We start from the raw sequence: 57,388 nt of genomic DNA on the forward strand, positions 1-57,388 counted from the left end.
GGGCCTCTACAAGCGCGCACGCGCCGGCGAGCTGTCGAGCTTCACCGGGATCGACCAGCCCTATCAAGCTCCGGAGAGCCCGGACATCACGATCGATGCAGCCGTCCTCTCGGCAGAGGCGGCGGCCGAGCTGATCGTCCGGCATCTGCGCGAGCATCATTATGTCTGACGTGCGGGCGAGGCCCGCGCGTCAGAAGTCGGAGATGATGCCCTTCCGCTCCCAGTCGCCGTAGCGGGTCGGTTCCGGCCCCTTCGGCCCCTGCAACTCCCTGGGCATCGGCGTCTCCGCCTGCTCGGCGGCGAGACGCCGGCGCTCCTCGGCTTCGGCCAGCGCGCGTTGCGCCGCCGGGCTCAGCGGCTTGCGCGGAGCCTCGTTGCTGGCCACCAGCGTCAATGCAGGCTTGCCTTTCAGCTCGTTGTTCGGCTCGTCGCTCATTGTACCATTCCACCGTTACACCGGGTCATTGCTGACCTCATCAGATCGTGTGCCCACGCCAGACAAAACAGGTCTAAAAAAAGCAGAGCCGATTCTTACATTTGGCATATTCCCGTGGCAGTGGTCCCGCAAGCTGATGGCATGCACCCGATCGTCGCGGAACTGCCTTTCTTCTTTCGCGAGTAATTCCCAGGCATGCCTCCGCCGCGTTTTGCGACCCCTTCCGAAGTTCCTGGCCTCGCCGCCCGGCGCATCGCTGCCGATGTCATCGACGGCGTGCTGCACAAGCATCGCACGCTCGACGACCAGCTCGACGGCAGCGGCGCGCATCCCGGCCTCAAGCATCTCGCCGACCGCGACCGCGCCTTGATGCGCCGTCTCGTCGCGACGACGCTGCGCCGGCTCGGCACGCTCGGAAACGTGCTGTCGCGGCTGTTGGATCGCGGCATCCCGACCGATGCGCCGCGGGCGCAGAGCGCGCTCTTGATCGGCGCCGCGCAGATCCTGTGGATGGACGTGCCGGATCACGCCGCCGTCGACCTGTCGGTGCGGCTGGTGCAGGCCGACCGGCGCGCGGCGAAATACGCCGGCCTCGTCAACGCCGTGCTGCGGCGCTGCGCGCGCGAGGGCACGGCGCTGCTCGACGACGCCCAGGGGCAGCCGCTCGACATCGCGCCCTGGCTGCTGAAGCGCTGGATCGATCATTACGGCGAGGCCACCGCCAAGGACATTGCCGCCGCGCTCGGCCAGGAGCCGTCGCTGGATCTCACCGTCAAGTCGGATCCGGCGCAGTGGGCGTCGCGGCTGCATGGCGAGGTGCTGCCGACCGGCACCGTGCGCACCTTGCTGCACGGCTCGGTGACGGTGCTGCCCGGCTTCGCCGAAGGACAATGGTGGGTGCAGGATGCCGCTGCCGCGCTGCCCGCCCGCCTGCTCGGCGACGTCGCCGGCAAGACCATAGCCGACCTCTGCGCCGCGCCGGGCGGCAAGACGGCGCAGCTCGCCCATGGAGGCGCCCGCGTCACCGCGGTCGACCGTTCGCCCGCACGGATGAACCGGCTGAAGGAGAACATGACGCGGCTGCAGCTGACAGCCGAGACCGTCGTCGCCGACGCTGCCGAATGGCAGCCCGCCGAAACCGGCGGCTTCGACGGCCTGTTGCTGGATGCGCCGTGCACGTCGACAGGAACGATCCGCCGCCACCCGGATGTGGGCTGGCTGCGCAGCGAGGCCGACATCACCGCGCTGTCCGCCCTGCAGGCGCGGCTGCTGACGCGGGCGGCCAGCCTGCTCAAGCCGGGCGGCACCCTGGTCTACTGCACCTGCTCGCTCGAGCCCGAGGAAGGTGAGCAGTTAGTCGACAGCGTCTTGGCCGCAGGCAGCGAGCTTCGCCGCGTTCCGATCACGCCGGGCGAGGTGGCGGGACTGGCCGAGCTGGTGACGCCTGCGGGCGATCTGCGAACGCTGCCCTGCCATCTGCCGCATCAGGACCCGCGGCTCGGCGGCCTCGACGGTTTTTATGCGGCGAGGCTGGAGCGCCGGCCATGAGCATGGCATCGTGTGTGCAATGTAAGGCTGTCCGGTGACGGTAGCGGGTTGCGGGCGTCGGTGTTGCGTCAGTCCGTTTAAATCCTGATTTTGCACCAGATTCCGGTCCTGCGATGGTGCTGCACCTGGGCCAAAAATGGTGTATCGGCGGCAGTTGCGATTCTCTCGGGGGTCCGCAACAGACTCTTCCCTCTCGCTGAAGGCTTGGCGTGTCCGCCGCTCAACGCAGACGCATATCGACACTGGTTTTGGGCCGCGCCGCGCGCAGCCTGATGTCCAATGTCAGCGGCGTGTCGGTATCCGTATCCGGTCTGTGGCCGGGCCGGGCCGACCGGCTGATCATTGCGCCGCATGATCTGCGCACCTCGGACGCCACGAGAGCGGCCGAGATCTATGCCGGACGCTTCGTGTTCGCCGGCAAGATCGTCACCTGCCACGGCCGGTCGATCTTCGACCTCGAGCCGCCGTCGGAGGACTGGGAGGTCGCCCTGCTCGGCTTCGGCTGGCTGCGGCATCTCCGCGCAGCCGACACCGCGCTGACCCGCGCCAATGCCCGCGCCCTGGTCGACGACTGGATCACCAACCAGATCGGCCGCCATCCGCTGAGCCGCCGCGCCGACGTGCTGGCGCGCCGGGTGATCTCGCTGCTGTCGCAGGCGCCGCTGGTGCTGGCGGATTCCGACGGCAAGTTCTACCGGCGCTATCTGCGCGGCCTGACCCGCGAGATCCGCTATCTGCGCTATTCGACCATCGACATTCCCGACGGCGTGCCGCGGCTGCAGGTGCTGATCGCGCTGTGCTACGCGGCGCTATGCCTCGCTAACCAGGCCAAGCACATCCGCAGCGCCAGCAAGAAATTGTCGGAGGAGCTGCAGCGCCAGATCCTGCCCGACGGCGGGCCACGTGTCGCGCAACCCCGGCGCGCTGATCGAGCTCCTGATCGACCTGCTGCCGCTGCGCCAGACCTTCGCCGCGCGCAACATCGCGCCGCCGCCGGCGCTGCTCAACGCCATCGACCGCATGATGCCGATGCTACGCTTCTTCCGGCATGGCGACGGCAACATGGCGCTGTTCAACGGCATGGGCGGTACGCCGACCGACCTGCTGGCGACCTTGCTCGCCTACGACGACACCCACGGCACGCCGATGGCGAGCATGCCGCATTCCGGCTTCCAGCGGCTCGACGCCGGGCAGATGACCGTCATCGTCGACACCGGCGCACCGCCGCCGCCGCATCTCAGCCACGAGGCGCATGCCGGCTGCCTCGCCTTCGAGCTGTCGTCAGGCACCAGCCGCATCGTGATCAATTGCGGGCTGCCGTCGACCGGCCGCGACAATTGGCGCACCTTCGCGCGCTCGACGGTCGCGCATTCGACGCTGACCTATCACAACACGTCGTCCTGCACCTTCGTCGAGATGTCGGCGATGAAGCGCCTGCTGCACGGCGCGCCGATCGTCTCTGGTCCGACGCGGGTGGAGAATTTCCGCGAGATCGTGCCTGATGGCACCGTGCTGTCGACGTCGCATAATGGCTATGCGGCGAAGTTCGGCCTGATCCACCGTCGCGTGCTGGTCGCGGCCGAGGACGGCTCGCGGCTCGACGGCGAGGACACGGTGACCCCGGCGCAGGGCGCGCGGCTGCGCGGCGGCGGCTCGGACTACACGCTGCGTTTCCATCTGCACCCGGCGGTCAAGGCGAGCCGGCTTAGCGATGGCCGCGGCGCCATGCTGGTGCTGCCCAATCGGGAAGTGTGGACGTTCGAGACCTTCGAGGACCGCGTCGATCTCGAGGACAGCGTGTTCCTCGCCGGCAATGACGGCCCGCGCCGCACCACGCAACTCGTCATCCGCCAGGACGCCCAGCAGGCCCCCTCGATCCGCTGGAGCTTCGTGCGCTCCTCGACCTCGCCGAGCGAGACCAACGCGCGACGCAATGCACGACGGGAGCCGGAGCTGCCGTTGTAGGCTGGAGCCCTGAAGTGAGCGTACCGCGAGGCGTAAGACACGAACTGTCTCCGCACGAACGGTGCGCTCCTTCTCCCCGTTCTTCACGGGGAGAAGGCTGGGATGAGGGGCAGCCGCACTGGGTGGTGCATTTGCAGGGCTCGGACGTGCGAGTCCGATGGACCTGCGATGTGGTCTCGTTTGTGCCATGCCCCTCACCCGGATTGCTGCGCAATCCGACCTCTCCCCGCAAAGGGCGGGGAGAGGTTGCACCGTGCATGCCGGGAGGGATTGCCTCAGCGATTTAGCGTACCATCGCGAGCGCGACCATGGCGGCGAGTTGAAACACACCCTCCCCGTTGTCGCCCTCGCCAAAACCTGCTATGCACCCGGCTTCCGCGCGACTGGCGACTTTGGATGGAGCACCATCGGGGAGCGCGGGATTGACCGCCGTGCGCCTGGGCAACTGAACCTCCTGCAACAGGATTCTGCCCATGACCAATCAGCTTCGTCCCGTTCGTCGTGCTCTGCTGTCCGTTTCCGACAAGACCCGCCTGACCGACTTCGCGCGCGCGCTCGCCGCACGCGGCGTCGAGCTGATCTCCACCGGCGGCACCGCCAAGGCGATCGCCGAGGCCGGCCTGAAGGTGAAGGACGTCTCCGACCTCACCGGCTTCCCCGAGATGATGGACGGCCGCGTCAAGACGCTGCATCCGAAGGTGCATGGCGGCCTGCTCGCGATCCGCGGCAATGACGAGCACGCCGAGGCGATGAAGACCCACGGCATCGCACCGATCGATCTGCTCGTCGTCAATCTCTATCCGTTCGAGGCCACGATCGAGCGCGGCGCGCCGTTCAGCGACTGCATCGAGAACATCGACATCGGCGGCCCCGCGATGATCCGCGCGGCGTCCAAGAACCACGAGGATGTCGCCGTCGTCGTCGACGTCGACGACTACGAGGCCGTGCTGGAGGATCTCGCGCGGCACGAGGGCTCGACCACCTTGCTGCTGCGCCGCCGGCTCGCCGCCAAGGCCTATGCCCGCACCGCCGCCTACGACGCCGCGATCTCGAACTGGTTCGCAGCGACCATTCAGAACGATACGCCCGATTATCGCGCGTTTGGCGGCAGGCTGATCCAGCCGCTGCGCTACGGCGAGAACCCGCATCAGCACGCCGCGTTCTACGCCCTGCCGGGCGGCCGGCCGGGCGTCGCCACCGCGCGCCAGGTGCAGGGCAAGGAGCTGTCCTACAACAACATCAACGATACCGACGCCGCCTATGAGTGCATCGCCGAGTTCGATCCGGCACGCACCGCGGCCTGCGTCATCGTCAAGCACGCCAACCCCTGCGGCGTCGCCGAGGGCCCGGACCTGATCACCGCCTATCAGAAGGCGCTGGCCTGCGACTCGACGTCCGCGTTCGGAGGCATCATCGCGATGAACCGCAAGCTCGACGCCGCCACCGCGCGCGCGATCACCGGCATCTTCACCGAGGTGATCATCGCGCCCGACGCCACCGAGGAGGCGATCGCGGTGATCGCAGCCCGCAAGAACCTGCGGCTGCTGCTCGCCGGCGCCCTTCCCAATCCGCGCGAGGCCGGCCTTACCGCCAAGACCGTCGCCGGCGGCCTCCTGGTGCAGAGCCGCGACAATGCCGTGGTCGATGACATGGCGTTGAAGGTCGTGACCAAGCGCGCGCCGACCGACGCCGAGCTGCGCGACCTGCGCTTCGCCTTCCGCGTCGCCAAGCACGTGAAGTCCAACACCATCGTCTACGCGAAGGACTCCGCGACGGTCGGCATCGGCGCGGGCCAGATGAGCCGGGTCGATTCGGCGCGCATCGCCGCTCGCAAGGCGCTCGATGCCGCCGCGGAGCTGAAGCTCGCCGAGCCGCTCACCAAGGGGTCGGTGGTCGCCTCCGATGCGTTCTTCCCGTTCGCCGACGGCATGCTCGCCTGCATCGAGGCCGGCGCCACCGCGGTGATTCAGCCGGGCGGCTCGGTTCGCGACGACGAGGTCATCAAGGCCGCCGACGAGCACGGCATCGCGATGGTGCTGACCGGCGTCCGGCACTTCCGGCACTGATTGCATCCACGACCTCTGTCGTCATTCCGAAATGCGCTACAAGGCGCAGGCCCGGGATGACGACGGAGCGAGCTCAGGCGACTTGTCCCGCACGGCGCCCTGAGTTGACCAGCGCCAGCAGCACCAGGCCCGCCGCGAAGAACAGCACCAGCACGGCCATGCCGGCCTTCTGGCTCGCGGTCGCGGCGGTGATGATGCCGATCAGCAGCGGGCCGATGAAGGACGTCACCTTGCCGGTCAGCGCGAACAGCCCGAAATATTGCGCAACGCGCTCCTTCGGGACCATCCGGATCAGCAGCGAGCGCGAGGCCGCCTGCAGCGGCGCGCCGCAGGCGCCGATGACGCAGCCGAGCAGCAGGTAAGCGCGCTCCGGCCACGACGCGAATAGTGGCCCGCCTGGCACAGCCGGCGCGACCGGAATGAACAGGATCGAATCGCGGCTCACCAGGAGGATCGCGACGATGGCCAGCAGCAGCAAGGTCATGCTGCCGGCAATCACGCGCTTCGGTCCGAGGAGATCGTCGAGCTTGCCGCCGAGCCAGCCGCCCAAGGTGCCGGCGACAGCGAGGATGATGCCGAAGGTGCCGATCTGGATGGTGTTCCAGCCGAAAGTGCCGGCCGCATAGATTCCGCCGAAGGCGTACACCGACACCAGGCCATCGGTGTAGATCATGTTGGCGATGAGAAACAGCGCGACGTCACGCTGCTTCGGCAGGCTGCGCAATGTCTGCTTCAGCTCGCCGAGTCCCTCGCGCATCGCCGCGCCGAGTCGGTGGCGCGCCGGGAAATCCGGCGTGAACAGGAACATCGGCAGCACGAACACGATGAACCACAGCCCGGTGAGCGGGCCGGAGATGCGATCGCCCTCATGCGTTAGGGGATCGAGCCCGAACAGCGGGGTGAGCCCGAACAAGGTGCGTTCGGTTGTCGGATTGGCGGCCATGAAGCCCAGCACGAGCACCAGCGAGACGATGCCCCCGATGTAGCCCGTGGCCCAGCCGGTGCCGGACAGCCGGCCGATGCGCTCGGGCGGCACCAGGGTCGGCATCATCGCATTGTTGAACACGGTGGCGAACTCGACGCCGATGGTCGCGAGCACATAGGCCGCGAGCAGCGGCGGGATCAGCTCCGGCGCGCCGGGCCGGCCGATCCACATCAAGCTGGAGCCGATCACCAGCATCGCGCCGAACACCGCGATCCACGGCTTGCGCCGGCCGGTCGCGTCGGCGATCGCGCCGAACACCGGCGACAGCAGCGCAATCACGATGCCGGCGGCCGCGGTCGCGAAGCCCCACAGCGCCTGGCCGCTCGCCGCGTCCGGCGCAACGTGGGCGGCGAAATAGGGCGCGAAGATGAAGGTCGTGATCAAGGTGAAATAAGGCTGCGCCGCCCAGTCGAAGAAGATCCAGCCGACCACTGCGGCGCGGCCGGGATAGCTGAGCTTCTCAGCAGCAGCGGTGGTCTCCATTGTGGCGACGGCCATGCCAAATCCTTCTGCGATCTCGTCGTCGCCCCTTGCGACGTTCACATCGTCGTTTCCTGGCGACGATCACCGGGTCGCGTTTTACGTCGGCGACGCGGCCCTATAACATCTGACGATCCCGGGCGGATGTCAGCAGCGGCAGAATGGCGATGACCCTCTTCACGATTGATCGACGACGGCTCCTCGCAGGCGCCATGCTGTTGCTGGCGGGCTGCTGGCCGGCCCATGCGCGCGATCCGCAAGCGGTGGAGATTCCGCAGCCGCCCAACGTTGCCGCACCGGCGCAGGCGCCCGCACATGGCATGGTGGTGGCGCAGGAGCGCATCGCCGCCGAGGTCGGCCAGCGCGTGCTCGCGCTCGGCGGCAACGCGGTCGATGCCGCGGTCGCCACCGGCTTCGCCATGGCCGTGACCTATCCGGTCGCCGGGAACATCGGCGGCGGCGGCTTCATGGTCATCCACCTCGCCAAGACCAACGAGGATGTCGCGATCGACTATCGCGAGACCGGCCCCGCGGCAATGACGCGCGACATCTTCCTCGGCGCCGACGGCAAGCCCGACAACGCCAAATCGCGCGACTCGGCGCTCTCGATCGGCGTGCCCGGTTCCGTGGCCGGCCTCGCGCTGGCGCTCGAGAAATACGGCTCGGGCAAGTTCACGCTGGCGCAGCTGGTGTCGCCGGCGATCGTGCTGGCGCGCGACGGCATCCCCGTTGCCGACGACGTGGCGGTCACGCTGCCGATGATGGCGCCGCGGCTGGCGAAATGGCCGTCCTCGGCCGCGATCTTCATCCGTCCCGACGGCACCGTGCTGAAGGAGGGCGACCGTCTGGTGCAGCGCGACCTCGCGGCGACGCTCACCGCGATTGCCGAGCAGGGTCCGCGCGGCTTCTACGAGGGAGCGGTCGCGGAGAAGCTCGCCAAGGCGATCCAGGCCGCCGGCGGCATCATGACATCGGACGATCTCAAATCCTATCAGCCGGTGCTGCGCGTGCCGGTGCGCGGCACCTATCGCGGCTACGACATCGTCTCGATGCCGTTGCCATCCTCCGGCGGCACCGTGCTGGTCGAGACGCTGAACATCCTCGAGGGCTTCAAGCTCGCCGACGTCAAGCAGGGCTCGCCGGCTTCGCTGCACCTGCTGATCGAGGCGATGAAGCGGGCTTATGCCGACCGCGCCCGCTATCTCGGCGATCCCGCCTTCGTCGATGCGCCGGTGCGCGCAATGCTGTCGAAGGACTATGCGGCCCAGCAGCGCGCCAGCATCGATCCGGCGCGCGCCACCAGCGCGGGCGACGTGCTCAACACCAAGCCGCTGCGCGAGGGGAGCAACACGACGCATTTCTCGGTGGTCGACAATGACGGCAATGCCGTCAGCAACACCTACACGCTGAACTTCCCCTATGGCGTCGGGCTGATCGCGGAGGGCACCGGCGTGCTGCTCAACAACGAGCTCGACGATTTCACCGCCGCGCCCGGCGCCTCCAACGCCTTCGGACTGGTCGGCTTCGAGGCCAATCTGCCCGGGCCCGGCAAGCGGCCGTTGTCGTCGATGTCGCCGACCATCGTGCTCAAGGACGGCAAGCCGGTGCTGGTGACAGGCTCGCCCGGCGGCAGCCGCATCATCTCGACCGTCCTGCAGGTCATCGTGAACGTGCTCGACTACCAGATGGACGTGCGCCAGGCCGTGACGGCACCGCGGCTACACCATCAATGGATGCCCGACGAGGTCCGGGTCGAGAAAGGCTTCTCCGACGCCGTGCTCGCGGATCTGCGCGCCCGCGGTCACAACATCGAGGAGCCGATGGGACGGACCTCGGCCAATTCGATCCTGGTGACGGCAGACGGTCTGGTCGGCGCCCCCGATCCGCGCAGCAAGGGGGCGACTGCCGCGGGGCGCTAGATCATGATCTGTTTGTGCCGAATCGCGCCTCGCGCACGTTTCCTAGTTCCGCGGCGCGCAGCTTCGAGGCCATCCCCGCTATCACCCTCCCCTGGAGGGGGAGGGCTATCGCATATGGCGATCGCAGTTTAGCGCTCGTCTCTCTCCGCGTCGTCATGGCCGGGCTTGTCCCGGCCATCCACGTCGTCCAGCATGCTGAGATCCACGTGGATGCCCGGGACAAGCCCGGGCATGACGGAGTAACTAACCAGCAGAATTGTCCGTCGGGAGAGCCTAGAATTTCCATCTGCGATAGCCCTGCCTGGAGGGGGAGGGTCGGCTCATAGCGCGAAGCGCGTGTGAGCCGGGGTGGGGTGATCTCTACGCTTGCACCGGTTTTCGCGGCTTCACCCCACCCCGCTCGCCCGCTTCGCGTGCGAGCGACCCTCCCCCTCAAGGGGAGGTGAGACTGAGATCGCCGCGCTGCCGTCGTGATCATCGGGAAGGCATGGCGATTAAGGCATGATGCGTTTCCACGCGATCACATCTGCGCCTTGAGCATGATCCGGAAAAGTGGAAACCGGTTTTCCGAAAAGATCATGCTCAAACAAAGAGATAAGATCATGATGCGTGTCCGCCGAAACGCATCATGCTTCCGGTCAGCGTCGTCGCATCCGGCTGTCCGGTTCCGTGCCAGGCCGGATGACGATTTGCCGCCGCCGCTCTGATGCGTTCCATCGCGTCCTTCCGTTGGCGAGGTGCTTGCGCCGGGTTAGAACAGGTCCAGGGCGCGGCGTCGCTCGCCCGCGAGACGATGTCAGGCGTTCTGGTGAACTTGCGCAGATTTTCGGTTGGCCTTCTGGTGTTTGCGGGTCTGCTGGTGGCGGGCTGGCTCACCTATCGGCCCGATCGGGCGCTGCGCGCGGCAACGACCGCCGTCGCCGAGATGATCTGCGCCAAGACCTTCGTCTCCGGCCTCGATCCGCAGACCACCTTTGCCGAGACCATGGAGCGCCCCGGCCTGCGCCGGTTGCGCGCGGTGATGCGCTACCGGGTCGAGCCGGACATGCGGCTCGTCGATGCCTCGCTGCTCGGCCTGCATGCGAGCCGCTCATCCTATCATGACGGCCTCGGCTGCGTTTCGCTGCAAGGCCAGAAGCCGCCTTACGTGCCGCACAGCGACATCAACGCGCTGCGCGCCGCCGGCCCCGCCGCCGCCCTGCCCGACTTCGCAGATGCCAACCCGGTCGAGGCGACCAACCCGGCTCTCAAGGCGGCGCTCGATCATGCCTTCGAGGAGCCGGCCAGTCCGCCGCTCCGGCGCACCAAGGCCGTCGTCATCATCAAGGACGGCCGGCTGATCGCGGAGCGCTATGCGCCGGGCATCGGCGTCGAGACGCCGCTGATGGGCTTCTCGATGACCAAGACGGTCACCAATGCGCTGCTCGGCATTCTCACCCGGCAGGGCAAGCTCAGCCCATCGATCCCGGCGCCGGTCGCGGAATGGCGCGGTCCTGCCGACGGCCGGCACGAGATCACGATCGAGCAGCTGATGCGCATGACGTCGGGGCTGGCGTTGGACGAGACCAATTCGGGCTTCGACGCATCGAGCCAGATGGCGATCCACCGCGACATGGCGGCCTTCGCCACCCACGCTCCGTTGATCTCGCCGCCCGGGCAGCGCTGGGCCTATTCGAGCGCGTCGACGCAGATCCTGGCACGGATCATTCGCGATGCCGTCGGCGGCCCGGAGCAGGCCATCGAGCTCGCCTGGCGCGAGCTGTTCAACCCGCTCGGCATGCGCAGCGCGACGCTGCAATATGACGGCAGCGGCACGCTGCAGGGCTACGGCAACATGCTGGCGAGCGCGCGTGACTGGGCGAGGCTCGGGCAGCTCTATCTCGGCGACGGCGTCGTCGGCGATCGGCGCATCCTGCCCGAGGGCTGGGTCACGATGTCGATCACTGCGACGCTCGACACCGATTATGGCGCCGGTCTCTGGACCAATCGCAGCCAGCACGTTCACGCGCAGGGGCGGGCACGCGCCGGCATCCCCGCCGATGCCTTCTTCGCCTTCGGCCTGCTGGGCCAGCGGATCGTGATGATGCCGAGCCAGCACATGGTGGTGGTGAGGCTCGGCGATTCCGTCGATCCGAACGGCGACATCAAGGGCGTCGCCCGTCTGGTGCGGGAGGTGATCGCCGCGACCGAGACGCCGGCCACGGCGGCGAAATAGCGCTCAGCGGCCGATCTCGTACGGCCCGCCCTTCTCCAGCGCGATCTTGTAGGCCGGCCGCGATTCGATGCGGGCGAGCCAGTCCATCGCGCGCGGATGGCCCTGCTCCAGCCCGCCGCGCGCGGCGGCGGCCTGCAGCGGGAAGCTCATCTGGATGTCGGCGGCGGTGAATTCGTTGCCGGCGAACCAGTCGCTCTTCTGCAGCTCGCTTTCCCAGAACGCCATGTGCTGCTTCAGCTGCGGATTGACCAAGGTGGTCAGCGCCTGGCTCGACACCTTGCGCACGAGCGGGCGCAGCAGCGCCGGCGCTCGCTTCGGCATGATGTTGAACAGCAGCTTCAGGAGCAGCAGCGGCATCGCCGAGCCCTCGGCGTAATGCAGCCAATAGGAATAGCGCAGCCGCTCCGGAGTTTTCGGCGGCGGGATCAGGCGGCCATTGCCATAGGTCTCGACCAGATATTCGACGATCGCGCCGGACTCGGCGATCACGTTGCCATTGTCGGTGATGACCGGCGACTTGCCGAGCGGATGGATGGCGCGCAGCTCCTTCGGCGCGCGCATGTCGGGCTGGCGCTCGTAGCGGATGATCTCATAGGGCACCCCGAGCTCCTCGAGGAGCCAGAGCACGCGTTGCGAGCGGGAATTGTTGAGGTGGTGAACGGTGAGCATGAATTCCCCGAAAAGGCGGATCGAATGGCGGGCGCTGTTCCGTAGCAGGACAGAGCGGGTTCGGCGAGGCGCCGGACCGCCTCGAATCATGTCGAGATATTCACCCGGGTAATATTGACTTTTATTTTTACCCGGGATTTATTGCGCTCGTGAGATAGGAATAGCGGACATGGATACCTACACTGCCTTTGCAGGCCACGACCGGATCGCCGCGGGACCGCTGCCGAAGGTGGCGCTCGCTCTGAAGCACGCGCCGGCGAGCCCGGCGCCGGTCATCATCTTCAGCGATCGCACCGGACGGCCGATCGACCTCGATCTGCGCGGCAGCGACCGGGAGATTCTGGCCAGGCTCGCTGGCGGTCCCGCGGTGCCGGCTGAGCCCGCGCCGAGCGAGCCACGCGGCCGGGGACGGCCCCGGCTCGGGGTCGTCGCCCGCGAGGTAACCTTGCTGCCGGAGCATTGGGAATGGCTGGGCGCGCAGCCCGGCGGCGCCTCGGTCGCGCTGCGCAAGCTGGTCCATGAGGCCCGCCGCGCCAGCGGCGACAAGGACCGTGCCCGCGAGGCGCGCGATGCGGCCTATCATTTCATGTCGGCGATGGCCGGCAATCTGGCGCATTTCGAGGAGGCGGCGCGGGCGCTGTTCGCGGACGATCTCAACCGCGTCACGTCTTTGATCGTAGACTGGCCCGCCGACATCCGCGACCATGTGATGGCGCTCGCGTTTCGCCATCGCGCCGATTGAGATCTGTCCTATTCGACACGCCAACGAGAGCAGCCGATCGGTCCCGCTCTCGTTTCAGTTCATTCCAACGCGAGCCGCAGCTCGACCTGAGCGCGGCCGACGGATTTATTTGTCGTGACAACGCCCACTCCGCTCCGAAAGCCGTTCCTGATGTTTCTCGCGCCGATGATGCTGAGCAACATCCTGCAATCCCTGTTCGGCACCATCAACAACGTCTATCTCGGCCAGATGATCGGCGTCGACGCGCTCGCCGCGGTGTCGGTGTTCTTTCCGGCGATGTTCTTCTTCGTGGCCTTCGTCATGGGGCTCGGCTCCGGCGCGAGCGTGCTGATCGGCCAGGCCTGGGGCGCGACGGAGCCCGGCAAGGTGAAGGCGATCGCCGGCACGACGTTGACGATCACCTTGCTGCTCGCCGGACTGATCGCGCTCGGCGGCCTCTACAGCCGCGAGCTGCTGACCGCGCTCGCGACGCCTGCGAACATCCTCGATGCGGCCTCAGGCTATGCCCGCATCATGATGCTGACGATGCCGCTGACCTTCGCCTACATCATGCTGTCGTCGCAGATGCGCGCCGTCGGCGACACGGTGACGCCGCTTGCCGCGCTCGCTGCATCGACGGTGCTCGGGCTGGTGCTGACGCCGATGTTCATCCGCGGTTGGCTCGGCATGCCCGAGCTCGGCGTCGCCAGCGCCGCGTGGGCCTCCGCCATCTCGACCTTGATCACGCTGACATCGCTGCATCTCTACCTGCGCCGGCGCAAGCATCCGCTGGCGATCGATATGGCATTCATCAGGGGCATGCGGCCCGATCCGCAATTGCTCCGCGTCGTGCTGCGGCTCGGCATTCCCGCGGCGATCGGCATGATCGTGATGTCGCTGGCCGAGATGGTGCTGATCGGCCTCGTCAACGGCTTCGGCTCGGATGCGACGGCCGCCTATGGCGCGGTCAACCAGGTGCTGGGCTATGTGCAGTTTCCGGCGCTGTCGATCGCGATCTCGGCGTCGATCTTCGGCGCCCAGGCGATCGGCCGCGGCAACGCCGAGCAGATCGGCCGCATCGTGCGCACCGGGATCGAGATGAACATCGTGCTGACCGGCGGTCTGGTGGCGATCGGCTATCTGTTCTCGCGGGTGCTGATGGGCTTCTTCATCACCATCCCGATGTCATCGAGGTGGCGCAGCGCTCGCTCCACATCGTGCTGTGGAGCTCGGTGCTGTTCGGCATGTCCACCACCTTCTCGGCGGCGATGCGCGCGTCGGGCACGGTGTGGATGCCGCTCGCGATCTCGGCGTTCTGCATCGCCGTGATCGAGGTGCCCGCGGCGACCTGGCTCAGCCGCAGCATCGGGCTCGACGGCGTCTGGTGGGCCTATCCGATCACGTTCACGGCCATGGCCGTGCTGCAGATGAGCTTCTATCTCCTGGTCTGGCGCAAGCGCACGGTGCAAAGGATGATCTGAGACAGGTCGCGCATCGTCCGCCCCGCGCAATATGACGATCATCATAAAGCCCTGGACGCCGCGGGCGCCCCGGGCCACAATGCGCAAAACGTTTCGAGGAGACCGCCCGTGAGCCGACCCGCACCGGAGTTCATGTTCGATTTCGGCAGCCCCAATGCCTTTCTCAGTCATGAGGCGATTCCGGCGATCGAGAAGCGCATCGGCGTGCAGTTCTTCTACGTGCCGGTGCTGCTCGGCGGCATCTTCAAGGCCACCAACAACAAGTCTCCGGCCGAGTCGCTTGCCGGGATCAAGAACAAGCGCGAGTTCCACGAGGTCGAGACGCAGCGTTTCCTCAAGCGCTTCCATGTGCAGCCCTGGGTTTGGAATCCTCATTTCCCGGTCAACACGCTCAACCTGATGCGCGCGGCGATCGCAGCCCAGCTCGAAGGCGTGTTCGAGCAATATGTCGATGCAGCGTTTCATCACATGTGGCGCGAGCCGGAGAAGATGGACGATCCCGAGGTCGCGGTCGCCGCGCTGAATTCCTCCGGGCTCGACGGCGCAAAGCTGTTCGCGCGCGCCCAGGAGCCGGAGGTGAAGGCGAAGCTGGTCGAGAACACCGAACGCGCGGTCGAGCGCGGCGCGTTCGGCTCGCCGACCTTCTTCGTCGGCAACGAGATGTTCTTCGGCAAGGAGCAGCTGCGCGACGTCGAGGACTACATCCTCGGCAGGTAATCTCCGCAACAACGTCGGACTTTGAACGGAGACTAGCATGCAACAGCGCAGCGCCACCGTGGCCGTGATTGGCGCCGGCGACTACATCGGCGCCGAGATCGTCAAGAAATTCGCCTCCGAAGGCTTCACGGTGTTCGCCGGCCGCCGCAACGGCGACAAGCTGGCGCCGCTGGTCGCCGAGGTCGAGGCCGCCGGGGGACGGATCGTGGCGCGCTCGCTCGATGCGCGGAAGGAGGAGGAGACCACCGCCTTCCTCAACGACGCTGACCAGCATGCCCCGCTGGAGGTCGTGATCTTCAACGTCGGGGCCAACGTCAATTTCCCGATTCTCGAGACCACCGACCGGGTGTTCCGCAAGGTCTGGGAGATGGCGTGCTGGGCCGGCTTCGTCAGTGGGCGCGAGGCCGCCCGGCTGATGCTGCCGCGCGGCGGCGGCAAGATCTTCTTCACCGGTGCCACGGCGTCGCTGCGCGGCGGGTCTGGCTTTGCGGCGTTCGCCTCAGCGAAATTCGGCCTGCGCGCGGTGGCGCAGTCGATGGCGCGGGAGCTGATGCCGCAGAACATCCATGTCGCCCATCTCATCATCGATTCCGGCGTCGACACCGCCTGGGTGCGCGAGCGCCGCGCCCAGCTCTGGGGCCAGGAGGCGCTTGATAATCCCGACCTGCTGATGCCGCCCGCGTCGGTGGCCGGCGCCTATTGGCAGCTCTACAAGCAGCCCAAGAGTGCCTGGACATTCGAGATGGAGATCCGGCCGTTCGGCGAGAAGTGGTGAGGGGACGAATAGGGAGTAGCGAATAGCGAATGGAGGCCATTCCTATTCGCACCTCGCCATTCGCCATCAGCTTCTCCATGATGCGCCCCGCTCACAGAGGGATCCACCATGCGTATTCTCGTCGTCGGCGCCGGCGCGATCGGCGGCTATTTCGGCGGCCGGCTGCTGCAGTCCGGCGCTGATGTCACCTTCCTCGTCCGCCCCCGGCGCGCCGCCGAGCTCGCCAGTGCCGGCCTCGTGATCCGCAGCCCAAGCGGCGACGTCACCTTGCCCAATCCGCCGACGGTGCAGGCCGACAGCCTCAAGCAGCATTTCGATGTCGTGCTGCTGAGCTGCAAGGCCTACGATCTCGACGACGCGATTGCGTCGTTCGCGCCGGCCGTCGGTCCTGATACCGCGATCATTCCGCTGCTCAACGGCATGAAGCATCTCGACGTGCTCGACGCCAGGTTCGGCCGCGCGCGGGTGCTCGGCGGCCTCTGCGCCATCGCCGCGACCTTGAACGAGAGCCGCGAGGTCGTACAGCTGCAGCCGATGCAGTCGCTGAATTTCGGCGAGCGCGACGGCGGCTTGTCCGATCGCGTGCGCGCCATCTTCGACATCTTCCGGCGCGGCAATTTCAACGCCTCGGCCAGCGACCACATCATGCAGGACATGTGGGAGAAGTGGGTCTTCCTGTCGTCGCTGGCCGCGTCCACCACCTTGATGCGCGCGCCGGTCGGCGTCATCCTGACCGCCCCCGGAGGCAAGGACTTCCTGCTCGGCATGCTCGACGAATGCAGCGCCGTGGCGGCGGCGGCCGGATATCCTCCTGGAGGCGCATTCTTCCAACGTGTCTCCGGCATGATCACCGCCGAGGGATCGCCGATGACCGCCTCGATGTTCCGCGACCTCCGCGCCGGCCTGCCGGTGGAGGCCGATCACGTCATCGGCGATCTCGTCGCCCGCGCCGACGCCGCGAAGGTCCCGGTGCCTCGCTTAAGGATTTCCTACACGCAGCTGAAGGTCTACGAGGCGCAGCGAGGCAAGTAGACGGAGTGAGGCGCGGTGCCGCCACACCCTCCGCCGTCGTCCCGGCCTCGAGCCGGGACCCATAACCACCGGCGTGGTGAGGCAGGTGACTCTCAGTGACGTCCCTCGATAGACTCCGCGGTATGGGTCCCGGCTCAAGGCCGGGACGACAATTGTGGGTGGCGCGGCGCCTCCACCCAATCAACACTTCCTACAAATGCGCCAGATAATGCGCGAGCGCGGTGATCTCCTCCGCCGACAGCGGATACGCCACGTCCGTCATCGCGGCCTGGCTGCCGCCGACGCGTTGGCCGCTCTTGTAGTCGTGCAGGGCCCTGACGAGATATTCCTCGCGCTGGCCCGCGATGCGCGCGACGCCCTTGGTGCCGGCGTAGCTGTCGAGATGACATGACGCACAGCGGCGGCCGGCGGCGGCTTCGGCTCCCTTCTTTGACAGCTCGGGATTATCGTCCGGCGGGGACTTGGCCGGCTGCAGCGAGGCGAAATAGGCGCCGAGATTGCGGATGTCCTCGTTGGTCAGTTGATCGACGATCGGCTTCATCGCTTCGTTCTTGCGGGTGCCGGCGCGGAAGAACACCAGTTGCCACTGGATGAACTGATCCTGCTGTCCCGCGAGCGAAGGAATGTTTTCCGTCTGCGAGATGCCGTTCTCGCCGTGGCAGCCGGCGCAGACCTCCGCCTTTGCCTTGCCGGCCTCGATATCCGCCGCCTCGGCCGGACCACTCAGCAGCGCGAGCGCGAGCAGACCGGCAACTCCATGACGCATGTCTCATCCTCCCGTATCACCACGGCTGATGCGCCGCAGCGTCGTCCTGCGCGGTCGCGGACTGATCGGCGGACAACGCGCGTGACGCAAAATAGTTGGGGCTGCGGCCGCCATGATGGCGGCGCGCAGCCCCGCGTTGGTCAAAGGCTCACTTCTTCTCGTAGCTGATGCGATAGATCGCACCGGCCCAGTCGTCGGCCACCAGGATCGAGCCGTCCTTGGCGAGGATGATGTCGTCGGGACGGCCGAGATAGCCCTGGTCGCCCTCGATCCAGCCGGAGGCGAACACCTCCTGCTTGGCATCCTTGCCATCCGGACCGACGATCACGCGCATGATCCGCGCGCCCTGGTACTTGTGGCGATTCCACGAGCCGTGCTCGGCGATCAGGATGTTGTTCTTGTACTCGGCGGGGAACTGATCGCCGGTGTAGAACTTCATGCCGAGCGGCGCGACATGTGCTCCGAGGTTCAGCACCGGCGGCGTGAACTCCGAGCATTTGTGGCCCATCGCGAATTTCGGATCCGGCATGTCACCCTGGTGACAATAGGGATAGCCGAAATGCTCGCCGATCTTCGAGATCATGTTGAGCTTGTCGCTCGGCAGATCGTCGCTGATCCAGTCGCGCGCGTTCTCGGTGAACCAATAACGGCCCGTGCGCGGATCGACGTCGCCGCCGACGCTGTTGCGCACACCGAGCGCATAGATTTCGGCATTGCCGGTGCGCGGATCGACGCGGCGGATCTGCGACACCGAGGTCGGCGGGATGCCGATGTTGAAGGGCGGGCCGAACGGCAGATAGAACCAGCCGTCCTTGTCGACCGCGATGTATTTCCAGCCATGCGCGGCATAGGACGGCATATCGTCATAGACGACTTTGCCCTGGCCGAGATTGTCGACATTGGCCTCGGCATTCTCATATTTGATCAGCTTGTCGACCGCGATCACGTAGAGATTGCCGTCCTGGAAGGCGAGGCCGGTCGGCATGTTCAGGCCCTTGAGGACCGTCTTGACCTCGCGCTTGCCGCCCTTGTCGGTGATCGCATAGACGTTGCCGAGACCGAACGAGCCGACGAACAAGGTGCCCTTGTCGCCCCACGCCATCTGCCGCGCGGCGAGCACGCCGGAGGCCCAGACCTCCATCTTGAAACCATCAGGCAGCTTCACCTGCTTGACGATCTTGGCGAGCTCGGCGTCGGAGGCGCCGGTCGGCGGTCCCGATGGTGGTGCGAGGCCCTTCTGTGCCTCGGTCTCGTCGCCAAGGAACCAGTCATCCGGCGGATGCGTCCAGAATTCCTTGGTGCCGGATTCGTATTTCTTCAGGCCCTTGCCCTGGTCGGATTGCTGCTGCGCGCCGGCAATGCTTGTGCCGGCGAGAAGACTGATTGTTGCAAGCGCAAGAATCCTTCGGTGAATGCTTCGGTGAAAAGCCATCGCTTCACTCCCATGAGCGGCTCGTTTGGCCGCATCTCATTATCGGAACGTGTTTGCAGACGTTCGTTGGTCGCCACGTCAGTCGACGACGCGAAAATGGTAGCACATCCTGAGCGGGTGAGAAGCGGATTGCGGCGAAGTTTGCGTGACGCTCACGCCGCGCCTCGGCACTCATCGCATGCCACCTGCTTATTTGCTGAGCGCGCACTTGCGACGCACCGACGATCGTCGCGACGCAGCGGAAAGAATGGCCATGCGCTGCGTTCATACGCATCGATCGCGGGCGCGATTGGCGTGCGCACCGTCAGTCGCTAGGGTGCGGCAGGCGCAGGCCGTGCCGGCGCCTCCAAGACTCGTGCCGAATGGGATCCCCGATGTCGCGACCATCTGAACTTCAGACGCCGAAGGCGGGTGCAGGCGTTCTCGAGCTGCTGCGCCAGTTCGCCGCCGACCCGGCTGCGGCCTCGGCCTATGGTGAAGATTGTCTGAAGCGGACACAGCGGATCGAGCCGCAGTTGAAGGCGTTCGACTATCTGCCGCGCGACGTCGCGGCCAAGAGCGGTCCGCTCGGCGGAATTCCCGTCGGCATCAAGGACATCATCGCGACCTCGGACATGCCGACCACCAACGGCTCGGCGATCTACAGGGATCACGTGCCGGCCGCCGACGCCTGGGTGGTGGCGCGGCTGCGCGATCTCGGCGCGACCATCTTCGGCAAGACGGTCTCGACGGAATTCGCCTGGCGCCATCCGGGGCCGACGGTCAATCCCTGGAACCCCGCGCACACGCCTGGCGGCTCCTCGTCCGGCTCGGCGGCGGCCGTTGCCGCAGGGCTCGTCCCGCTGGCACTGGGGACACAGACGCTCGGCTCGGTGATCCGGCCCGCGGCCTTCAACGGCGTCGTCGGCTTCAAGCCGAGCTTCGGCGCGATCCCGCGCACCGGCGTGCATCCGCTCAGCCCATCGCTCGATCATGTCGGCTTCTTCGCCCGTCGCGTCGATGACGTCGCTCTCGCGCTGTCGCTGCTGGCGGGGGCAAGCGCGGATGATCTCCACGGCCGTCCACTGCCGGCGTTCACGGTCGATATCGCGCACGGTCTCACGCCGCTCGCCAGGCCGCGGCTCGCGGTGGTGCGCTTCGCCAAATGGGAGCGGGCGGAGCCTGAGCAGAAGGCGGTGTTCGAGTCCGTCATCGACAGGCTGCGCGGCGCCGGCGCGGTGGTCGAGGAGGTCGCGCTCACCGAGCTCGACACGGCCAACTGGGATGCGATCAACACCATCATGCTCAGCGAGGCGACGACGATCTTCTCCGGTCTGATCGCCCGCTTTCCCGATCGCGTCAGCGACGTGATGAAAGGTCACGTCGAGAGCGGCCGCACCAAGTCCGCCATGGACTATCTCGCCGCCAAGGCCGCACAGGCCGAGCGACAGAAAGCGCTGGCCGCCGAGCTCGACGGCTTCGATGCCGTGCTCACCTTGCCGGCGTTCGGCGAAGCGCCGCGCGGCCTCGACTGGACCGGTGATGCCGAATATTGCGCGCCCTGGACCTTCGTCGGCGCGCCCGCGGTCGCACTGCCCGCAGGCTTTGGCAAGAATGGCCTGCCGCTCGGCATCCAGGTCGCCGGCCCCTATCGCAACGACCTCCACACCTTGCGCGTCGCGAAATGGATCGAGGCCACCCTGGACTTCGATCCCGGCCTGCCGACGCTCGCTCGCCCCTAACGCGCCGCGCAGTACTCCGCCGCAACCGCCATCTGCGCCAAAGCCCAGTGGCGGGTTTCCGAGCAGCACTGTAAAACCGTCGCATGACCGTTACAGACATCGCGAGCAGAACCTATAATCACGGCTGGCGCCTCGATCCCATCGTGCGCAGCCTGCTCGACACCGATTTCTACAAGCTGTTGATGCTGCAGATGATTCGGGAGTTCTACCCGAATCAGCAGGTGACCTTCTCGGTGATCAACCGCACCAAGCGCGTACGCCTCGCCGACGTCATCGACGAAGGCGAGCTGCGTGCCCAGCTCGACCATGCCCGCACCATCCGCTTCACCAAGAAGGAGCTGATCTGGCTGGCCGGCAATACCTTCTACGGCAAGACCCACATGTTCTCGCCGGACTTCATGAACTGGCTCGCCAATTTCCGGCTGCCCGACTACGAGCTGCATAAGGCCGACGGCCAGTATGAGCTGCATTTCCACGGGCCATGGACCCACACCACGATGTGGGAGATTCCGGCGCTCGCCATCGTCAACGAGCTGCGCTCGCGCCAGGCCATGAAGGGCCAGGGCCGGTTTGCGCTCGACGTGCTGTTCGCCCGCGCCAAGGCCAAGCTGTGGGCCAAGGTGGAGCGGCTGCGCAAGATCGAGGGCCTGCGGCTGTCCGACTTCGGCACCCGCCGGCGCCATGGCTTCCTGTGGCAGCGCTGGTGCGTCGAGGCCGTGAAGGAAGGGCTGGGCCCGTCATTCACCGGCACCTCGAACGTGCTGCTGGCGATGGACAACGACCTCGAAGCGATCGGCACCAACGCCCACGAGCTGCCGATGGTCGCCGCGGCGCTCGCCAAGAACGATGACGATCTGCGCTTCGCGCCCTACCGCATTCTCGACCAGTGGCGGCAGACCTATGCCGGAAACCTGCTGATCGCCCTGCCCGACGCGTTCGGCACCAAGGCCTTCCTGCGCGACGCGCCGGACTGGGTCGCCGAATGGACCGGCTTCCGCCCAGATAGCGCGCCCCCGATCCAGGCCGGCGAGGAGATCATCGCCTGGTGGAAGTCCAAGGGGCGTGATCCCAAGCAGAAGCTGCTGGTGTTCTCCGACGCCATGGATGTCGAGTCGATCGAGCAGATCCACCGGCGCTTCTCCGACCAGGTGCGGCTGTCGTTCGGCTGGGGCACCAATTTGACCAACGACTTCGTCGGCTGCTCGCCGGACGGCTCGGTCGATCTCGACCCGATCTCGCTGGTCTGCAAGGTGACCTCGGTCGACGGCCGCCCCGCGGTCAAGCTGTCCGACAACCCGGAAAAGGCGACCGGCGACCCCGCCGAGATCGCGCGCTATCTGCGCGTGTTCGGCGATGCCGGCCGGGTGCGGACGCCGGTGGTCGTCTAGACGCCCGGTAATTTCGCGTCACCGCCCACAATTCTTGTTCCGGTTTTGTTCGAGTTGCGGTAAAATCATCGCGCGAACGTGCAAACCGTGTGGCAGGAGATCGTGGGCATGCGTGGGGTGAGCCGCCGAGTTGGGCAGCTATTGTTTGTCGTGTTCGCTGTCACGCTCCTCGCGGGGACAGGACCGGCCGCAGCCGACAAGCGCGTGGCGCTGGTGATCGGCAACTCCATCCATGAGCGCGCGCCGCTGCTGGACGAGCCTGCCGCCGACGCGCGGCTGCTGGCGGACACGCTGACCCGGCTCGGCTTCACCTTGAGTGGCGGCGCTGCGCAAATCGACGTGACCAAGCAAGGCTTCGACCGGGCGCTCGCGGAGTTCAAGGGCCGCATCGCCGATGCCGACGTCGCGCTGATCTACTACGCCGGCTACGGACTCAATCTGAACGGCGCCGGCTATCTCGTCCCAGTCGATGCCGCGCCGACAAGGGCCCCGGAGCTTGCGACCGAGCTGCGCGACCTCAATGCGGTGCTGCGCGAGCTCGAAGGATCGAGCCGGCGGCAGAACGTTGGTGATCCTCGATGCCTTCCGCGCCAACCCGTTCGAGGCGCGCGGCATCGCGGGCCTCACCGCCGGGCTTTCCCAACCGCGCGTCCCCCCGCGCACATTGATCGCCTTCGCCGCCCAGCCGGGCACGACCGGGCAGCGCGGGTCAGACGGTCATAGCGCATTTTCGGCGGCGCTCGCCCAGGCGCTGCAGCAGCAGGATCGGCGGCTGGTCGATGTCTTCAGCCAAACCGCGCAATCGGTGGAGCGCCTGACCAATGGCGCCCAGCAGCCGCTTGTGATGTTCACCCAGATCGACGGCGGCGCTCAGCCCGGTGCTGCGACGCGGCGGCCTGCGCCGGCGAGTCCGACCGTCAGCGAGACCCCCGCGTCTCCTTCCGCCACGCGCGCAGCGACTGCCACCCAGGACGCACGGACCCCGGGCCTCGCGGTGCTGTATGACGAGGACGCCTCGGATCCGAAGGGCAAGCGCTATGAGGGCTCGGTGACCTGGCGGCTCGATTCGGTCAAATCCGTGGGAGGACCGGTGCCGGTGATCCGGGCCGACATCGACATTCCCGAACGCAAGCTGAAGGTCAGTCTGCAGTTGCGCCGCAACGACGATCCGGGCCTGCCGGCGAGCCATGTGGCCGACCTCACCTTCAGTGCCGGGGCGGACTTCATCGGCGCGGGCGTCAGCAACGTGCCGGGAATGCTGATGAAGACGGAGGAGAAGGCACGTGGCACGCCATTGGCCGGGCTCGCCGTCAAGATCACGGAAGGCTCGTTCCTGGTCGGCTTCTCCGAGGTGGAGGCGGACCGTCTGCGCAATGAGGAGCTGCTGATGCGCCGCGAGTGGATCGACATTCCGATCGTGTACGCAAATCAGCGCCGCGGCATTCTCGCGATCGGCAAGGGTCCGAGCGGTGACCGCGTGTTCGCGGATGCCTTCGCCGCCTGGGGCAAATACCAGCCGGGGAAATGAAGAGCCTCGAAGGGGAAAGCCTTTGAAGGGGGCAAGCCTTTGAAGGGGAAAGCCTCGAAGCGGAAGGTTTGGAGCGGGCGAAGGGGTTCGAACCCTCGACCCCGACCTTGGCAAGGTCGTGCTCTACCACTGAGCTACACCCGCATCCGTGCCGCCCGGGCGCTGTGGCCGCCGGCGACGCGCAGACCTATGCCAAATGCCGCGGACGAATGCAACAGGTCTGCGACAGGTTTCGTACCCTGATGCGCTTCAATTTTGGGTGCGAGGGTGCCCAAACCGGTCCGAATCGGCCGGATGGCTCACGGCAGGCTGAACGGATTGAAATTTCCCTCGGCCGCCGCCACTTAAAGTGACGGAAACCGTGTATTGAGGCGCAGCGGCGGCTGGTTCCAGGCCCGCTGTCCATCCCAGTATTTTTCGGACGAGGACCCCGTGACCATTGTTGAGCAGGGCAACGGAGCGGCGCCGCAGGTGCCGGATCTGATCAAGGACACCACGACGCAGAGCTTCGTGAAGGACGTGATCGAGGAATCGAAGCGTCAGCCGGTTCTCATCGACTTCTGGGCACCGTGGTGCGGCCCGTGCAAGCAACTGACCCCGATCCTGGAGAAGGCCGTCAAGGCCGCCAAGGGCAAGGTCAAGCTGGTCAAGATGAACATCGATGAGCATCCGGCCATCCCCGGCCAGATGGGCATCCAGTCGATCCCGGCCGTGATCGCCTTCGTCGGCGGCCGGCCCGCGGACGGCTTCATGGGCGCGGTGCCGGAGAGCCAGATCGCGGCTTTCATCGAGAAGATCACCAAGGGCGTTCCCGGCGTCGGCGAGCCCGATATCAACGAGATCCTCAAAGAGGCCGAAGCGGTGCTGGCGGAGGGCGATCCGGCCGGTGCTGCGCAGATCTACGCCGAGGTGCTGTCGTTCGACGCCGCCAACATCCCGGCGCTGGCCGGCCTCGCCAAATGCTATCTCGAAACCGGCGCGGTGGAGCAGGCCAAGGAGACGCTGGCGCAGGTGCCCGAAGCCAAGCGCACCGATTCGGCCGTGACAGCGGTGCAGGCCGCGATCGATCTCGCCGAGCAGGCGCAGTCGCTCGGACCGGTCGGTGAGCTGGAACAGACGGTTGCCGCCAATCCGCTCGACCATCAGGCGCGTTTCGACCTCGCGATTGCGCTGAACGCGGCGGGCAAGCGGAAGGAAGCCACCGACCACCTGCTCGAAATCGTGAAGCGCGATCGCAAATGGAACGAGGACGGCGCGCGCAAGCAGCTCGTGCAGTTCTTCGAAGCCTGGGGCGGTGCGGATGAGGCCACCGTCGAAGGCCGCAAGCGGCTCTCGACGATCCTGTTTTCGTAAACGCAAGCCAGGCGCAGCACGGGCGCTTCAGCGGACACGAGGTATCGCATGCCGATCAATGCCGAATATCGCGGTCCTGCCGAGCTGCCGGAAATCGTTCCGGTGTTCCCGTTGGCGGGGGCGCTGCTGCTGCCGCGCGGCCAAATGCCGCTCAACATCTTCGAGCCGCGCTATCTCGCGATGGTCGACGACGCCTTCCGCGACGGCCATCGGCTGATCGGAATGATCCAGCCTGATGTGACTCATTCCTCCAGCGAGGAGCGGCCGGTGCTGTTCAAGGTCGGCTGCGTCGGGCGAATCACGCAGCTCGCCGAGTCCGGCGACGGCCGCTACATCCTCGAGCTCACCGGCGTGTCGCGCTTCAAGGTGGTCGAGGAGATGACGGTGCTGACGCCCTATCGTCAGTGCAAGGTCGACTATTTTCCGTTCGTCGACGACTTCACCGCCCGCAAGGGCGAGGAGGCTGTTGACCGCGAGGCATTGCTCGCCGTGCTCACCGACTTCCTCAAGGCCAACAATCTCAAGGTCGACTGGGCCGGCATCGAAGCGGCGCCGAACGAGGCGCTGGTCAACGCGCTGGCGATGATGTCGCCTTACGGGCCGGCGGAAAAGCAGGCGATGCTCGAGGCGCCGGACCTGAAGACTCGCGCGGAGATTCTGGTCGCCGTCACCGAGATGGATCTCGCCAAGAAGCGGACCTCGGGCGATCCGCCGCTGCAATGATCACTCCGCAGCGACCGTGCGCCGCGGCGCCGGCGGCGCTGCGGTCAGGCGCATCAGCGCAACGGTCGCGACGATAACCCCGACATAGACCGCGAGCTGCATCGCGGTCGGCTGGTCGGTGTAGCCGATCAGCGCCTTCAGCGTCCGGCCCGCAAGACCCTTCTCTGGCAGGACTGCGCTCGAATCCCACATCACCTGATCGAACGAGGTCAGCCAGTTGGCGCGGGCGAGGAAGAACACCGCCTGGGCGGCCATGCCGGCCGACAGCAAGGTGATCAGAACCGTCGTCGTCCGAAACAACGCGCGCGGCGGAATCCGCATCAAGCCGAGATAGGTCGCAAGGCAGACGGCCACGCCGAGCAGCAGGCCGAGCATGCCGCCGCCGAGCAGCGCGCGGCCACCGCCCTCGTCGGAGGCCGCCACCCCATACAGGAACAGCGCCACCTCGCTGCCCTCGCGTAGCACCGCGATTGCGATCACCGTGGCGAGCGCAACCAGCGGCTTGGCGCCCTCGGCAACGGCCTCGCCCATCGTTCGCATCTCATTGGCCATTTCACGGCCGTGCCGTGCCATCCAGACATTGTGCCAGGTCAGCATGATCACCGCGGTGGACAGGATGGCGGCATTGAACACTTCCTGTCCCATGCCCTCGAACAATTGCGTCAGCGTGCCGGCGAAGGCTGCCACCGCACAGGCTCCGATGAGACCGGCGAACAGGCCTGCGCCGATCCAGCGCAACCGATGCGGCACCGCGCTGGTGACGGCCAGAACGATGCCGACGATCAGACCGGCCTCGAACACTTCGCGGAAGACGATGATCAGTGCGGCGAGCATGACAGCTTTACCTATTGTACGTTGACGAAGCCGCGGGCCTTTTCGTTGAAGTCGTTGTAGAACTCATAGCGACCGGACTTCATCGCACGGACGTTGAGGACAGCCTCGCTGTTGGCCGCGATCACCTTCTCGATCTTCAGCGTCTCGCTCTCGAACTCGATCGCCTTGCTTTCCATGTTCTTGACGCGGATGGTCAGCGGCGCATCGGCGGGGACCGTCGGCTCCTTGGGCTCGAACTGGCCATTCGCATAAGTGAGGCAGATCTCGTTCGGCCCCTCAGCCTGCACTTGCGTCGCCAGCAGCGCCATGCCGAGACATCCGCCCGCAACGACCAACCTTCGCACAACGTCGACCAACATCGATCAGTCCTCTCGTATTCAGCCAAGCAAATCGGAGAACTGGTACACGACCGCATCGAGGGGACGGCGCGGTACCCGTTCGCGACGACGAACAGCTAAGCGGCCCGCCGCCGGGTCTGCAAAGAGACTCCTTCTAAGTTGGAACCATTCTTTCTGAATATGTCGCGGCAGTGGCATCGGCGTGCGCGGAGTGCGGCCGAACTCTACGGAGACATGGCGACGCGTTGCACGCCGCCGCCCCGCCAAGCTGCCGGCGCTTTTGCGCCATGAACCGCAAGCTCGCGGCTCAGTCACCCGCGGCAGCCATCGCAACTACGCCGGCGACCAGGATCCAGCCGAAATGACGCGCGCGTGTCGCCGAGGCGTTGCCGAGCGCCGCGAGGCCGAACACGCCGATTGCGGTCAGCGATGAGCTGATCCGGATCGCGCTGCACGCGCCTTGAGTGAGGACAGCGCCGTCGCGAATATGCTACAGAGCGCCCGCCGGAGACCCTGCCATGAACGCCCCGCTCGAACGCCCCGCCAATTCCGTCGATCCCAAGCTGCTCGAAATCCTGGTCTGCCCGATGACCAAGGGTCCGCTGGAGTATGACGCCGCCAAGCAGGAGCTGGTGTCGCGCTCGGCCAAGCTCGCTTATCCGATCCGCGACGGCATCCCGATCATGCTTCCTGAGGAAGCCCGGAAGATCGACTGACCGATGCGGGCCGTCGCCATCTGCTGCGCGCTGGCGCTGGCCTTGCTCCCCTCTCTGGGACGCGCCGAGGAGAGCGCCGTCCGTGTCGGGGCCCTCGATGCGGTGCTGACGACGCCTCCGGGAGTCGAGCGGCCGCCGGTCGCGCTGCTGATCGCCGGCTCCGGGTCGACGGACCGGGATGGCAACGGGCCGCAGCTGAAGCCCGCGACCCTGAGGAAGCTGGCCGAGCAGCTCGCCGCCCGCGGCGTTGCCAGCCTGCGCTACGACAAGCGCGGCGCGCGCGGCTGGAAGGCGGAGTTCGGCAAGCCGGAGGATTTTCGCTTCAAGGACTATGTCGACGACAGCGCATCGCTGGTCGACTACCTGCGCGGCAAGTTCGCCCGCATCGTGCTGGTCGGGCACAGCGAGGGCGGCCTCGTCGCCATCCTCACCGCCCGCCGCACGCCGGTGGACCGGCTCGTCCTGCTCGCGACGTCGGCGCGGCGGCAAGGTGACCTGCTCAAGACGCAGCTCGAGAGGAAGCTGCCGGCCGCGAAGATGGAGCCGGTCGCCAAGGCGATCGACGCGATCATGGCGGGCCAGGTGGTCGACCCTCCGCCGCCGGAGCTGCCGATCGCGCCGAGCATGCAGCCCGGCATCGGCTCCGCCTTCGCGGAAGATCCGATCGATCCCCTGAAGCAGATCGTGATCCCGATCCTCATCGTGGGCGGCGGGCGAGATTCCCAGGTCGCCCGCCTCGACATGGTCGCGCTCGCGGCTGCCGCCCCGGCCGCAAAGACGCTGTGGCTGCCGGAGATGAACCACGTCCTGGTCGACGTCGCCAATGAGGACGAGAACCTGTCGACCTACAACGATCCGGATCGACCGCTCGATCCCGACATGATCGAGGCCGTCGCCGGCTTCATTTCGGCCGCAGGCCCGCGTTAGAGAGCCTCGCCTTTCAAGAGCCGCGGCATCTGGCCGGTCAGGCCCGCGGCCTGCTTGATGAACAGCTCCTTCAACGGCGGCGCGCGATCGACGAGGCCGAGGCCGATGTCGCGCACCGTGCGCAGCAAGGTCGACTTGTTGGAGAACAGGAAGTTCAGCGAGTTGGTGGCAACGCCCATCGCCATCGTGTCGAAGCGGCGCCAGCGCTGATAGCTCTCGAGCACGTCGAGCTGCCCGGGATCGATGCCCATGCGCGCCGCGTCGACCACGACCTCGGCCAGCGCCGCGACGTCCTTCAGCCCCATGTTGAGGCCCTGCCCCGCGATCGGATGGATCACATGCGCGGCGTCGCCGACCAGCGCCAGCCGCGGCGCGATGAACGAGCGGGCGACGAAATAGGACAGCGGAAACGCACGGGGCTGATCCAGCACCTTGAGCTCGCCGAGATGCAGGCCGGCACGCCTCTCCAGCTCGGCATGGAATTCATCGGCGCTGAGCTCGACCAGGCGCTTCGCCTCCCGGCGCCGCTCGGTCCACACCAGCGACGAGCGCTTGCCGGTCAGCGGCAGGATCGCGAACGGTCCGGGCGGCAGGAAATGCTCCTCGGCGCGGCCATTGTGATCACGCTCGTGGCCGACGGTCACGACGATGCCGGACTGGTCATAGTCCCAGCCGTGGGTCTGGATCCCGGCGCGCTCGCGCAGCTTGGAGCGCGCGCCGTCGGCCGCCACGAGCAGGCTGGCCTCGACCTCGCTGCCGTCGCCGAGCGTCACCGTGACGGCGTCCGTCCGCGTCTTGAAGCTCGTCACCGGCGCCGCCTTCAGCTCGACGCCGGCGGCTTCGGCATGCTTGACCAGCGCGTCGATCAGCAGCCGGTTCTCGACCATGTGCGCGAACGGCTCGCCGGCCTCGACCTGTCCGGCGAAGGTCAGGAATGCCGGGCGTGTCGCGTCCTCGAGCTTGGAATCGGTGATGACCATGTCGAGGATCGGCTGCGCCTCCGGCGCGACGTCGGCCCAGACGCCGATCGCGTCGAACAGCTTGCGGCAGGCGGCGACGATGGCAGACGCCCGGGGATCGCGGCTCGGCCGGTTGGCGAGCGCCGGATCGGCCACGACCACCGGCACCTCGGCACCGAGGCCCTGCCGCAGCGCCAGCGCCAGCGCCAGGCCGGCAAAGGCCCCGCCACAAATGACAATGCTTCGCTGTGTCGTCATGCCACTCTGCTCACGGTTACTCTTGCGGGTGGAGTATAGCTGGGCGAAACAGGGCCGTGAACCAACGGCTGCGCCCCGAAGCCGTCAATTCCGGATGCCTGATCCCTCCATAACGGAGCGGGGACCGGATTGGACCGCAACGCCAGCGAAAGCACCACGCCATGTCCAAGGGACTGATCGACCTGATCTCGATCCTCGATCTGGAGCCGATCGAGGTGAACCTGTTCCGCGGCAACAGCCCGAAGACCAGCTGGCAGCGGGTGTTCGGCGGCCAGGTGATCGGCCAGGCGATGATGGCGGCGTGCCGTACCGTCGAAGGCCGGCTGCCGCATTCGCTGCACTGCTATTTCATCCTGCCGGGCGATCCGCAGGTGCCGATCATCTACCAGGTCGAGCGCCTGCGCGACGGCAAGAGCTATGCGACGCGCCGCGTCACCGCGATCCAGCACGGCAATGCGATCTTCTCGATCATGGTCTCGTTCCACTCTGACGAGGAGAGCGCGTTCAACCATCAGGACAGGATGCCGGACGTGCCGCCGCCGGAGAAGCTGACGGCCGAGGAGATCTCCAAGCAGCCGATGTTTCAGGAGGTCTTCCAGCGGATGCCGGACTTCATCCGCCGCTACTATGAATCCGACCGGCCGATCGAATTGCGCCCGGTCGAGCTCAGCCGTTATTTCGGTGAGAAGATCGAGGACGGCCGCATCCACGTCTGGATCAAGACGGCGGCGAAGCTGCCGGACGATCCGGCGCTGCACATGTGCGCGCTGGCCTATGCGTCCGACTTCTCGCTGCTCGACGCCGTCATGGCGCGCTACGGCCGCACCTTGTTCGACAAGCGCATGATGCCGGCCTCGCTCGATCACGCGATGTGGTTTCACCGGCCGTTCCGCGCCGACGAATGGCTGCTCTATGCGCAGGACTCGCCGAGCGCGCAGGGTGGCCGCGGGCTGACCCGCGGCTCGATCTTCAAGCCCGACGGCACGCTGGTCGCCTCCGTCGCGCAGGAGGGATCGATCCGCGAGCGCCGGGCCTAACTAAGCCCATCAAACCGGCTGCGACCCGCGCGGCACCAGCGCAAACTGCGACACGTACCAGGCGCTGTACCAGCGCAGCAGCCACGGGATCGGGATGATGAACATCGAGGCGATCGAGACTGCGAGCGTGCGCCACAGCATCTCCAGACCGGACGCGGTGAACACCAGCTCGCGGCGCGATCCCTGGACGTTGCGGCAGATCCAGCGCATCCACGCCGTCAGCACCCAGGCCCAGCCGATGATGCTGATGCAGGAAACGAGCAGCAGCAGGTACCAGCCGACATAAGCGAGCGGGTTGCCCTCGAACCGCACCGGCAGCGGCTCGCCATTCGAGGTCAGCTTGGTGAAGACCCAGCGCAGCACCATCCAGCCGAGGAAGGCGGGAGCGATGGTCGAGATCAGGCTGATGATGAGGCTGCTGCTGAAGCCGAGATAGGTCAGCACGCCCATCGCGATGAAGACGTACCAGATGTCCAGCGGCTGGCCGGAGAAGCCGAGATTCGGCCGGCCGGGCACCTGCATGCGCTCGACGACGTAACGGTACAGATAGACCGCGGTCCACGGCGTCACGACGACCAGGAACTGGCCGAACACGTACAGCAAGGTCCGGCCGAAAAAGCCCCAGGTGTCGAGCTTGACTGCGAGCGCGCCGGCCGGCGCGGCGGCGCCCATGTTGTACGCGGGCGGCGCTCCCGGCGGCATGCTCGGCACCCCCGACATCAGCCCGGGAATGCGCCCCGCCTGCTCCCAGCCGGCCATGCCGTCGCTCCACAGCAGCGTCTCGGCCGTGACCACGCCCCTGGCGATCAGGTCGCGCAGCTCGTCCTCGGAGATGGGGCCCTGTTGCTGGCCTTGGGCTGCGTAATACCAGGAGCGATTCGACATAGGATATCCTTGAAGGGGAGGAGACAGAAAAACGTCCTCAGTCTGTCGTGCGAGCGCTGAATGCGTTCAGTGATATCCGTCACTCCTTGACGTTTTCACTTAACGCTGCGCTGATTTTGTGCCATTTGCCTATGAACAGGCCAAAACAGCCGCCCCATTGCTGCCTGCGAAACAGGCTGTTCAGCTCCGAGGAACCCAAGGCCCGCCCATGAAGCTCGTCGTCGCGATCATCAAACCCTTCAAGCTCGACGAGGTGCGCCAGGCCCTCACCGCGATCGGCGTCCACGGCATGACCGTGACCGAGGTCAAGGGCTACGGCCGCCAGAAGGGCCACACCGAGATCTATCGCGGCGCCGAATACATCGTGAACTTCCTGCCCAAGCTGCGCATCGAGATCGCGGTCAACACGGATATCGCCGACAAGGCGGTCGAGGTGATCACCACGCATGCGCGCACCGGCCAGATCGGCGACGGCAAGATCTTCGTGACGCCGATCGATCACGCCCGCCGCATCCGTACCGGCGAGACTGACAGCGACGCGCTGTAGGTCGTCGAGACCGCGGTCCGTCCGCCGCAACGGCGCGGCGGCACGACAACTCTCAATCTGATCCGACATGCCGGGGGGACTGTCATGGGGACCTTTGTGTCTCGTTGCCTGCGCGCGCCTGTGGCCTTGGCCGCGGCCATCATCTTCACCACGCCGGCCTGGGCCGCCGCGCCCTCCACGATCGAGGCCGCCGACACCGCCTGGATGATCGTCGCCACCGCACTGGTGCTGATGATGACGATCCCGGGTCTGGCGCTGTTCTACTCGGGCATGGTGCGCAAGAAGAACGTGCTGGCGACGATGGCGCAGAGCCTTGCGGCGGTGATGCTGATCTCGATCCTGTGGGTCGCGTTCGGCTATTCGCTCGCCTTCGTCGGCGACGGCGCATGGATCGGCACGCTCGACCGCGCCTTCCTTGCCGGCATGGGCATGGACAGCGTGCATCCCGGCGCCAAGACGATCCCGGAAGCGCTGTTCATGCTGTACCAGATGACGTTCGCCATCATCACGGTGGCGCTGGTGGCGGGCTCCGTCGCCGATCGCATGCGCTTCTCGGCGTATCTCGTGTTCGGCGTCGCCTGGTTCATCTTCGTCTATCTGCCGCTGGCGCATTGGATCTGGGGCGGCGGCTTCCTCGCCCAGGCCGGCGTGGTCGATTTCGCCGGCGGCCTGGTCGTGCATCTCTCGGCCGGCACCGGCGGGCTGGTGGCTGCGCTGGTGATGGGGCGGCGTCATGGCTATGGCAGCGAGAACCTGTCGCCGTTCGACCTGTCGCTGGCCGTGGTCGGCACCGGCCTGCTGTGGGTCGGCTGGTTCGGCTTCAATGGCGGCTCGGCGCTGGGGGCCAATGCGCACGCCGTGATGGCGATCCTCACCACGCATCTCGCCGCCTGCGCCGGCGCGATCACCTGGGGCGCGCTGGAATGGTCGACCCGGCGCAAGCCGTCGGTGCTCGGCATGATCTCCGGCGCAGTCGCGGGCCTCGGCACCATCACCCCGGCCTCCGGCTACGTCGCGCCCTGGCACGGTCTCGTGATCGGCGCGCTCGCAGGCATCATCTGCTACTGGGCCTGCACCTCGCTGAAGCACCGATTCAACTATGACGACTCGCTCGACGTGTTCGGCGTTCACGGCATCGGCGGCCTCACCGGCACCGTGCTGGCCGGCGTGTTCGCCACGGCAGCGATCGGCGGCACGGCCGGGCTCATCGAGGGCAACCCCAAGCAGTTGCTGTCGCAGCTCTACGGCGTGGCCGTCACCCTGGTGTGGTCGGGCGGCGTGACCTGGGGCCTCCTGAAGCTGGTCAGCGCCTTCGTGCCGCTGCGGGTGTCCCGCGAGCAGGAACTCGAGGGCCTCGATATCTCCCAGCACGGCGAAGCCCTGCAGTAATTGGCGGCATCTGATCCGTTCTGAGCCGGAGAAAACTGCCCGCTCAGTGAGCAGCATTGTGTCTTGAGCCTGACCTGCGCAGTTTTTGCGCAGGAATGCCCATTTGATGGGCGCGACCGAATAGCGCAGTCCTCCCGCACCCCCCTGAAGGCTGAAAAGGCCAGGATTCACGGCTCGTTAGCCGTGACCAGCCGTCTGGCACGGCATTTGATTCTATGGGCCCCGGCTGTGCCCGCGTCGTGAAGCTCTCTCCGCGTGGTGAACCTCAGTCGACAAGCAGCGCTCGGTAACGTCCGTGCCGGGCCCAAGCGGGGATAGGACCCATGAAAATTGTTATGGCGATCATTAAGCCATTCAAGCTCGAAGAAGTCCGGGACGCCCTGACCGCCATCGGCGTTCATGGTCTCACGGTGACCGAAGTGAAGGGGTACGGCCGGCAGAAAGGCCATACGGAGATCTACCGCGGCGCCGAATATGCGGTGAGCTTCCTGCCCAAGATCAAGATCGAGGTCGCGATCCCCTCGGACCAGGTCGACAAGACCATCGATGCGATCTCCTCCGCCGCCAAGACCGGCCAGATCGGCGACGGCAAGATCTTCGTCATCAGCCTCGACCACGCCGTGCGCATCCGCACCGGCGAAGCGGACGCTGCGGCTCTCTGATTTCGCGCTCAAACCAGAACACTTACGGAGTAGAATAAAATGACGTTCAAACGTCCAACCAGCGCGGGATGGGTTACGCTCGCAATTGCCGGGCTCTGCGTCGCAGGCCTCGCCGATGTCGCGTTCGCCGAGGACGCGCCGGCCGCCGCTGCCGCAGCCGCCCCCGTTCCGAACAAGGGCGACGTCGCCTGGATGCTGATCTCCAGCGCGCTCGTCCTGATGATGTCCGTCCCCGGCCTGGCGCTGTTCTATGGCGGTCTCGTCCGCACCAAGAACATGGCCTCTATCCTGACTCAGGTGTTCGCGATCGTCGCCATGGTCGGCGTGGTCTGGACGCTCTACGGCTACTCGCTCGCCTTCACCGACGGCGGCAGCATGACCAAATATGTCGGCGGCTTTGCCAAGGCCTTCCTGCACGGTGTCGATGCGAACTCCACGGCCGCGACGTTCTCGAACGGCGTCGTGATCCCGGAGCTCGCCTACTTCGTGTTCCAGATGACCTTCGCGATGATCACCCCGGCCCTGATCGTCGGCGCCTTCGCCGAGCGCATCAAGTTCTCGGCCGTGATGCTGTTCGTGCTGCTGTGGGTGACCTTCATCTACTTCCCGATCGCGCATTGGGTCTGGTACGTGCCGGCGCCGGATGACATCGCTGCCGCCGCCAAGGCTCTCGCTGCCGCGACCGACGCTGCCGCCAAGACCGCCGCTCAGGCCAAGCTCGACGAAGTCACCAGCAATGCCGGCTGGCTGTTCCAGGCGGGCGCGCTGGACTTCGCCGGCGGCACCGTGGTGCACATCAACGCTGGCATCGCGGGCCTCGTCGGCGCCGTGCTGGTCGGCAAGCGCACCGGCTACGGCAAGGAGCTGATGGCTCCGCACTCGCTGACCATGACCATGATCGGCGCTGCGCTGCTGTGGGTCGGCTGGTTCGGCTTCAACGCCGGCTCCAACCTGGAATCGAACGGCGTCACCGCGCTGGCCTTCGTCAACACGATGGTCGCCACCGCCGGTGCGGCGCTGTCCTGGCTGCTGTGCGAATGGGCCGTCAAGGGCAAGCCCTCGCTGCTCGGCATCTGCTCGGGTGCGGTCGCCGGCCTCGTCGCCGTCACCCCGGCCTCCGGCTATGCCGGCCCGATCGGCGCGCTGGTGCTCGGTCTGATCGTCTCGCCGGTCTGCCTGTTCTTCGTCTCCACCGTGAAGAACGCGCTGGGCTATGACGACGCTCTGGACGTGTTCGGCGTGCACTGCATCGGCGGCATCATCGGCGCGCTGGCCACCGGCATCCTGGTCAACCCGGCTCTCGGCGGCGTCGGCATCACCGACTACACCAACATCACCGGCAACAACGCGGGCACCTACGAGTTCGGCACGCAGATGCTGGCTCAGATCAAGGCTGTCCTCGCCACGCTGGTGTGGTCGGGTGTCGGCTCGGCGATCCTCTACAAGGTCGTCGACGTGATCATCGGCCTGCGTCCGACCGTCGAGCAGGAGCGCGAGGGTCTGGATATCACCGACCACGGCGAGCGCGCCTACAACTACTGAGTTCTCCCGGGACTTGGCCCCACCGGGCCAAGTCCGCAACTTCGGTTCGGGCAGATACCCGGCAATGCCCTGACCGTTGAGGGGCTCCAGCGCAAGCTGGGGCCCCTTTCTTTTTTCTCCAGGTTGGATCGTCGCCCGCCACGTCACCACCCCCGTAGCTTTACCGGTTCTTAGCCATCCCCGCTTACCTTGCGGCCAGCGGCACCACCGACGCCGCGCGGCAATGGAGGTTGCGATGGCAGAGCGGATGAAGGGCGAGCGCGTCGTCTTCGAGCGCGGCATCCCGGCTTTCATGATGGGCATCGACGGCACCTGGCGGCGCAACTGCACCATCGAGGACGTCTCCGAGACCGGCGCCAAGCTGACCGTCGAGGGCTCGGTCGAGGGCCTGCATTTGAAGGAATTCTTCCTACTGCTGTCGTCGACCGGGCTGGCCTACCGGCGCTGCGAGCTGGCCTGGGTCAACGGCGACCAGATCGGCGTCACCTTCCTGAAACAGGGCGGCAAGAAGAAAACCAACAAGCGCGCGGCCGCCGAGGTCTGACGGCGGCATAAGGACCTCTGCGGCATCTTGCATCACGACGGCGGCGGGCGGCCGTCGCATATTCGTCATCGCGTCAGGCTATCGCAACCGACCGAGACGATAGATGTTTTTGCGTGGTATGATTCGCAGATACCACCTTTGATCGAGATGCCCTGAGATGCCCGTCCACCCGCACAAAGCCATGGTCCTCGCCGCCGGTCTCGGATTGCGCATGCGCCCGCTGACGGACACGATGCCCAAGCCGCTGGTGCGCGTCGCCGGGCGCCCGCTGCTCGACCACGTGCTCGACCGCCTCGCCGAAGCCGGCGTCACCGAAGCCGTCGTCAACGTGCACTACTTGGCCGACCAGATCATCGAGCACACCGCGACGCGCAGCGCGCCGCGCGTGATCATCTCCGACGAGCGCGAGCAGGTGCTCGGCACCGGCGGCGGCGTGGTCAAGGCGCTGCCGCTGCTCGGGCACGAGCCGTTCTTCCACGTCAACTCCGACACGATGTGGATCGAGGGCGTGCGCCACAATCTGACGCGCCTCGCCGACGCCTTCGATCCCGAGCGCATGGACATCATGCTGCTGATGGCGCCGACGGCGAGCTCGATTGGCTATTCCGGCCAGGGCGACTACGCGATGCTCGCCGACGGCACCTTGCGCAAGCGCCGGGAGCATCAGGTGGTCCCGTTCGTCTACGCCGGCGCGGCGATCATCTCGCCTTCAATCTTCGACGGCGCACCGTCGGGCGAGTTCTCACTGACCAAGATGTTCGACAAGGCCAACGAGCAGGACCGCCTGTTCGGCCTGCGCCTCGAAGGCGTCTGGATGCATGTCGGCACGCCTGCCGCGGTGACCGAAGCCGAAGAGGCGCTGCTGGAGAGCGCGGCGTAGTACTGGAGCCGAAGCCGTCTCCTCACATCCGGTGTCGTCCCGGCCTTGAGCGGGACCCATAGCCACCGGCGGGGGTGACGACGGCTGGTCACGACCATCCCGCAACAAACATCAGCCTGTGGCTATGGGTCCCGGGTCGGCGCCTCCGCCAGCGCTGACGCGCTGTCGAAGGCTTGCCCGGGACGACACCGAACGTACTGAGAGCGCGTGATCGGCTCACTGCTGCGGGACGACGTCGCGCCCGGAACTCGCCCTTCGCGCCGTGAAGAGCTGTCCACGCACACGCGCGCTTGCGGGCAGCCGTCGGCCACGCCCGCACCTATCAACACCCATCCACACCCCGGGTATGACCTTCCGCCCACCACTCCCTATATAGACGCCCAGATCCACCCGCGAATCGCAGGGCCATGCGCGTCTTCACCGTTCCCATCTCGGCGCCGTTCCTGCGCAGCGTGATCGCCGCGCTGGTGGATGGACGGCTGGTCGATGGTTTCGAGGCGCGCAGCGATCCCGCAAGACTTGCGACGGCGACGCTGTATCTGCCGACACGCCGCTCGCTCCGTGTCGCGCGCGAGATGTTCCTGGACGAACTGAAGACCGATGCCGCGGTGCTGCCGCGGCTCGTCGCGCTCGGCGACATCGACGAGGACGAGCTGGCCTTTGCGGAGGATCGCGACGCGTTTCTCGGCCCGGCACCGCTGGAGATTCCGGAGCGGCTCGACGACCTGCAGAGGCGGCTGACGCTCGCGCGGCTGGTCGCGGCCTGGGCGAAGACGCCGGTGTCGGCGCCGCTGGTGATCGGCGGTCCCGCCTCGACGCTTGCGCTCGCCGGCGACCTCGCCCGTCTCATCGATGACATGGTGACGCGCGGCGTGTCCTGGGATGCGCTGGACGCGCTGGTGCCGGATCAGCTCGACAAATACTGGCAGTATTCGCTGGAGTTCCTGCGCATCGCGCGCACCGCGTGGCCGGCCTATCTGCAGGAGATCGAGCGGATCGAGCCGGCGGCGCGGCGTGATCTGCTGATATCAGCCGAAGCCGCGCGCCTCTCGGCCCATCCGGATGGGCCTGTCATCGCTGCTGGCTCCACCGGCTCGATGCCCGCGACGGCAAAGTTCCTGCTCGCGGTCGCCAAGCTGCCGCACGGTGCCGTGGTGCTGCCCGGGCTCGACACCGATCTCGACGAAGCCGCGTGGAGCTCGATCGGCGGCGCCAAGGATCGCTCCGGCCGCGTGATCACGCCCCCCGCGGTCAATCATCCGCAATATGCGATGCATCTGCTGCTCAAGCGCTTCGGCATGGAGCGGCGCGACGTCGTTCGACTCGTGCCACCGGGCCGCGGCGGCCGCGAGGTGCTGATATCAGAGGCGATGCGCCCATCGGAGGCCACCGCCGTCTGGCACGAGCGGCTGCGCCAGTTCGACATCGCCGCCAACATCGCCGAGGCGATGGACAATCTGTCGATCGTCGCCGCGCCCAATCCGGAGATGGAGGCGCTGGCGATTGCGATCGCGATGCGCGAGGCGCGGCATCTCGGCAAGTCCGCGGCACTCGTGACGCCGGACCGCGCGCTGGCGCGCCGGGTGATGGCGGCGCTGACGCGTTGGCACCTGACGTTCGATGACTCCGGCGGTGATGCGCTGCTGGAGACGCCCGCCGGCATCTTCGCGCGCCTCGCCGCGGAGGCCGCCGCGCGCGGCCTGGAGCCGCCGACCTTACTCGCGCTGCTCAAGCATCCGCTGTGCCGGCTCGGCCGCGCTGCCCATGGCTGGAAACATGCGATCGAGACGCTGGAGCTCGCTTTGCTTCGCGGCACCCGGCCACAAGCCGGCACCAGCGGTCTCGCGCGCGACTTCGCCCGCTTCCGCGACGAGCATACCAAGCTGCACCAGGGCGACGCGTCGTCGCTGCACCGTGCCGAGCCGCGCGCGCGGCTCAAGCCCGAACAGCTCGACCAGGCCGGCGCGCTGATCGCGCAATTGCAGGCGGCGCTCGCGCCGCTCGAAAATCTCGCGTCGCCGCGCCCGCAGGATTTCGCCGAGCTCGCCGCACGTCACCGCGAGGTGCTGATCGCGCTGTCGACCGACGATGCCGCCCTCACGACTGCGTTCACGGATCGTGATGGCTCCGCGCTGGCGCGCTGCTTCGACGACCTGCTCGCCTCCGGCGAACGCTGCGGCCTAATGGCGCCGCTGTCGGACTATCCGGACCTGTTCCACACCGCCTTCTCCGATCGCGCGGTGCGCCGCCCCGAGCGCCACGGCGCGCAGCTGCAGATCTATGGTCCGCTCGAAGCGCGGCTGATGCAGGCCGATCGCATGATCATCGGCGGTCTCGTCGAGGGCATCTGGCCGCCGGCGCCGCGCATCGATCCCTGGCTCAGCCGCCCGATGCGGCATCAGCTCGGCCTCGATCTGCCCGAGCGCCGCATCGGACTATCAGCGCACGATTTCGCGCAGTTGCTCGGCGCGCCCGAGGTGATCCTGACTCACGCCGCGAAATCCGGCGGCGCGCCGGCGGTGGCTTCGCGCTTCCTGCATCGCCTCGAAGCCGTCGCCGGTACCGAGCGCTGGAAGGCGGCGGAGGCGCGCGGCGACGCCTATGTCCGCTATGCCGAGGTGCTGGATCAGCCCCGCGAGGTGAAGCCGGTCGAGCAGCCGGCACCGAAGCCGCCGCTGGAGGCCCGGCCGCTGCGGATGTCAGTGACCGCGATCGAAGACTGGCTGCGCGATCCCTACACCATCTTCGCGCGCTACATTCTCAGGCTCGACCCGCTCGATCCCGTCGACATGCCGCTGTCGGCCGCCGATCGCGGCTCGGCGATCCACGAAGCCATCGGCGAGTTCACGCAAACCTATGCAGAGGCGCTGCCGCTGCATCCGGCGCATGCGCTGCGCGTGATCGGCGAGAAGCATTTTGCGCTGCTCATGGAGCGCCCCGAAGCGCGCGCGCTGTGGTGGCCGCGCTTCCAGCGCATCGCCGGCTGGTTCGCTGCCTGGGAGACCGCGCGGCGCGAACAGATCGGCGCGATCACCGCCGAGATCCGTGGCGAGATCGGCATTCCGCTCGGCAAGGACCGCACATTCATGCTGTCGGCGCGCGCCGATCGTATCGAGCGGCGGGCCGAGGGCACCTACGCCATCCTTGACTACAAGACCGGCCAGCCGCCGACCGCCAAACAGGTGCGCATGGGCCTGTCACCGCAGCTGACGTTGGAAGCCGCGATCCTGCGCGAAGGTGGCTTCGACGGCATTCCGGCCGGCAGTCTGATCAGCCAGCTCGTCTACGTCCGCTTGTCGGGCAACAATCCGCCGGGCGAGGAACGCATCCTCGAACTGAAGATCAACAAGAGCGACACGCCGCAGCATCCGGATCAGGCTGCCCAGGAGGCGCGCACCAAGCTGGAAGAGCTGATCCGCAGCTTCGAGGATCCCAATCAGGGCTACACCTCGCTGAACCTGTCGATGTGGGCGAACCGCTACGGCAGCTATGACGACCTCGCCCGCATCAAGGAATGGTCGGCCGCCGGCGGATTGGGAGTGGAGGAATGGTGAAGGCGCCCCGCCCCATTCCGCAGGCCGTGCGCGACGCGCAGACGCGCGCCTCGAACCCGGCGGCGTCGGCATTCGTCTCGGCCAATGCCGGCTCGGGCAAGACGCATGTGCTGGTGCAGCGCGTGATCCGGCTGCTGCTCGACGGCGTGCCGCCGGAGAAGATCCTCTGCATCACCTTCACCAAGGCGGCCGCCGCCAACATGGCCGAGCGCGTGTTCTCGACCCTCGGACATTGGGTGACGCTCGACGACGACGCGCTCGACAGCGCGATCAAGTCGACCGGCATTCTGAACTCCGACAAGAAGCTCCGGGCGTCGGCGCGAAAACTGTTCGCCAGCGCACTGGAGACGCCGGGCGGGTTGAAGGTGCAGACCATCCACGCACTGTGCACCCGGCTGCTGCAGCAGTTTCCGTTCGAGGCCAATGTGCCGGCGCGGTTCTCGGTGCTCGACGAGCGCGACCAGACCGAGATGATGGAGCGCGCCAATCTGAAGGTGCTGCTCGATGCCTCCAGGGCGCCCGACAGCGCCATCGGCCGCGCGCTGCAGGTGGCGATGGCCAATGCCGCCGATTCCACGTTCAAGGAGGTCGTGCGCGAAGCGTGCCTCAGCCGCGATCATTTCATGGCCTGGACCGATGGCGCCGGCCGCGTCGAGGTTGCCGCGCAGCATCTCGGCGAGGTGCTCGGCATCAGCGCTGATGAGACGCTGGAGGCAATCGAGCGCGACATTGTCGACGGCCCCAATCTGCCGCGCGCGGATTGGACCGAGATTGCCGCGCGGCTCGACGGCGGCGCCAAGACCGATCAGAAGCAGGCCGATCAGTTGCGCGCGGCGCTGGCGTTCTCGGGCAGCGATCAGGTCGACGAATATCTCCGCGTGTTCCTGACCGACGACAAGGAGCCGCGCAAGTCGGTGCTGACCAAGAAGTTCGCCGAGAGCAATCCCGGGCTCGCCGGGCTGTTCGACTCGGAAGCGCGCCGGCTCGACCGCCTGATCGAGAAGCGCCGCGCGGCTGTGGTGCGCGACCGCACCGAGGCGCTGCTGCAGATCGCGACCGCGGCCGCCGCGAACTATCGGCGCGAAAAGGAAGAGCGCGGGCTGCTCGACTACGACGACCTGATCGACAAGACGCTCGTCATGCTCAACCGCGTCTCCGCCGGCTGGGTGCACTACAAGCTCGACCGCGGCGTCGACCACGTGCTGATCGACGAGGCGCAGGACACCAGCCCGCGGCAATGGGACATCGTCGCCCATATCATCGAGGAGTTCACGTCCGGCGCCGGCGCGCGCGACGGGCTGACGCGCACGATCTTCGCGGTCGGCGACGAGAAGCAGTCGATCTTCTCGTTCCAGGGCGCCGATCCGCACGAATTCGACGCGCGAAGGCGGCAACTGCAGAAGCGCTTCACCGACGCCGGCCTGCTGTTCGATCCCGTGTCCTTCACCTACTCGTTCCGCTCCGGGCCGACGGTGCTGCACGCGGTCGACCACGTCTTCAGGGAGCGCGAGGTCTACAGCAGCATCCATTCGCCCGATATCGGCTACCCCATCCACAACGCGCTGACCGATGCCGGGCCGAGCCTGGTCGAGCTGTGGTCGTTGTGCGAGCGCGACGACCGCAAGGAGATCGAGGGCTGGCGCGCGCCGTTCGACGGCGTCTCGGTGACGAGCCCGGAGGTGAAGCTCTCCAGGCGCATCCAGGCCGAGATCAAGCGGCTGATCCGCGTCGGCACCATGACCGGGCATGACGGCGCGCGGCGGCGGCTGAGCTATGGCGACATGCTGATCCTGGTGCGCCGGCGCGGCACCGCCTTCGATGCCGTGATCCAGGCGCTGAAGCACGCCGGCATTCCCGTCGCGGGCGCTGACCGGCTCAAGCTGACCGAGCACATCGCGATCATCGACCTGATGAACCTCGCCGACGCACTGCTGCTGCCGCAGGACGATCTCGCGCTGGCGACCGCGCTGAAGAGCCCGCTGTTCGGCCTCGACGATGACGATCTGTTCAAGCTCGCCTGGCAGCGGCGCGGCAGCTTGCGCGAGGCGCTGAGTGCGCATGCGGCTGATGATCCGCGGCTGCAGGCGGTCGTCCGGCGCCTGCAGCAATGCGAGCGCCGCGCGGCCGAGGACACGCCGTTCGCGTTCTACGCCTGGCTGCTCGGCGGCGATGGCGGCCGGCGGCGCATCCTGGCGCGGCTCGGCCACGAGGCCAATGACGCGCTCGATGAATTCCTCGAGCTGGCGCTGTCCTACGAGCGCAAGGCGCCGGCCTCGCTGCAGGGTTTCGTCGCCTGGCTCCGCGCCGCCGACACCGAGGTGAAGCGCGACATGGAGATCTCGCGCGACGAGGTCCGCGTGATGACCGTGCACGGCGCCAAGGGCCTCGAGGCGTCGGTGGTGTTCTTGGTCGATACGACATCGTCGCCGGCGGATTCGCAGCGGCTGCGGCTGATCCATGTACCGCATGGCGAGCGCGAGATCGTGGTCTGGGCCGGGCGCAAGGCGGACGATCCGCAAGCCGTCGTGGCGGCGCGCGCGGCGATGCTCAAGGAGACCGAGGACGAATATCGCCGGCTGCTTTATGTCGCGATGACCCGCGCCGCCGATCGCCTCATCATCGGCGGCTGCATGCCGGGCAACATGACCAATGTCCGCGGCGGTAGCTGGTACGACTTGATGGCACGCGGGCTCGATGCCGCGGGCTTGGAGGTCGAGGTGCTCGAGACCGAGGATGGGCCGGTGAAGCGCTACGCGCGGGCCGAGGACATCGCCGAGACCTCCAAGGATGAGGCGCGGCAGATCGTCGAGACAGCCGTCGAGCTGCCAGTATGGTTGCGCACGGCGGCGATCGAGGCGCCCGGCGAGGTCGCGGTGCTCCGGCCATCCGATCCATCTTCTGACGAGCGACCGGTGCGTACGGGCGAATCGCTGGCCGCGCGTAGTCTCGCGATGCAGCGCGGCACCCTGGTGCATCGCTTGCTGCAGTCATTGCCCGACGTGGCGCCGGAGCGTCGGCGCGACGCTGCGCTGCGCTACCTGCTTCGCAATGCCCCAGACTGGCCCGAGGACGAGCGGAACAGGCTCGCTGACAGCGTGCTCAATGTGATCGGCGATCCCCGTTTCGCGGCGGTGTTCGCGCCCGGCAGCCGGGCCGAAGTGTCGATCGTCGGCCGGCTCGCGCAGGCCGGGCAACCAGCGGCGCTGGTGTCCGGCCAGATCGATCGCCTGGTCGTGACCGAGGCCGAGGTGCTGATCGTCGACTTCAAGACCAACCAGCAGCCGCCCTCAGGGCTGGCCGAGGTGCCCGAGGCCTATGTCCGCCAGCTCGCGCTATACCGCGCCGTGCTCGGGCAATTGTACCCCGGACGGGTGGTCCGGGCCGCCCTGCTCTGGACCGAAGCCCCTGAATTCATGGAGCTTCCAGCCTCCGCGCTGGACGCCATGCTGCCATCCCCGCACGACTGAGTGAGCAAGCTTGACCCGGCCACAGGCCGTTCATACTTTGACACCCACGCTGAGGCGGCGCATCCGTGCCGCTCCCTCCAACCGAACGAGGTAAATCCCATGGCCGCCGTAGCCAAGGTTTCCGACGCCGATTTCGAAAGCGAAGTGCTCAAGGCCGACGGTCCGGTCGTGGTCGATTTCTGGGCCGAGTGGTGCGGCCCCTGCCGCATGATCGCCCCGGCCCTCGACGAGATCGCGAACGCGATGGGCGACAAGGTCAAGATCGTCAAGCTGAACGTCGACGAGAGCCCGAAGACGGCGTCGAAGTACGGCGTGATGTCGATCCCCACCCTGATGGTGTTCAAGGGCGGCGAGATGGCCTCCCGCCAGGTCGGCGCCGCGCCGAAGGCCAAGCTGCAGCAGTGGATCTCGTCGTCGATGTGACGCGCTCGCACAACGATTTTTCTCGAACGGCCGGCGGATTCGCCGGCCGTTTGCGTTGAGGGGGTGTGTTGTCGCGTTTTCGGATGCCGCCATGCCCGCCCGTGCTCATCGCTCGCCCTCCCGCAAGTCAGGCCTCTTGGCCATGGAGGCGCGCTCGGTGGAGGCGATCCCGCGCGGCGAGGAGTGGCAGTATGAGCCGAAATGGGACGGCTTCCGCTGCCTGCTCACGCGCGACGGCGCTCACGTGACGATGCAATCCAAAGCCGGCGAGGATCTCGCGCGCTACTTTCCGGAGATCGTCGCCGCCGCGCGCGAGCTGAAGGCTAACAGTTTTACGCTCGATGGCGAGCTGGTGGTGCCGCAGGCCAAGTCGTTCTCGTTCGACGCGCTGCTGCAGCGGATCCATCCCGCCGCCAGCCGGGTGAAGAAACTATCCGTGGAAACGCCCGCGCTGTTCCTCGCCTTCGACCTGCTGGCGACGGAGAAGGACAAAGAGCTGATGGCGCAGACGCTGCACGAGCGACGCCCGGCACTGGAAACGTTCGCAAAGGCGACCTTCGCCGGACATCCGACCTTCCGGCTGTCACCCGCCACCACGCGCTACGCGACCGCGCAGGACTGGCTGGCCCATTCCGGCGGCGGCTCGGACGGCGTGATCGCCAAGCGCATCGACCTGCCCTACCAGGCGGGCAATCGCGACGGCATGCAGAAGATCAAGCGCTATCGCTCGGCGGACTGCGTGATCGGCGGCTTCCGCTACGCCACCAACAAGGGCGTGGGCGGCCGCAAGCTCGTCGGCTCTTTGTTACTTGGTCTCTACGACGATGACGGGCTGCTGCATCATGTCGGCTTCACCTCCGCGCTCAAGGCAGCGGAGAAGCCCGCGCTGACCGACAAGCTCGAGCCGCTGATCTCACCGCCCGGCTTCACCGGCAATGCGCCGGGTGGGCCGAGCCGCTGGTCGACGGAGCGCTCTGCGGAATGGTGCCCGCTGAAGCCGAAGCTGGTGATCGAGGTCTGCTTCGACCATTTCTCCGGCGAGCGCTTCCGCCACGGCACCTCGATCCTGCGCTGGCGTCCCGACAAGGCACCGAAGCAATGCACCTTCGATCAGCTCCAGCACAAGGTCGCCGATCCCCTGAAGCTGCTCGCCTGATCAGCGGATCCAGCCGGTCGCAAGCGCAGACGCGAACTCTGTCTCGCCATTGGCGCGCGCCAGCTCGGCCATGGCGCCGTGATCATAGGGCACGTGACGGAAGCTCACGCTCCAGCCGGCCGGCGTCAGCTCCAGGATCGCGTAGCGCGCGTCCGGCGTTCCGGCCTGCACGACATGCGGGTGCGGGACGTTGTAGGAATATCCGGGGCTGCCGACGCTGCCGGGGTTCACGATCAGCCGACCGTCACGCAGCCGCACGGCCCGCGCCGTGTGCGTATGGCCGCACAGGATCAGCGACTGCGAAATACCGGCAGCCAGCTTCTCGATCTCATCCAGCGGCGCGCAAGTGATCGCGCCGTCAGCCGCGACGTTTTCGAGCCAATAGACGTTGTCGTCCTCAGGCGTCGCATGACAGAGAAAGACCTGGTCGCGATAGACGGCCGTCGCCGGGATCGTGCGCAGCCAATCGAGATGCCTGGCGTCAAGCTGCGGATAGGCGGGGCGCTCCCAGGCGCCCATCGTCTCGAACGGACGATCGATCAGCCAGCGATCGTGATTGCCGCGCACATGCACGGCGTCGAGCGCCATCAGCCTGTCCAGCGTCTTGCGCGCATCCAGCGGACCGCTCGCCATGTCGCCGAGATCGATGATCTCAGTCACGCCTTGCGCGCTGATATCCGCGAGCACGGCCTCCAGCGCGAGATGGTTGCCGTGGACGTCGGCGATCGCGGCAAAGCGCATATGTCATTTTCCTCAGGTCGGCGGCGTGCCGTTGAGGTCGAGCACGTGGCCTGCGAGATAAAGCGACCCCGTGATCAGAATACGCGGCGGCACCTCATAGGCAAGCCGCGCGATGCCGGCGAGCGCGGACGCCACGCCGTCGGCGATCTCGACGCGCATGCCGAGCGTGCGCGCGGCGGCGGCGAGATCGGCCGGCGCCATCGCCTTGCTCTCGTTCGGAATGGGAACGACGATGATGTGCCGCGTCAGACCGGCGAAATTGCCGAGGAACGCTGCGGCATCCTTGTTGCCCATCATGCCGACGATGACGACGAGCTGCCGCGACACGCGCTCTTCGAGATCGCCGATCGCAGCCGCCACGACGCGGCCGCCTTCGGCATTGTGGCCGCCGTCGAGCCAGATCTCCGCGCCCTGCGGCGCGATCGCGGTGAGCGCGCCGTTCGAGAGCCGCTGCATGCGGGCCGGCCATTCGGCGTTGACGATGCCGTCCTCGAACGCCTTCGTTGTGAGCTTGAACTGATCGAGCGCGCGTAACGTGGCGATCGCAAGCCCCGCATTGTCGAACTGATGCCGGCCGAACAGTTTTGGCGCCGGAAGATCGAGAAGACCGCGATCGTCCTGATAGACGAGCCGATTGCGCTCGACATTGACGTGCCAGCTCTCGCCGGCGGCGAACAGCGGCGCGCGCTGGCGCTTGGCCTCGCGCTCGATCACCGCCATCGCGTCCGGCTCCTGCGCCGCGGAGATCACCGGGCAGCCGCGCTTGATGATGGCGGCCTTCTCGGCCGCGATCAGCGCGCGGGTGTCGCCGAGGAATTCCATATGGTCCATGCTGATCGGCGTCAGCACGGAGGCCGCGACCTGCTCGACCACATTGGTCGAATCGAGCCGGCCGCCGAGACCGACCTCGAGCAGCACGACATCGGCCGGATGCTTGGCGAACAGCACGAAGGCCGCGACGGTCTTCACCTCGAAGAAGGTGATCGGCGCGCCGGCATTGACGCGCTCGCATTCGAGCAGCGCGGAGATCAGCTCGTCGTCATCGACGAGCACGCCGCCGCCAACCCGACCGATGCGATAGCTCTCGTTGATGCGCACCAGCCAGGGCGAGGTGAAGACGTGGACGCGCAGGCCCGCCGCTTCGAGCATCGCCCTGAGATAAGCGACCGTGGAGCCCTTGCCGTTGGTACCGGCGACGTGGATCACCGGCGGCAGCTTGCGTTCGGGATGATCGAGCTGCGCGAGCAGCCGGTGCATGCGCTCCAGCCCGAGCGAGATCTTGCTCGGATGCAGCGCCGAGAGCCGCGTGATCAGCTCGTCGAGCGAAGGCTTTGCGGCGGAAGCGTTCACGCGCTCGTTGCGACCGCCGGCGCTTCCGCCGCCTCGGCGGGCTTGGCCGGCGGCGGCAGCTGCGGCGCGGGCTTGGCGTGTTCGACGGCCGGCGCCTTGGTCAGCAGGCGGCACAGCCGCGCCAGGGTCGGGCGCAGATCGTGGCGATGCACCACCATGTCGACCATGCCGTGATCGAGCAGGTACTCAGCGCGCTGAAAACCCTCGGGCAGCTTCTCGCGGATGGTCTGCTCGATGACGCGCGCACCGGCAAAAGCCGATCAGCGCGCCGGGCTCGGCGATGTGGACGTCGCCCAGCATCGCGTAGGACGCGGTGACGCCACCGGTGGTCGGATTGGTCTGCACGACGATGTAGGGCAGCTTGGCCTCGCGCAGCATCTGCACGGCCACTGTGGTGCGCGGCATCTGCATCAGCGACAGGATGCCCTCCTGCATGCGCGCGCCGCCGGAGGCCGCGAACACGATGAACGGCGACTTCTTCTCGACCGCGAGCTCGAGCCCGCGCACGATCGCCTCACCAGCGGCCATGCCGAGCGAGCCGCCCATAAAGTCGAAATCCTGCACGGCGATGACCACGCCCATGCCTTCGAGCTTGCCGAAGCCGACCTTGACGGCATCGTTCATGCCGGTGCGCGCTCGCGCATCCTTTATGCGGTCGGCATAGCGGCGCTCGTCACGGAATTTGAGCGGGTCGGGCGTCACCTCGGGCAGCGCGACGTCGAACCAGGTCTCGTTGTCGAACATCGACTTGAGCCGCGCCGATGCGCCCATGCGCATGTGGTAGTTGGAGCCGGGAATGACGAACTGGTTCGCCTCGACATCCTTGTAGAACACGAGCTGTCCGGAATCCGGGCACTTGATCCAGAGGTTCTCCGGCGTCTCGCGGCGCAGGATGTTGCGGATCTTCGGCCGGACCACATTGGTAAGCCAGTTCATGAAAAGCTCCGTTTTGCGGTCGCCCGGATATATGGCGGGACGGCAGCGCCACGGCAAGCCATGCCGCGGCGCTCCATACAAGGGTGGTTGATGGCTATTCCGCGGCCTGCTGGGCGCCGCGCACGCCCTGGGCCAGGGCGGAGGCGAGGTCGGCGACGGCGCTGACGGTCTTGGCCGTGGCCCGGCCCTCGGCGTCCAGGCTGGCCTTCAGGGCGTCGACCAGGGCGGTGCCGACCACGGCGCCGTCGGCGTTGGCGGCAATAGCCCGGGCTGTTTCCGGTGTCCGGATGCCGAAACCGACGCAGACCGGCAGCGCCGTATGGCGCTTGATTCGCGCCACGGCAGTGCCGACGGCGGAGGAGTCCGCGGCGGCCGCGCCGGTGATACCGGTGATCGAGACGTAGTAGACGAAGCCCGAGGTATTCGCGAGCACGGCCGGCAGCCGCTTGTCATCGGTGGTCGGCGTCGCCAGCCGGATGAAGTTGAGCCCGGCCTTGAGCGCGGGAATGCACAGCTCGTCGTCTTCCTCCGGCGGCAGGTCGACGATGATCAGGCCATCGACACCGGCGCTCTTGGCATCGACGAGGAACTTGTCGACGCCATAGATGTAGATCAGGTTGTAGTAGCCCATCAGCACGATCGGCGTCACCGCGTCGCTCTCACGGAAGCTGCGCACCAGCTGCAGCGTCTTCTTCAAGGTCATGCCCGCTTTCAGCGCGCGAAGGCCCGCCGCCTGGATCGACGGACCGTCGGCCATCGGATCAGTGAACGGCATGCCGATCTCGATGATATCGGCGCCCGCCTGCGGCAGCGCCTTGACGATCGCGAGCGACGTCTCCGGATCGGGGTCGCCGCCCATGACGAACGTCACGAATGCCGAACGGCCTTCTTTCTTCAATTGCGCGAAGCGCGCATCCATTCTCGTTGTCATGTCGCGGCCCGGACAGTGCTATACCTCTCCCCATCGGGGAGAGGTCGGCTGCGAAGCAGCCGGGTGAGGGGGATGGAAAATAGACTCAAGAAGAGATCCCGCGCCCTTCGCGCGTCACAAACCAGCGCTGAGGACAAGCTCTGGCAGGCGCTGCGAAACCGCAGGTTGGAGCGTTGGAAATTCCGGCGACAGCATGCGATCGACCGATATGTCGTGGACTTTGTCTCGTTGGCAGGCAAGCTCATCATCGAGGTTGACGGAGCGACGCATTCAACAGAGTCAGAGTTGGCGAGAGACGAAGCAAGAACCGCGGTCCTCGAGTCCTGCGGCTTCTTCGTTCTACGGGTTTCGAACGTCGACATATACGACAACATCGATGGTGTGCTGGAGGCCATCGCGAGCACGCTGCGATCTGATTGAGCAGAGCAAGCCCCCCTCACCCGGCTGCTACGCAGCCGACCTCTCCCCGATGGGGAGAGGTGAAGAAGGGCCGAGCGCGCCGCCATCACTGTGCCTTCGCCCTCTTACGCAGGATCTCGCCGATTTGCGGCACGTCCTTGTCGCCGCGGCCGCACAGATTCACGACCATCAAATGGTCCTTCGGCTTGGTCGGCGCGAGCTGCATCACCTTGGCGACGGCATGCGCCGGCTCGAGCGCCGGGATGATGCCCTCCAGCCGGGACAGCAGCAGGAACGCCTCCAGCGCCTCGTCGTCGGTCGCCGAGAGATAGGTCACGCGCTTGGCCTCGTGCAGCCAGGAATGCTCGGGGCCGATGCCGGGATAGTCGAGGCCGGCCGAGATCGAATGCGCCTCGGCGATCTGGCCGTCGTCGTCCATCAGCAGATAGGTGCGGTTGCCATGCAGCACGCCGGGACGGCCGCCGGCGATCGACGCCGCATGCAGCTGGGTCAGGCCGTGGCCGGCGGCTTCGACGCCGAAGATCTCGACGGAGGGATCGTCGAGGAACGGATGAAACAGGCCCATCGCGTTGGAGCCGCCGCCGATGCAGGCGACAAGCGAATCCGGCAGCCGGCCTTCGGCCTCCTGCATCTGGGTCCGCGTCTCCTGGCCGATCACCGACTGGAAGTCGCGCACCATCATCGGATAGGGATGCGGGCCCGCGACAGTGCCGATGCAATAGAAGGTGTCGTGAACGTTGGTGACCCAGTCACGCAGCGCCTCGTTCATCGCGTCCTTGAGCGTCTTGGCGCCGGACTGCACCGGAATGACCTTGGCGCCGAGCATCTCCATGCGCAGCACGTTCGGCTGCTGCCGCTCGACGTCGACGGCGCCCATATAGACGACGCAGTCCAAGCCGAAGCGCGCGCACAAGGTCGCGGTGGCGACGCCATGCTGGCCGGCCCCGGTCTCGGCGATGATGCGCTGCTTGCCCATGCGCCGAGCCAGCATGATCTGGCCGAGCACATTGTTGACCTTGTGCGAGCCGGTGTGATTGAGCTCGTCGCGCTTGAAATAGATCTTGGCGCCGCCGAGATGCTCGGTCAGGCGCTCGGCGTAGTACAAAGGCGACGGACGGCCGACATAATGCGTCCGATAGCTGTTCATCTCGGCCTGGAAGGCCGGATCGGCCTTGGCGTCGGCATAGGCCTTTTCGAGATCCAGGATCAGCGGCATCAGGGTCTCGGCGACGTAGCGGCCGCCGAAGATGCCGAAATGGCCGCGGTCGTCAGGACCGCTGCGGTAGGAATTGGGAATGGTCGTGGTCATTGGACGCTCAACTTGTCAGCGGCCCGCGCCGCACGAATGAAATCCCGGATCAGATCGCAATCCTTCACACCCGGCGTCCGTTCGACGCCAGATGACACGTCGACGCCGCCGGCGTGCGTAACCCGCACCGCCTCGGCGACATTGTCCGCACTCAGTCCGCCGGACACCATGAACGGGCGGTCGAGCTTCAAGCCCTGAAGCACGTGCCAGTCGAAGGTCGCGCCCAGTCCGCCGGGACGCGTCGCGTGCTTCGGCGCCCGGGCGTCGAACAGGATGCGGTCGCAGACGTCGGCATAGCCTGAGAGCGGCGCGAGGTCGGCCGCCGTCTCGACCGGCATCGCCTTCATGATCGGAAGACCGAAGCGCTGCTTGAGATCACGAATACGCGCGACGCTTTCGCGACCGTGCAATTGAAAGAGATCCGGCCGCAGCGTCTCGACGATGTTCTCGAAGGTTGCATCATCGGCATCGACGGTCAGCGCCACCTTCAGCGCGCGCCCCTTCGCCTGCTGGCCAAGCTCACGCGCGGCCGTCAGCCCGACGTGACGCGGCGACGGCGGAAAGAACACAAAGCCCACCATCTCGGCGCCGGCATCCAACGCCGCACCCAGGGTATCGGGCGTGGTCAGGCCGCAGATTTTGACGAGCAGAGACATCAGACAGAACGCACGTCCGGACGGAGGGGATCACCAGCCGCGGGCGACGTCGAGGCCGCGCTGGCTTGGCGCCTTCTACAACGCGGCGCCCTGCTTGTCTCGCCCATAAGGGGCTAAAAGCCGGGCGGGGGCTGCCGGAACCAACGATTGACCCGAACCCTGGCTGGCGCGCGCCGCGGCGCTGAGCTGGGCGACTTGCGCCCGTGCCGCATCCGCATCGGCCTGGTGGCGGCGGGCCGCGCGGCGCCAATGGCGCTGGCCGATCCAGGTGGCGACGCCGCCGGCAATGACGCCCAGGATTGCAACTCCGATCAGCAAGGCGAACAGCGGAACTGATACCGAGAACGCCGGGTCGGCCGCATTGAACGGATCAAATGAGACGGTAACAAAATGCCGATTGGCGACCGCGAAGACGACGAACAGCACCATCAAGGGGAGGATGATGACGACGGTGAGAAATTTTCGCATGCGCTCGCTCGTATCAGTCGGGCCGGGTTGGCCTCGTAGTCAGCCGCAGACGATGAGCACGGCAGGCGGTCCGTGGCCTCAATCGTCGGAGTCGTCGGCGGCTGCGCCCTCGGGATTGTCCCGGTTCAGCCGCTCGCGCATTTCCTTGCCCGTCTTGAAGAACGGCACGCTCTTCTGGTCGACTGGGACGTGAGCGCCCGTCCGCGGGTTGCGCCCGGCGCGGGCCGGCCGGTGCTTGACGGAGAACGCGCCGAACCCACGCAGCTCGACGCGATCACCGCGCGCCAGCGCAGCGACGATCTCATCGAGGATCGCATTGACGATGTTCTCGACATCCCGCTGGTAGAGATGCGGGTTGTGCTCGGCGATACGCTGAACCAGCTCGGATTTGATCATCGAGAAAATGTATCCGGGGAGACAGTCCCATTTCCGTGAAAATATGCAGAACTGTCAAGACGCTAAATCATTCATCGGACCCAACAATTGGCTTTCCGGGCTCGGCATCGCCCGATGCCGGACCACACGCTCCACGCGAGACTCAGCGCGGCGATCGTCTTGACGGGTTTCAATTCCCCGTTGCGGGCGTCCACAGCGCCAACATGCCGTCGAGCCCGACCCGGTCGACCGCCTGGACAACGCCGGTGCGTTCGATCTGGCGCGCGATGCCGGACAGGCCGACGGCGTCGAGCGCGATCGACGTCGCGGTGCGCAGGAAGGTGAGGTCACCGAAGCGCGGCACCAGCTTGTAATCGCGCACCGGCAGGTCCTTCTTGACGTTCTTGTTGGCGACCAGCCAGGCCACCGCCGTCTTCTCGTCGCCAAGCTCGTCGATCAGCTTCAGCTCGACCGCCTGGCGGCCGGTGAAGACGCGGCCATCGGCCACCTTCTCGAGCTGCGCGTCGTCCATGTTGCGGCGAGTCTTCACGAGGCCGCGGAACCAGGCGTAGGAATCCTTCACGAGGTCATCGAGCGCCGCGCGCGCTTCCGGGCTGGTCGGCTCATAGCCGTTGGGCGCGGCCTTCAGCGCCGAGGACTTCACCTCCTCGATCTTGACGCCGACGGTCTTCAGCAGCTCGCTGACATTGGGGTACTGGAACAGCACGCCGATCGAGCCGACCAGCGAGCTCTGCTGCGCGACGATGTGATCGGAGGCGATGGCGCCGATATAGCCGCCGGAGGCCGCGAGACCTTCCACCACAACGACGAGCGGCTTCTTCGCCTTCAGGCGAACGAGGGAATCGTAGAGCTGCTCGGAGCCGGCGGTTGTTCCGCCTGGCGAGTTGATGTGAACGATGACGGCCTCGGCCGAGGAGTTCTCCAGCCGCTCCAGCGCCTCGACGCGCTCCTGATCGCTGCGGATCAGGCCCTCGATGTTGACGCGAGCGATCGAGCCGGAGGTCGAGAGCGCGGTGCGGCCGCGCGGCGACATCGCCAGGCCGATCGCCGAGAGAGCGGCGATCGCGATCACGACCGCGAGCACCCGCCAGAACGTGAGCTTGCGGCGCAGCCTGCGGCGATCGACGATCACATCGGAATCTAGCGACATGGACAGCTCCTGGAAGTCTCGGCGCGTTGTGCAGCCGCAGCCTGAATATCTCGTTATCCGATTACATCAATCGCGGCGCAATTTGAAGAAAGGAAGGCTCCGCCACGAAGCCGGCAAGGGTGATGCACCCGAAGCAGGTCGCGGGGCCAGCGCCTATGGCGACCGTCGTTTTGGCCTCTTCTCCCTCCGTGTCGTCATCGCCACGGCGTATCGCAGTAACCGGAGTGAGACGCGTCCTGGAAACGCAGGATGTTCTCACTCACGATGAGACGACCACTGACGATGAGAAGAGGTTAGGCGCGACGATCTCGGTCTCACCCTCCCCTTGAGGGGGAGGGTCGATCGCACGCGAAGCGGGCGAGCGGGGTGGGGTGAACTCCGAAGACCGGTGCGAGTGGAAAGATCACCCCACCCCGGCTCATACGCGCTTTGCGCCTATGAGCCGACCCTCCCCCTCCAGGGGAGGGTGACGGCGGGCTGGTCGAAATGGCGGCTCGGCCGCACAAAAAAAGCCCCGGCCGGAGCCGGGGCTTTGATCTCGTCACGCGATGTCGAAGGCTTACTTCGAGTCGCGGTTCTTGAGGGCGGTGCCGAGAATGTCGCCCAGCGTCGCGCCCGAATCGGACGAGCCGTACTGCGCGATGGCTTCCTTCTCTTCCGCGACTTCCAGCGCCTTGATCGACACCTGGACCTTGCGGGCCTTCTTGTCGAACTGGATCACGCGGGCATCGACCTTCTCGCCGACGGCGAACCGCTCGGTGCGCTGATCGTTGCGATCGCGCGCCAGCTCGGAGCGCTTGATGAAGGTGGTGAAGTCGGTGCCGGTGATCTTGACGTCGATGCCGCCGTCCTTGACGTCCAGCACTTCGCACGTGACGACCGCACCCTTCTTGACATCGCCCGGCTCGGCGAAGGGGTCGCCTTCAAGTTGTTTGATTCCGAGCGAAATCCGCTCCTTCTCCACGTCGACGTCGAGCACCACGGCCTTGACCATGTCGCCCTTCTTGTAGTTGTCGATGACCTGCTCGCCCGGCAGCTTCCAGTCGAGGTCCGACAGATGGACCATGCCGTCGACGTCGCCTTCGAGACCCAGGAACAGGCCGAACTCGGTCTTGTTCTTGACCTCGCCCTCGACCACCGAACCCGTCGGATGCTTCTCGACGAAGACTTCCCACGGATTGCGCATGGTCTGCTTGAGACCGAGCGAGATGCGGCGCTTGACGCTGTCGACCTCGAGCACCTGCACTTCGACTTCCTGCGAGGTCGACACGATCTTGCCGGGGTGCATGTTCTTCTTGGTCCACGACATCTCGGAGACGTGGATCAGGCCTTCGATGCCCGGCTCGAGCTCGACGAACGCGCCGTAGTCGGTGATGTTCGTGACGCGGCCGTGGAAGCGGGCCTGCAGCGGGTACTTGGCCTCGATGCCCTGCCACGGATCGTCCAGCAGCTGCTTCATGCCGAGCGAGATGCGGTGCGTCTCGTGGTTGATCTTGATGATCTTGACCTTGACCGTCTGACCGATGGAGAGCACCTCGGTCGGATGGTTGACGCGGCGCCACGCGATATCGGTGACGTGCAGCAGGCCGTCGATGCCGCCGAGGTCGACGAACGCACCGTAATCGGTGATGTTCTTGACGACGCCGTCGATGACCTGACCCTCTTCGAGGTTCTGCACCAGCTCCTGGCGCTGCTCGGCGCGGGTCTCTTCCAGCACGGTGCGGCGCGACACGACGATGTTGCCGCGGCGACGGTCCATCTTGAGGATCTGGAACGGCTGCGAATTGTTCATCAGCGGCGCGACGTCGCGGATCGGACGGATGTCGACCTGCGAGCGCGGCAGGAAGGCGACTGCGCCATCCAGGTCGACGGTGAAGCCGCCCTTGACCTGGTTGAAGATGACGCCGTTGACCTTTTCGTTGTTCTGGAACGCCTTCTCGAGCTTGCCCCAGCTCTCTTCGCGGCGGGCCTTGTCGCGCGACAGCACGGCTTCGCCGAGCGCGTTCTCGATGCGGTCGAGGAACACTTCGACCTCGTCGCCGACCTTCAGCTCGCTGTCGCGGCCGGGACCGGAAAATTCGCGCAGCGCCACGCGGCCTTCGGTCTTCAGGCCGACGTCGATGACGGCCATGTCCTTCTCGATCGCGACGACCTTGCCCTTGACGACGGAGCTTTCCTGAAGATTGCCCTTCGTGAAGGACTCGTCCAGCATCGCGGCAAAATCATCGCGGCTGGGATTGTAGGAATTAGCAGAGATACTCGAAGCCATTGGTTCTCCAGATGCGGACATTCTCGCCAGCGTGGGGTTGATCGGCGCATCGGATGAACAGTGCCTGGAGGTCCACAAATCCCCAGACGTCCGCGCTGTCAGCGCAAAAAGCGCGAACGACGCGGGCCGGCAATGCCTGCACATGCGACACGTATGACGTACGTAACCTATGAAGTTGCGTCCGGCTGATCGGACCCGATTGAACTGCAATCGAGCTATCGACGGTCAAGGGCGGGAGCGGGCGGTTCCTCCAATGACACCAGCGAAATCAAACCCGCTGGCGGCCCGCTCGGACGGCCTCGACAATATCGATGGCGGCCCGGACGCCGCCTTCTATATCCAAATGGGAGTTATCAAGCAAGTAAGCATCCGCGGCTTGTTTCAAAGGGGCAACGGGGCGGTTCTGGTCACGCTCATCGCGCGCCAGGATGTCGGCCAGAATGGCTGCCTCGTCGGCCGGCTCGCCCCGGGAGCGCGCCTCGAGGCTGCGGCGATGCGCCCGGATCTTCGGGTCGGCCACGACGTAGATCTTCACCTCGGCATCCGGGCAGATCACGGTCCCGATGTCGCGGCCATCGAGCACGGCCCCCGGGGGCTGGCTGGCAAACTGGCGCTGGAATGCCAGCAACGCCTCGCGCACCCTGGGCAATGCCGACACCACCGAGGCCGCCGATCCGACCTCGTGGGACCTGAACGCGGGGTTGTCGAAGGTCGAGGGATCCAG

At 66.6% G+C, this 57,388-nt stretch carries 47 protein-coding genes, 1 tRNA gene, 4 pseudogenes and 1 riboswitch (2 of these 53 running past the window's edge); of the genes and pseudogenes, 31 read left to right on the forward strand and 21 right to left on the reverse strand.

Annotated elements, in window-relative coordinates:
* Positions 1-169: the end of a sulfate adenylyltransferase subunit CysN gene (cysN, locus tag ACVILH_RS06555; protein WP_456712172.1), read on the forward strand. The gene continues 1,727 nt to the left of window position 1, outside the view; the window shows 169 of its 1,896 coding nt (coding positions 1,728-1,896); the start codon falls outside the window, past its left edge; it ends in the stop codon at positions 167-169.
* Between the two features lie 21 nt (positions 170-190).
* On the opposite strand, the gene ACVILH_RS06560 is transcribed toward cysN, so the two are convergent.
* The gene (locus tag ACVILH_RS06560) at positions 191-385 is read right to left on the reverse strand and encodes a DUF1674 domain-containing protein (protein WP_456716888.1); all 195 of its coding nucleotides are present in this window, start codon (positions 383-385) and stop codon (positions 191-193) included.
* A 246-nt stretch (positions 386-631) separates the two neighbouring features.
* Here ACVILH_RS06560 and ACVILH_RS06565 point away from each other — a divergent pair, with 246 nt between their 5' ends.
* From ACVILH_RS06565 to purH, 3 genes and pseudogenes are all read left to right on the forward strand, one after another.
* Positions 632-1,984: an RsmB/NOP family class I SAM-dependent RNA methyltransferase gene (locus ACVILH_RS06565; protein ID WP_456712173.1), complete on the forward strand. Its 1,353-nt coding sequence runs from the start codon at positions 632-634 to the stop codon at positions 1,982-1,984.
* Between the two features lie 209 nt (positions 1,985-2,193).
* Positions 2,194-3,949: pseudogene (locus ACVILH_RS06570) on the forward strand (heparinase II/III family protein).
* 369 nt (positions 3,950-4,318) lie between these two features.
* A riboswitch (ZMP/ZTP riboswitch) is annotated at positions 4,319-4,399 on the forward strand.
* A 23-nt stretch (positions 4,400-4,422) separates the two neighbouring features.
* Positions 4,423-6,015, forward strand: coding sequence for a bifunctional phosphoribosylaminoimidazolecarboxamide formyltransferase/IMP cyclohydrolase (purH, locus tag ACVILH_RS06575; protein WP_456712174.1), 1,593 nt, complete (start codon positions 4,423-4,425; stop codon positions 6,013-6,015).
* Positions 6,016-6,088: 73 nt separating this feature from the next.
* On the opposite strand, the gene ACVILH_RS06580 is transcribed toward purH, so the two are convergent.
* A complete protein-coding gene (locus tag ACVILH_RS06580; RefSeq protein WP_456712175.1) occupies positions 6,089-7,498 on the reverse strand; it encodes an MFS transporter in 1,410 nt (469 codons plus the stop codon).
* A gap of 149 nt (positions 7,499-7,647) precedes the next feature.
* Here ACVILH_RS06580 and ggt point away from each other — a divergent pair, with 149 nt between their 5' ends.
* Both ggt and ACVILH_RS06590 read left to right on the forward strand, forming a co-directional pair.
* The gene (gene ggt / locus ACVILH_RS06585) at positions 7,648-9,399 is read left to right on the forward strand and encodes a gamma-glutamyltransferase (RefSeq protein WP_456716889.1); all 1,752 of its coding nucleotides are present in this window, start codon (positions 7,648-7,650) and stop codon (positions 9,397-9,399) included.
* Positions 9,400-10,192: 793 nt separating this feature from the next.
* Positions 10,193-11,614, forward strand: coding sequence for a serine hydrolase domain-containing protein (locus tag ACVILH_RS06590; protein ID WP_456712176.1), 1,422 nt, complete (start codon positions 10,193-10,195; stop codon positions 11,612-11,614).
* A 3-nt stretch (positions 11,615-11,617) separates the two neighbouring features.
* Here the strand turns inward: ACVILH_RS06590 and ACVILH_RS06595 are convergent, their stop codons facing one another.
* Positions 11,618-12,283 (reverse strand): glutathione S-transferase family protein, encoded by a 666-nt coding sequence (locus tag ACVILH_RS06595; RefSeq protein ID WP_456712177.1) that lies wholly within the window; start codon positions 12,281-12,283, stop codon positions 11,618-11,620.
* Between the two features lie 169 nt (positions 12,284-12,452).
* Here ACVILH_RS06595 and ACVILH_RS06600 point away from each other — a divergent pair, with 169 nt between their 5' ends.
* The 5 genes and pseudogenes from ACVILH_RS06600 to panE all read left to right on the forward strand — a co-directional run bounded on the left by ACVILH_RS06600 (position 12,453) and on the right by panE (position 17,009).
* Positions 12,453-13,025: a DUF2239 family protein gene (locus ACVILH_RS06600; protein WP_456712178.1), complete on the forward strand. Its 573-nt coding sequence runs from the start codon at positions 12,453-12,455 to the stop codon at positions 13,023-13,025.
* Positions 13,026-13,175: 150 nt separating this feature from the next.
* Positions 13,176-14,485, forward strand: a pseudogene (locus tag ACVILH_RS06605) (MATE family efflux transporter).
* 108 nt (positions 14,486-14,593) lie between these two features.
* Positions 14,594-15,202: a DsbA family protein gene (locus ACVILH_RS06610; RefSeq protein WP_456712179.1), complete on the forward strand. Its 609-nt coding sequence runs from the start codon at positions 14,594-14,596 to the stop codon at positions 15,200-15,202.
* A 37-nt stretch (positions 15,203-15,239) separates the two neighbouring features.
* On the forward strand, positions 15,240-15,977 hold the full coding sequence (locus ACVILH_RS06615; RefSeq protein ID WP_456712180.1) for an SDR family oxidoreductase: 738 nt from the start codon (positions 15,240-15,242) through the stop codon (positions 15,975-15,977).
* 108 nt (positions 15,978-16,085) lie between these two features.
* Entirely contained in the window at positions 16,086-17,009 is a 924-nt protein-coding gene (panE, locus tag ACVILH_RS06620; protein ID WP_456712181.1) for a 2-dehydropantoate 2-reductase, read from the forward strand.
* Positions 17,010-17,199: 190 nt separating this feature from the next.
* Here panE and ACVILH_RS06625 read toward each other — a convergent pair whose 3' ends face one another.
* Both ACVILH_RS06625 and ACVILH_RS06630 read right to left on the reverse strand, forming a co-directional pair.
* Entirely contained in the window at positions 17,200-17,775 is a 576-nt protein-coding gene (locus ACVILH_RS06625) for a c-type cytochrome (protein WP_456712182.1), read from the reverse strand.
* 148 nt (positions 17,776-17,923) lie between these two features.
* Positions 17,924-19,207 carry a PQQ-dependent sugar dehydrogenase gene (locus ACVILH_RS06630; protein WP_456712183.1) on the reverse strand — a complete coding sequence of 428 codons (1,284 nt, stop codon included), beginning with the start codon at positions 19,205-19,207 and terminating at the stop codon, positions 17,924-17,926.
* 374 nt (positions 19,208-19,581) lie between these two features.
* On the opposite strand from ACVILH_RS06630, the gene ACVILH_RS06635 reads away from it, so the two are divergent.
* The 4 genes from ACVILH_RS06635 to ACVILH_RS06650 all read left to right on the forward strand — a co-directional run bounded on the left by ACVILH_RS06635 (position 19,582) and on the right by ACVILH_RS06650 (position 23,844).
* A complete protein-coding gene (locus tag ACVILH_RS06635; protein ID WP_456712184.1) occupies positions 19,582-20,928 on the forward strand; it encodes an amidase in 1,347 nt (448 codons plus the stop codon).
* An 83-nt stretch (positions 20,929-21,011) separates the two neighbouring features.
* Positions 21,012-22,316, forward strand: coding sequence for a nicotinate phosphoribosyltransferase (pncB, locus tag ACVILH_RS06640; RefSeq protein WP_456712185.1), 1,305 nt, complete (start codon positions 21,012-21,014; stop codon positions 22,314-22,316).
* Between the two features lie 87 nt (positions 22,317-22,403).
* Complete coding sequence (locus ACVILH_RS06645; protein ID WP_456712186.1) at positions 22,404-23,039, forward strand: caspase family protein; 636 nt, start codon at positions 22,404-22,406, stop codon at positions 23,037-23,039.
* Positions 22,930-23,844 (forward strand): caspase family protein, encoded by a 915-nt coding sequence (locus ACVILH_RS06650; protein ID WP_456716890.1) that lies wholly within the window; start codon positions 22,930-22,932, stop codon positions 23,842-23,844. Before ACVILH_RS06645 ends, ACVILH_RS06650 begins: the two co-directional genes overlap by 110 nt.
* A gap of 69 nt (positions 23,845-23,913) precedes the next feature.
* On the opposite strand, the gene ACVILH_RS06655 is transcribed toward ACVILH_RS06650, so the two are convergent.
* Positions 23,914-23,988 (reverse strand) — tRNA-Gly (locus ACVILH_RS06655).
* A 288-nt stretch (positions 23,989-24,276) separates the two neighbouring features.
* On the opposite strand from ACVILH_RS06655, the gene trxA (ACVILH_RS06660) reads away from it, so the two are divergent.
* Both trxA (ACVILH_RS06660) and ACVILH_RS06665 read left to right on the forward strand, forming a co-directional pair.
* Positions 24,277-25,197, forward strand: coding sequence for a thioredoxin (gene trxA, locus ACVILH_RS06660; protein ID WP_456712187.1), 921 nt, complete (start codon positions 24,277-24,279; stop codon positions 25,195-25,197).
* A gap of 48 nt (positions 25,198-25,245) precedes the next feature.
* The gene (locus ACVILH_RS06665) at positions 25,246-25,920 is read left to right on the forward strand and encodes an LON peptidase substrate-binding domain-containing protein (RefSeq protein WP_456712188.1); all 675 of its coding nucleotides are present in this window, start codon (positions 25,246-25,248) and stop codon (positions 25,918-25,920) included.
* On the opposite strand, the gene ACVILH_RS06670 is transcribed toward ACVILH_RS06665, so the two are convergent.
* Positions 25,921-26,754, reverse strand: a complete 834-nt coding sequence (locus ACVILH_RS06670; protein ID WP_456712189.1) for an FTR1 family iron permease — start codon at positions 26,752-26,754, stop codon at positions 25,921-25,923. It lies immediately after the preceding gene.
* Positions 26,755-26,765: 11 nt separating this feature from the next.
* Positions 26,766-27,113 carry a cupredoxin domain-containing protein gene (locus ACVILH_RS06675; protein WP_456712190.1) on the reverse strand — a complete coding sequence of 116 codons (348 nt, stop codon included), beginning with the start codon at positions 27,111-27,113 and terminating at the stop codon, positions 26,766-26,768.
* 497 nt (positions 27,114-27,610) lie between these two features.
* On the opposite strand from ACVILH_RS06675, the gene ACVILH_RS06680 reads away from it, so the two are divergent.
* Positions 27,611-27,808, forward strand: a complete 198-nt coding sequence (locus ACVILH_RS06680) for a Trm112 family protein (protein WP_006613415.1) — start codon at positions 27,611-27,613, stop codon at positions 27,806-27,808.
* Between the two features lie 3 nt (positions 27,809-27,811).
* On the forward strand, positions 27,812-28,735 hold the full coding sequence (locus ACVILH_RS06685) for an alpha/beta hydrolase (RefSeq protein ID WP_456712191.1): 924 nt from the start codon (positions 27,812-27,814) through the stop codon (positions 28,733-28,735).
* On the opposite strand, the pseudogene ACVILH_RS06690 reads toward ACVILH_RS06685, so the two are convergent.
* Positions 28,732-30,003 (reverse strand): annotated as a pseudogene (locus ACVILH_RS06690) (ubiquinone biosynthesis hydroxylase); the annotation flags it as partial. The gene ACVILH_RS06685 and the pseudogene ACVILH_RS06690 sit on opposite strands and share 4 nt — an antisense overlap.
* A 110-nt stretch (positions 30,004-30,113) precedes the next feature.
* On the opposite strand from ACVILH_RS06690, the gene tesB reads away from it, so the two are divergent.
* Positions 30,114-30,989: an acyl-CoA thioesterase II gene (gene tesB / locus ACVILH_RS06695; RefSeq protein ID WP_257167496.1), complete on the forward strand. Its 876-nt coding sequence runs from the start codon at positions 30,114-30,116 to the stop codon at positions 30,987-30,989.
* Positions 30,990-30,998: 9 nt separating this feature from the next.
* Here the strand turns inward: tesB and ACVILH_RS06700 are convergent, their stop codons facing one another.
* A complete protein-coding gene (locus ACVILH_RS06700) occupies positions 30,999-31,874 on the reverse strand; it encodes a DUF4339 domain-containing protein (protein WP_456712192.1) in 876 nt (291 codons plus the stop codon).
* A gap of 208 nt (positions 31,875-32,082) precedes the next feature.
* On the opposite strand from ACVILH_RS06700, the gene ACVILH_RS06705 reads away from it, so the two are divergent.
* The 10 genes from ACVILH_RS06705 to ACVILH_RS06750 all read left to right on the forward strand — a co-directional run bounded on the left by ACVILH_RS06705 (position 32,083) and on the right by ACVILH_RS06750 (position 46,038).
* The gene (locus tag ACVILH_RS06705; RefSeq protein WP_456712193.1) at positions 32,083-32,421 is read left to right on the forward strand and encodes a P-II family nitrogen regulator; all 339 of its coding nucleotides are present in this window, start codon (positions 32,083-32,085) and stop codon (positions 32,419-32,421) included.
* Between the two features lie 84 nt (positions 32,422-32,505).
* Positions 32,506-33,810 (forward strand): ammonium transporter, encoded by a 1,305-nt coding sequence (locus ACVILH_RS06710; protein ID WP_456712194.1) that lies wholly within the window; start codon positions 32,506-32,508, stop codon positions 33,808-33,810.
* A 323-nt stretch (positions 33,811-34,133) separates the two neighbouring features.
* A complete protein-coding gene (locus ACVILH_RS06715; protein ID WP_006611147.1) occupies positions 34,134-34,472 on the forward strand; it encodes a P-II family nitrogen regulator in 339 nt (112 codons plus the stop codon).
* 39 nt (positions 34,473-34,511) lie between these two features.
* Positions 34,512-36,014 carry an ammonium transporter gene (locus ACVILH_RS06720; RefSeq protein WP_456712195.1) on the forward strand — a complete coding sequence of 501 codons (1,503 nt, stop codon included), beginning with the start codon at positions 34,512-34,514 and terminating at the stop codon, positions 36,012-36,014.
* Between the two features lie 235 nt (positions 36,015-36,249).
* The gene (locus ACVILH_RS06725) at positions 36,250-36,558 is read left to right on the forward strand and encodes a PilZ domain-containing protein (protein ID WP_456712196.1); all 309 of its coding nucleotides are present in this window, start codon (positions 36,250-36,252) and stop codon (positions 36,556-36,558) included.
* A gap of 157 nt (positions 36,559-36,715) precedes the next feature.
* Positions 36,716-37,438 (forward strand): nucleotidyltransferase family protein, encoded by a 723-nt coding sequence (locus tag ACVILH_RS06730; protein WP_456712197.1) that lies wholly within the window; start codon positions 36,716-36,718, stop codon positions 37,436-37,438.
* A gap of 407 nt (positions 37,439-37,845) precedes the next feature.
* A complete protein-coding gene (gene addB, locus ACVILH_RS06735) occupies positions 37,846-40,992 on the forward strand; it encodes a double-strand break repair protein AddB (protein WP_456712198.1) in 3,147 nt (1,048 codons plus the stop codon).
* Positions 40,986-44,459, forward strand: a complete 3,474-nt coding sequence (gene addA, locus ACVILH_RS06740) for a double-strand break repair helicase AddA (protein ID WP_456712199.1) — start codon at positions 40,986-40,988, stop codon at positions 44,457-44,459. The genes addB and addA overlap by 7 nt, the downstream gene beginning before the upstream one ends.
* Positions 44,460-44,558: 99 nt before the next feature.
* Positions 44,559-44,882, forward strand: coding sequence for a thioredoxin (gene trxA, locus ACVILH_RS06745; RefSeq protein WP_456712200.1), 324 nt, complete (start codon positions 44,559-44,561; stop codon positions 44,880-44,882).
* 142 nt (positions 44,883-45,024) lie between these two features.
* Entirely contained in the window at positions 45,025-46,038 is a 1,014-nt protein-coding gene (locus ACVILH_RS06750; RefSeq protein ID WP_456716891.1) for an ATP-dependent DNA ligase, read from the forward strand.
* Here ACVILH_RS06750 and ACVILH_RS06755 read toward each other — a convergent pair whose 3' ends face one another.
* The 4 genes and pseudogenes from ACVILH_RS06755 to trpA form a co-directional block, all read right to left on the reverse strand.
* Positions 46,039-46,779 (reverse strand): metallophosphoesterase family protein, encoded by a 741-nt coding sequence (locus ACVILH_RS06755; RefSeq protein WP_456712201.1) that lies wholly within the window; start codon positions 46,777-46,779, stop codon positions 46,039-46,041.
* Positions 46,780-46,791: 12 nt separating this feature from the next.
* Positions 46,792-48,129, reverse strand: a complete 1,338-nt coding sequence (locus ACVILH_RS06760) for a bifunctional folylpolyglutamate synthase/dihydrofolate synthase (protein WP_456712202.1) — start codon at positions 48,127-48,129, stop codon at positions 46,792-46,794.
* Positions 48,126-49,065, reverse strand: a pseudogene (gene accD / locus ACVILH_RS06765) (acetyl-CoA carboxylase, carboxyltransferase subunit beta). Before accD ends, ACVILH_RS06760 begins: the two are co-directional and overlap by 4 nt.
* 94 nt (positions 49,066-49,159) lie before the next feature.
* On the reverse strand, positions 49,160-49,996 hold the full coding sequence (gene trpA, locus ACVILH_RS06770) for a tryptophan synthase subunit alpha (RefSeq protein ID WP_456712203.1): 837 nt from the start codon (positions 49,994-49,996) through the stop codon (positions 49,160-49,162).
* Positions 49,997-50,068: 72 nt separating this feature from the next.
* On the opposite strand from trpA, the gene ACVILH_RS06775 reads away from it, so the two are divergent.
* The gene (locus tag ACVILH_RS06775; protein WP_456712204.1) at positions 50,069-50,416 is read left to right on the forward strand and encodes an endonuclease domain-containing protein; all 348 of its coding nucleotides are present in this window, start codon (positions 50,069-50,071) and stop codon (positions 50,414-50,416) included.
* A gap of 85 nt (positions 50,417-50,501) precedes the next feature.
* Here ACVILH_RS06775 and trpB read toward each other — a convergent pair whose 3' ends face one another.
* The 7 genes from trpB to cmk all read right to left on the reverse strand — a co-directional run.
* Positions 50,502-51,725, reverse strand: a complete 1,224-nt coding sequence (gene trpB / locus ACVILH_RS06780) for a tryptophan synthase subunit beta (protein WP_456712205.1) — start codon at positions 51,723-51,725, stop codon at positions 50,502-50,504.
* On the reverse strand, positions 51,722-52,381 hold the full coding sequence (locus ACVILH_RS06785; RefSeq protein WP_456712206.1) for a phosphoribosylanthranilate isomerase: 660 nt from the start codon (positions 52,379-52,381) through the stop codon (positions 51,722-51,724). The genes trpB and ACVILH_RS06785 overlap by 4 nt, the downstream gene beginning before the upstream one ends.
* 75 nt (positions 52,382-52,456) lie before the next feature.
* On the reverse strand, positions 52,457-52,849 hold the full coding sequence (locus tag ACVILH_RS06790; protein ID WP_456712207.1) for a lipopolysaccharide assembly protein LapA domain-containing protein: 393 nt from the start codon (positions 52,847-52,849) through the stop codon (positions 52,457-52,459).
* Positions 52,850-52,927: 78 nt separating this feature from the next.
* A complete protein-coding gene (locus ACVILH_RS06795) occupies positions 52,928-53,245 on the reverse strand; it encodes an integration host factor subunit beta (RefSeq protein WP_456712208.1) in 318 nt (105 codons plus the stop codon).
* Positions 53,246-53,414: 169 nt separating this feature from the next.
* The gene (gene sppA, locus ACVILH_RS06800; RefSeq protein ID WP_456712209.1) at positions 53,415-54,395 is read right to left on the reverse strand and encodes a signal peptide peptidase SppA; all 981 of its coding nucleotides are present in this window, start codon (positions 54,393-54,395) and stop codon (positions 53,415-53,417) included.
* Positions 54,396-54,954: 559 nt separating this feature from the next.
* Positions 54,955-56,664, reverse strand: a complete 1,710-nt coding sequence (gene rpsA / locus ACVILH_RS06805) for a 30S ribosomal protein S1 (protein ID WP_011923367.1) — start codon at positions 56,662-56,664, stop codon at positions 54,955-54,957.
* Positions 56,665-56,932: 268 nt separating this feature from the next.
* Positions 56,933-57,388 carry the 3' portion of a (d)CMP kinase gene (gene cmk / locus ACVILH_RS06810; RefSeq protein ID WP_456712210.1) on the reverse strand. The gene runs 183 nt beyond the window's last position, so the window shows 456 of its 639 coding nt (coding positions 184-639); its start codon lies beyond the right edge, outside the window; the stop codon is at positions 56,933-56,935.

The organism is Bradyrhizobium sp. USDA 4353, from assembly GCF_054063215.1.

Bases quoted from the DNA above. Each gene is read 5' to 3' on its own strand.
- ACVILH_RS06565 (WP_456712173.1), top strand. From the start codon at position 632: ATGCCTCCGCCGCGTTTTGCGACCCCTTCCGAAGTTCCTGGCCTCGCC.
- purH (WP_456712174.1), top strand. From the start codon at position 4,423: ATGACCAATCAGCTTCGTCCCGTTCGTCGTGCTCTGCTGTCCGTTTCC.
- ACVILH_RS06580 (WP_456712175.1), bottom strand. From the start codon at position 7,498: ATGGCCGTCGCCACAATGGAGACCACCGCTGCTGCTGAGAAGCTCAGC.
- ggt (WP_456716889.1), top strand. From the start codon at position 7,648: ATGACCCTCTTCACGATTGATCGACGACGGCTCCTCGCAGGCGCCATG.
- ACVILH_RS06590 (WP_456712176.1), top strand. From the start codon at position 10,193: ATGTCAGGCGTTCTGGTGAACTTGCGCAGATTTTCGGTTGGCCTTCTG.
- ACVILH_RS06595 (WP_456712177.1), bottom strand. From the start codon at position 12,283: ATGCTCACCGTTCACCACCTCAACAATTCCCGCTCGCAACGCGTGCTC.
- ACVILH_RS06600 (WP_456712178.1), top strand. From the start codon at position 12,453: ATGGATACCTACACTGCCTTTGCAGGCCACGACCGGATCGCCGCGGGA.
- ACVILH_RS06615 (WP_456712180.1), top strand. From the start codon at position 15,240: ATGCAACAGCGCAGCGCCACCGTGGCCGTGATTGGCGCCGGCGACTAC.
- panE (WP_456712181.1), top strand. From the start codon at position 16,086: ATGCGTATTCTCGTCGTCGGCGCCGGCGCGATCGGCGGCTATTTCGGC.
- ACVILH_RS06625 (WP_456712182.1), bottom strand. From the start codon at position 17,775: ATGCGTCATGGAGTTGCCGGTCTGCTCGCGCTCGCGCTGCTGAGTGGT.
- ACVILH_RS06630 (WP_456712183.1), bottom strand. From the start codon at position 19,207: ATGGCTTTTCACCGAAGCATTCACCGAAGGATTCTTGCGCTTGCAACA.
- ACVILH_RS06635 (WP_456712184.1), top strand. From the start codon at position 19,582: ATGTCGCGACCATCTGAACTTCAGACGCCGAAGGCGGGTGCAGGCGTT.
- pncB (WP_456712185.1), top strand. From the start codon at position 21,012: ATGACCGTTACAGACATCGCGAGCAGAACCTATAATCACGGCTGGCGC.
- ACVILH_RS06665 (WP_456712188.1), top strand. From the start codon at position 25,246: ATGCCGATCAATGCCGAATATCGCGGTCCTGCCGAGCTGCCGGAAATC.
- ACVILH_RS06670 (WP_456712189.1), bottom strand. From the start codon at position 26,754: ATGCTCGCCGCACTGATCATCGTCTTCCGCGAAGTGTTCGAGGCCGGT.
- ACVILH_RS06675 (WP_456712190.1), bottom strand. From the start codon at position 27,113: ATGTTGGTCGACGTTGTGCGAAGGTTGGTCGTTGCGGGCGGATGTCTC.
- ACVILH_RS06680 (WP_006613415.1), top strand. From the start codon at position 27,611: ATGAACGCCCCGCTCGAACGCCCCGCCAATTCCGTCGATCCCAAGCTG.
- ACVILH_RS06685 (WP_456712191.1), top strand. From the start codon at position 27,812: ATGCGGGCCGTCGCCATCTGCTGCGCGCTGGCGCTGGCCTTGCTCCCC.
- tesB (WP_257167496.1), top strand. From the start codon at position 30,114: ATGTCCAAGGGACTGATCGACCTGATCTCGATCCTCGATCTGGAGCCG.
- ACVILH_RS06700 (WP_456712192.1), bottom strand. From the start codon at position 31,874: ATGTCGAATCGCTCCTGGTATTACGCAGCCCAAGGCCAGCAACAGGGC.
- ACVILH_RS06705 (WP_456712193.1), top strand. From the start codon at position 32,083: ATGAAGCTCGTCGTCGCGATCATCAAACCCTTCAAGCTCGACGAGGTG.
- ACVILH_RS06710 (WP_456712194.1), top strand. From the start codon at position 32,506: ATGGGGACCTTTGTGTCTCGTTGCCTGCGCGCGCCTGTGGCCTTGGCC.
- ACVILH_RS06715 (WP_006611147.1), top strand. From the start codon at position 34,134: ATGAAAATTGTTATGGCGATCATTAAGCCATTCAAGCTCGAAGAAGTC.
- ACVILH_RS06720 (WP_456712195.1), top strand. From the start codon at position 34,512: ATGACGTTCAAACGTCCAACCAGCGCGGGATGGGTTACGCTCGCAATT.
- ACVILH_RS06725 (WP_456712196.1), top strand. From the start codon at position 36,250: ATGGCAGAGCGGATGAAGGGCGAGCGCGTCGTCTTCGAGCGCGGCATC.
- ACVILH_RS06730 (WP_456712197.1), top strand. From the start codon at position 36,716: ATGCCCGTCCACCCGCACAAAGCCATGGTCCTCGCCGCCGGTCTCGGA.
- addB (WP_456712198.1), top strand. From the start codon at position 37,846: ATGCGCGTCTTCACCGTTCCCATCTCGGCGCCGTTCCTGCGCAGCGTG.
- addA (WP_456712199.1), top strand. From the start codon at position 40,986: ATGGTGAAGGCGCCCCGCCCCATTCCGCAGGCCGTGCGCGACGCGCAG.
- trxA (WP_456712200.1), top strand. From the start codon at position 44,559: ATGGCCGCCGTAGCCAAGGTTTCCGACGCCGATTTCGAAAGCGAAGTG.
- ACVILH_RS06750 (WP_456716891.1), top strand. From the start codon at position 45,025: ATGGAGGCGCGCTCGGTGGAGGCGATCCCGCGCGGCGAGGAGTGGCAG.
- ACVILH_RS06755 (WP_456712201.1), bottom strand. From the start codon at position 46,779: ATGCGCTTTGCCGCGATCGCCGACGTCCACGGCAACCATCTCGCGCTG.
- trpA (WP_456712203.1), bottom strand. From the start codon at position 49,996: ATGACAACGAGAATGGATGCGCGCTTCGCGCAATTGAAGAAAGAAGGC.
- ACVILH_RS06775 (WP_456712204.1), top strand. From the start codon at position 50,069: ATGGAAAATAGACTCAAGAAGAGATCCCGCGCCCTTCGCGCGTCACAA.
- trpB (WP_456712205.1), bottom strand. From the start codon at position 51,725: ATGACCACGACCATTCCCAATTCCTACCGCAGCGGTCCTGACGACCGC.
- ACVILH_RS06785 (WP_456712206.1), bottom strand. From the start codon at position 52,381: ATGTCTCTGCTCGTCAAAATCTGCGGCCTGACCACGCCCGATACCCTG.
- ACVILH_RS06790 (WP_456712207.1), bottom strand. From the start codon at position 52,849: ATGCGAAAATTTCTCACCGTCGTCATCATCCTCCCCTTGATGGTGCTG.
- ACVILH_RS06795 (WP_456712208.1), bottom strand. From the start codon at position 53,245: ATGATCAAATCCGAGCTGGTTCAGCGTATCGCCGAGCACAACCCGCAT.
- sppA (WP_456712209.1), bottom strand. From the start codon at position 54,395: ATGTCGCTAGATTCCGATGTGATCGTCGATCGCCGCAGGCTGCGCCGC.
- rpsA (WP_011923367.1), bottom strand. From the start codon at position 56,664: ATGGCTTCGAGTATCTCTGCTAATTCCTACAATCCCAGCCGCGATGAT.